61 protein-coding genes and 1 tRNA gene (1 of these 62 running past the window's edge) are annotated in these 57,671 nt (G+C 44.6%); 44 read left to right on the top strand and 18 right to left on the bottom strand.

Annotated features, from left to right (window positions below):
* The 29 genes from V3V99_05675 to V3V99_05535 all read left to right on the top strand — a co-directional run.
* Window positions 1-96: the 3' portion of a flagellar FlbD family protein gene (locus tag V3V99_05675; GenBank protein MEE9442139.1), read on the top strand. 138 nt of this gene lie to the left of the window's left edge; 96 of the gene's 234 nt are visible here — the last part of the coding sequence; the start codon falls outside the window, past its left edge; its stop codon occupies window positions 94-96.
* A complete protein-coding gene (locus V3V99_05670) occupies window positions 86-703 on the top strand; it encodes a flagellar basal body-associated FliL family protein (GenBank protein ID MEE9442138.1) in 618 nt (205 codons plus the stop codon). Before V3V99_05675 ends, V3V99_05670 begins: the two co-directional genes overlap by 11 nt.
* A gap of 15 nt (window positions 704-718) precedes the next feature.
* A complete protein-coding gene (gene fliM, locus V3V99_05665) occupies window positions 719-1,714 on the top strand; it encodes a flagellar motor switch protein FliM (GenBank protein ID MEE9442137.1) in 996 nt (331 codons plus the stop codon).
* Between the two features lie 6 nt (window positions 1,715-1,720).
* A complete protein-coding gene (gene fliN, locus V3V99_05660; GenBank protein ID MEE9442136.1) occupies window positions 1,721-2,449 on the top strand; it encodes a flagellar motor switch protein FliN in 729 nt (242 codons plus the stop codon).
* A 28-nt stretch (window positions 2,450-2,477) separates the two neighbouring features.
* On the top strand, window positions 2,478-3,026 hold the full coding sequence (gene fliO / locus V3V99_05655; protein ID MEE9442135.1) for a flagellar biosynthetic protein FliO: 549 nt from the start codon (window positions 2,478-2,480) through the stop codon (window positions 3,024-3,026).
* Window positions 3,010-3,789 (top strand): flagellar type III secretion system pore protein FliP, encoded by a 780-nt coding sequence (gene fliP, locus V3V99_05650; protein ID MEE9442134.1) that lies wholly within the window; start codon window positions 3,010-3,012, stop codon window positions 3,787-3,789. The genes fliO and fliP overlap by 17 nt, the downstream gene beginning before the upstream one ends.
* Before the next feature lie 7 nt (window positions 3,790-3,796).
* Complete coding sequence (gene fliQ / locus V3V99_05645; GenBank protein MEE9442133.1) at window positions 3,797-4,066, top strand: flagellar biosynthesis protein FliQ; 270 nt, start codon at window positions 3,797-3,799, stop codon at window positions 4,064-4,066.
* Between the two features lie 182 nt (window positions 4,067-4,248).
* The gene (gene fliR, locus V3V99_05640) at window positions 4,249-5,046 is read left to right on the top strand and encodes a flagellar biosynthetic protein FliR (protein ID MEE9442132.1); all 798 of its coding nucleotides are present in this window, start codon (window positions 4,249-4,251) and stop codon (window positions 5,044-5,046) included.
* Window positions 5,047-5,048: 2 nt separating this feature from the next.
* Window positions 5,049-6,128, top strand: a complete 1,080-nt coding sequence (gene flhB / locus V3V99_05635) for a flagellar biosynthesis protein FlhB (protein ID MEE9442131.1) — start codon at window positions 5,049-5,051, stop codon at window positions 6,126-6,128.
* Window positions 6,121-8,196: a flagellar biosynthesis protein FlhA gene (gene flhA / locus V3V99_05630; protein MEE9442130.1), complete on the top strand. Its 2,076-nt coding sequence runs from the start codon at window positions 6,121-6,123 to the stop codon at window positions 8,194-8,196. Before flhB ends, flhA begins: the two co-directional genes overlap by 8 nt.
* Window positions 8,186-9,307, top strand: coding sequence for a hypothetical protein (locus V3V99_05625; protein MEE9442129.1), 1,122 nt, complete (start codon window positions 8,186-8,188; stop codon window positions 9,305-9,307). Before flhA ends, V3V99_05625 begins: the two co-directional genes overlap by 11 nt.
* Before the next feature lies 1 nt (window position 9,308).
* Window positions 9,309-10,157, top strand: coding sequence for an AAA family ATPase (locus V3V99_05620; protein ID MEE9442128.1), 849 nt, complete (start codon window positions 9,309-9,311; stop codon window positions 10,155-10,157).
* Window positions 10,158-10,164: 7 nt separating this feature from the next.
* On the top strand, window positions 10,165-11,037 hold the full coding sequence (locus V3V99_05615; GenBank protein ID MEE9442127.1) for a FliA/WhiG family RNA polymerase sigma factor: 873 nt from the start codon (window positions 10,165-10,167) through the stop codon (window positions 11,035-11,037).
* Window positions 11,038-11,067: 30 nt separating this feature from the next.
* Window positions 11,068-11,361, top strand: coding sequence for a hypothetical protein (locus V3V99_05610; GenBank protein MEE9442126.1), 294 nt, complete (start codon window positions 11,068-11,070; stop codon window positions 11,359-11,361).
* 19 nt (window positions 11,362-11,380) lie between these two features.
* Window positions 11,381-11,821, top strand: a complete 441-nt coding sequence (locus V3V99_05605) for a hypothetical protein (protein MEE9442125.1) — start codon at window positions 11,381-11,383, stop codon at window positions 11,819-11,821.
* Between the two features lie 30 nt (window positions 11,822-11,851).
* Window positions 11,852-13,024 carry a DUF2225 domain-containing protein gene (locus tag V3V99_05600; GenBank protein ID MEE9442124.1) on the top strand — a complete coding sequence of 391 codons (1,173 nt, stop codon included), beginning with the start codon at window positions 11,852-11,854 and terminating at the stop codon, window positions 13,022-13,024.
* A gap of 3 nt (window positions 13,025-13,027) precedes the next feature.
* A complete protein-coding gene (locus V3V99_05595; protein ID MEE9442123.1) occupies window positions 13,028-13,783 on the top strand; it encodes a flagellar brake domain-containing protein in 756 nt (251 codons plus the stop codon).
* A 1-nt stretch (window position 13,784) separates the two neighbouring features.
* The gene (locus V3V99_05590) at window positions 13,785-14,549 is read left to right on the top strand and encodes a PilZ domain-containing protein (protein ID MEE9442122.1); all 765 of its coding nucleotides are present in this window, start codon (window positions 13,785-13,787) and stop codon (window positions 14,547-14,549) included.
* A gap of 1 nt (window position 14,550) precedes the next feature.
* A complete protein-coding gene (locus tag V3V99_05585; GenBank protein MEE9442121.1) occupies window positions 14,551-15,072 on the top strand; it encodes a PilZ domain-containing protein in 522 nt (173 codons plus the stop codon).
* The gene (locus tag V3V99_05580) at window positions 15,053-15,667 is read left to right on the top strand and encodes a hypothetical protein (protein MEE9442120.1); all 615 of its coding nucleotides are present in this window, start codon (window positions 15,053-15,055) and stop codon (window positions 15,665-15,667) included. Before V3V99_05585 ends, V3V99_05580 begins: the two co-directional genes overlap by 20 nt.
* Before the next feature lies 1 nt (window position 15,668).
* The gene (locus tag V3V99_05575) at window positions 15,669-16,535 is read left to right on the top strand and encodes a GAF domain-containing protein (protein MEE9442119.1); all 867 of its coding nucleotides are present in this window, start codon (window positions 15,669-15,671) and stop codon (window positions 16,533-16,535) included.
* Entirely contained in the window at window positions 16,535-18,340 is a 1,806-nt protein-coding gene (locus V3V99_05570) for a histidine kinase dimerization/phospho-acceptor domain-containing protein (protein MEE9442118.1), read from the top strand. Before V3V99_05575 ends, V3V99_05570 begins: the two co-directional genes overlap by 1 nt.
* The gene (locus tag V3V99_05565) at window positions 18,318-18,689 is read left to right on the top strand and encodes a response regulator (protein ID MEE9442117.1); all 372 of its coding nucleotides are present in this window, start codon (window positions 18,318-18,320) and stop codon (window positions 18,687-18,689) included. The genes V3V99_05570 and V3V99_05565 overlap by 23 nt, the downstream gene beginning before the upstream one ends.
* Window positions 18,676-19,068: a hypothetical protein gene (locus V3V99_05560; protein MEE9442116.1), complete on the top strand. Its 393-nt coding sequence runs from the start codon at window positions 18,676-18,678 to the stop codon at window positions 19,066-19,068. The genes V3V99_05565 and V3V99_05560 overlap by 14 nt, the downstream gene beginning before the upstream one ends.
* 1 nt (window position 19,069) lies before the next feature.
* Complete coding sequence (locus V3V99_05555) at window positions 19,070-19,855, top strand: chemotaxis protein CheW (protein MEE9442115.1); 786 nt, start codon at window positions 19,070-19,072, stop codon at window positions 19,853-19,855.
* Between the two features lie 44 nt (window positions 19,856-19,899).
* The gene (locus tag V3V99_05550; protein ID MEE9442114.1) at window positions 19,900-20,313 is read left to right on the top strand and encodes a response regulator; all 414 of its coding nucleotides are present in this window, start codon (window positions 19,900-19,902) and stop codon (window positions 20,311-20,313) included.
* A 91-nt stretch (window positions 20,314-20,404) separates the two neighbouring features.
* Window positions 20,405-20,809: a response regulator gene (locus tag V3V99_05545; protein ID MEE9442113.1), complete on the top strand. Its 405-nt coding sequence runs from the start codon at window positions 20,405-20,407 to the stop codon at window positions 20,807-20,809.
* 15 nt (window positions 20,810-20,824) lie between these two features.
* Window positions 20,825-22,270: a FapA family protein gene (locus tag V3V99_05540; GenBank protein MEE9442112.1), complete on the top strand. Its 1,446-nt coding sequence runs from the start codon at window positions 20,825-20,827 to the stop codon at window positions 22,268-22,270.
* An 81-nt stretch (window positions 22,271-22,351) separates the two neighbouring features.
* Window positions 22,352-22,441 (top strand) — tRNA-Ser (locus tag V3V99_05535).
* A 235-nt stretch (window positions 22,442-22,676) separates the two neighbouring features.
* Here the strand turns inward: V3V99_05535 and V3V99_05530 are convergent.
* Both V3V99_05530 and V3V99_05525 read right to left on the bottom strand, forming a co-directional pair.
* Window positions 22,677-25,298: a S8 family serine peptidase gene (locus V3V99_05530; protein MEE9442111.1), complete on the bottom strand. Its 2,622-nt coding sequence runs from the start codon at window positions 25,296-25,298 to the stop codon at window positions 22,677-22,679.
* Window positions 25,299-25,390: 92 nt separating this feature from the next.
* Window positions 25,391-26,338, bottom strand: coding sequence for a hypothetical protein (locus V3V99_05525; protein ID MEE9442110.1), 948 nt, complete (start codon window positions 26,336-26,338; stop codon window positions 25,391-25,393).
* Between the two features lie 373 nt (window positions 26,339-26,711).
* On the opposite strand from V3V99_05525, the gene V3V99_05520 reads away from it, so the two are divergent.
* A complete protein-coding gene (locus V3V99_05520; GenBank protein ID MEE9442109.1) occupies window positions 26,712-27,047 on the top strand; it encodes a hypothetical protein in 336 nt (111 codons plus the stop codon).
* A 102-nt stretch (window positions 27,048-27,149) separates the two neighbouring features.
* Here the strand turns inward: V3V99_05520 and hslU are convergent, their stop codons facing one another.
* From hslU to argF, 5 genes are all read right to left on the bottom strand, one after another.
* Window positions 27,150-28,529 carry an ATP-dependent protease ATPase subunit HslU gene (hslU, locus tag V3V99_05515; GenBank protein ID MEE9442108.1) on the bottom strand — a complete coding sequence of 460 codons (1,380 nt, stop codon included), beginning with the start codon at window positions 28,527-28,529 and terminating at the stop codon, window positions 27,150-27,152.
* Window positions 28,530-28,531: 2 nt separating this feature from the next.
* Window positions 28,532-29,065, bottom strand: a complete 534-nt coding sequence (gene hslV, locus V3V99_05510) for an ATP-dependent protease subunit HslV (protein MEE9442107.1) — start codon at window positions 29,063-29,065, stop codon at window positions 28,532-28,534.
* Window positions 29,066-29,086: 21 nt separating this feature from the next.
* Window positions 29,087-29,998 carry a tyrosine-type recombinase/integrase gene (locus V3V99_05505; GenBank protein ID MEE9442106.1) on the bottom strand — a complete coding sequence of 304 codons (912 nt, stop codon included), beginning with the start codon at window positions 29,996-29,998 and terminating at the stop codon, window positions 29,087-29,089.
* Between the two features lie 240 nt (window positions 29,999-30,238).
* On the bottom strand, window positions 30,239-31,120 hold the full coding sequence (locus V3V99_05500) for a hypothetical protein (GenBank protein MEE9442105.1): 882 nt from the start codon (window positions 31,118-31,120) through the stop codon (window positions 30,239-30,241).
* A gap of 48 nt (window positions 31,121-31,168) precedes the next feature.
* Window positions 31,169-32,074, bottom strand: a complete 906-nt coding sequence (gene argF, locus V3V99_05495; protein ID MEE9442104.1) for an ornithine carbamoyltransferase — start codon at window positions 32,072-32,074, stop codon at window positions 31,169-31,171.
* 240 nt (window positions 32,075-32,314) lie between these two features.
* On the opposite strand from argF, the gene V3V99_05490 reads away from it, so the two are divergent.
* From V3V99_05490 to liaF, 4 genes are all read left to right on the top strand, one after another.
* Window positions 32,315-33,559, top strand: coding sequence for an alginate export family protein (locus V3V99_05490; protein MEE9442103.1), 1,245 nt, complete (start codon window positions 32,315-32,317; stop codon window positions 33,557-33,559).
* A 35-nt stretch (window positions 33,560-33,594) separates the two neighbouring features.
* Complete coding sequence (locus tag V3V99_05485) at window positions 33,595-34,983, top strand: multiheme c-type cytochrome (protein ID MEE9442102.1); 1,389 nt, start codon at window positions 33,595-33,597, stop codon at window positions 34,981-34,983.
* Window positions 34,984-35,268: 285 nt separating this feature from the next.
* Entirely contained in the window at window positions 35,269-35,400 is a 132-nt protein-coding gene (locus V3V99_05480; protein MEE9442101.1) for a hypothetical protein, read from the top strand.
* A 163-nt stretch (window positions 35,401-35,563) separates the two neighbouring features.
* Window positions 35,564-36,082, top strand: coding sequence for a cell wall-active antibiotics response protein LiaF (liaF, locus tag V3V99_05475; protein MEE9442100.1), 519 nt, complete (start codon window positions 35,564-35,566; stop codon window positions 36,080-36,082).
* Window positions 36,083-37,128: 1,046 nt separating this feature from the next.
* On the opposite strand, the gene V3V99_05470 is transcribed toward liaF, so the two are convergent.
* Window positions 37,129-39,033, bottom strand: coding sequence for an ankyrin repeat domain-containing protein (locus V3V99_05470; GenBank protein MEE9442099.1), 1,905 nt, complete (start codon window positions 39,031-39,033; stop codon window positions 37,129-37,131).
* A gap of 353 nt (window positions 39,034-39,386) precedes the next feature.
* Between V3V99_05470 and V3V99_05465 the strand changes: the two genes are divergently transcribed.
* The 5 genes from V3V99_05465 (at window position 39,387) to V3V99_05445 (ending at window position 42,660) form a co-directional block, all read left to right on the top strand.
* Window positions 39,387-40,052, top strand: coding sequence for a hypothetical protein (locus V3V99_05465; protein ID MEE9442098.1), 666 nt, complete (start codon window positions 39,387-39,389; stop codon window positions 40,050-40,052).
* A gap of 54 nt (window positions 40,053-40,106) precedes the next feature.
* The gene (locus tag V3V99_05460) at window positions 40,107-40,775 is read left to right on the top strand and encodes a hypothetical protein (GenBank protein MEE9442097.1); all 669 of its coding nucleotides are present in this window, start codon (window positions 40,107-40,109) and stop codon (window positions 40,773-40,775) included.
* Window positions 40,776-40,899: 124 nt separating this feature from the next.
* Window positions 40,900-41,481 (top strand): hypothetical protein, encoded by a 582-nt coding sequence (locus tag V3V99_05455; protein ID MEE9442096.1) that lies wholly within the window; start codon window positions 40,900-40,902, stop codon window positions 41,479-41,481.
* 22 nt (window positions 41,482-41,503) lie between these two features.
* Complete coding sequence (locus tag V3V99_05450) at window positions 41,504-41,695, top strand: hypothetical protein (protein ID MEE9442095.1); 192 nt, start codon at window positions 41,504-41,506, stop codon at window positions 41,693-41,695.
* Window positions 41,696-42,240: 545 nt separating this feature from the next.
* Complete coding sequence (locus V3V99_05445; GenBank protein ID MEE9442094.1) at window positions 42,241-42,660, top strand: hypothetical protein; 420 nt, start codon at window positions 42,241-42,243, stop codon at window positions 42,658-42,660.
* A gap of 6 nt (window positions 42,661-42,666) precedes the next feature.
* Here V3V99_05445 and uvrB read toward each other — a convergent pair whose 3' ends face one another.
* Window positions 42,667-44,658 carry an excinuclease ABC subunit UvrB gene (gene uvrB / locus V3V99_05440; GenBank protein ID MEE9442093.1) on the bottom strand — a complete coding sequence of 664 codons (1,992 nt, stop codon included), beginning with the start codon at window positions 44,656-44,658 and terminating at the stop codon, window positions 42,667-42,669.
* Between the two features lie 242 nt (window positions 44,659-44,900).
* On the opposite strand from uvrB, the gene rplU reads away from it, so the two are divergent.
* The 4 genes from rplU to lpxD are packed head-to-tail and all read left to right on the top strand — an operon-like array spanning window position 44,901 to window position 49,171.
* Window positions 44,901-45,218, top strand: a complete 318-nt coding sequence (gene rplU, locus V3V99_05435; GenBank protein ID MEE9442092.1) for a 50S ribosomal protein L21 — start codon at window positions 44,901-44,903, stop codon at window positions 45,216-45,218.
* A 12-nt stretch (window positions 45,219-45,230) separates the two neighbouring features.
* Entirely contained in the window at window positions 45,231-47,597 is a 2,367-nt protein-coding gene (gene bamA, locus V3V99_05430) for an outer membrane protein assembly factor BamA (GenBank protein ID MEE9442091.1), read from the top strand.
* A gap of 42 nt (window positions 47,598-47,639) precedes the next feature.
* Complete coding sequence (locus tag V3V99_05425) at window positions 47,640-48,158, top strand: OmpH family outer membrane protein (protein ID MEE9442090.1); 519 nt, start codon at window positions 47,640-47,642, stop codon at window positions 48,156-48,158.
* 2 nt (window positions 48,159-48,160) lie between these two features.
* Window positions 48,161-49,171, top strand: coding sequence for a UDP-3-O-(3-hydroxymyristoyl)glucosamine N-acyltransferase (gene lpxD / locus V3V99_05420; GenBank protein MEE9442089.1), 1,011 nt, complete (start codon window positions 48,161-48,163; stop codon window positions 49,169-49,171).
* A gap of 56 nt (window positions 49,172-49,227) precedes the next feature.
* Here lpxD and V3V99_05415 read toward each other — a convergent pair whose 3' ends face one another.
* The 3 genes from V3V99_05415 to V3V99_05405 form a co-directional block, all read right to left on the bottom strand.
* Entirely contained in the window at window positions 49,228-49,671 is a 444-nt protein-coding gene (locus V3V99_05415; protein MEE9442088.1) for a TIR domain-containing protein, read from the bottom strand.
* Between the two features lie 13 nt (window positions 49,672-49,684).
* Window positions 49,685-50,092: a hypothetical protein gene (locus V3V99_05410; GenBank protein MEE9442087.1), complete on the bottom strand. Its 408-nt coding sequence runs from the start codon at window positions 50,090-50,092 to the stop codon at window positions 49,685-49,687.
* Window positions 50,093-50,188: 96 nt separating this feature from the next.
* Window positions 50,189-51,202, bottom strand: coding sequence for a toll/interleukin-1 receptor domain-containing protein (locus V3V99_05405; protein ID MEE9442086.1), 1,014 nt, complete (start codon window positions 51,200-51,202; stop codon window positions 50,189-50,191).
* A 512-nt stretch (window positions 51,203-51,714) separates the two neighbouring features.
* Here V3V99_05405 and V3V99_05400 point away from each other — a divergent pair.
* Window positions 51,715-52,083: a cupin domain-containing protein gene (locus V3V99_05400; protein ID MEE9442085.1), complete on the top strand. Its 369-nt coding sequence runs from the start codon at window positions 51,715-51,717 to the stop codon at window positions 52,081-52,083.
* Between the two features lie 31 nt (window positions 52,084-52,114).
* Here V3V99_05400 and V3V99_05395 read toward each other — a convergent pair whose 3' ends face one another.
* The 6 genes from V3V99_05395 to V3V99_05370 all read right to left on the bottom strand — a co-directional run bounded on the left by V3V99_05395 (window position 52,115) and on the right by V3V99_05370 (window position 56,847).
* A complete protein-coding gene (locus V3V99_05395) occupies window positions 52,115-52,405 on the bottom strand; it encodes a hypothetical protein (GenBank protein MEE9442084.1) in 291 nt (96 codons plus the stop codon).
* A 25-nt stretch (window positions 52,406-52,430) separates the two neighbouring features.
* The gene (locus tag V3V99_05390; GenBank protein MEE9442083.1) at window positions 52,431-53,612 is read right to left on the bottom strand and encodes a serine hydrolase; all 1,182 of its coding nucleotides are present in this window, start codon (window positions 53,610-53,612) and stop codon (window positions 52,431-52,433) included.
* Window positions 53,613-53,863: 251 nt separating this feature from the next.
* Complete coding sequence (locus tag V3V99_05385) at window positions 53,864-54,076, bottom strand: ankyrin repeat domain-containing protein (protein ID MEE9442082.1); 213 nt, start codon at window positions 54,074-54,076, stop codon at window positions 53,864-53,866.
* Between the two features lie 3 nt (window positions 54,077-54,079).
* Entirely contained in the window at window positions 54,080-54,526 is a 447-nt protein-coding gene (locus V3V99_05380; protein MEE9442081.1) for an ankyrin repeat domain-containing protein, read from the bottom strand.
* 31 nt (window positions 54,527-54,557) lie between these two features.
* Entirely contained in the window at window positions 54,558-55,439 is an 882-nt protein-coding gene (locus V3V99_05375) for a hypothetical protein (GenBank protein ID MEE9442080.1), read from the bottom strand.
* Window positions 55,440-55,782: 343 nt separating this feature from the next.
* On the bottom strand, window positions 55,783-56,847 hold the full coding sequence (locus tag V3V99_05370; protein MEE9442079.1) for a tetratricopeptide repeat protein: 1,065 nt from the start codon (window positions 56,845-56,847) through the stop codon (window positions 55,783-55,785).
* Window positions 56,848-57,671 lie beyond the last annotated feature (824 nt).

The raw sequence follows: 57,671 nt of genomic DNA, 5'->3' as shown, positions 1-57,671 counted from the left end.
GTAGTTGAAAAAGTAGCTGAATTCAAAAGGCTTTCTTCGGGAATTAATATCTCGGAGAAGGCCCCCAATTTAGAGGGAGTTAATCATGCCGGATGATGATAACACTATGATGGAAGTTGAGGAAACGGAATCGTCCGAAACTTCAAAAGGTTCATCACCGATTGTAAAGTACGGCATTTACGCCGCCATTGTCATAGTGATGGTTATGGCGGCCTGGTTTGTAACCTTGAAGGTTGTCAAGCCAATGTTTGCCGGAGGAGATGAGGCGGCGGAAGTAGCCGAAGATGAATCAAAATCGGGACATGAAGAGCAAGCCGAGGAAAGCGAAGATTCTCATGCCTCAACCGAAAGGGACTCTCACTCGAGCGGTTCTGAAGATGAAGATTATGGAGATGTTCCGGACAGTGATATCTACTTGATAAATGAAATTATCGTCAATCCCGCCGGAACAGGAGGAACCCGATTTTTATCGACATCAATCGGTTTTGAGCTGAAAAGCGCCAAGGCCGGAAAGTTGTTCCGCGAACGGGACGCTGTCGTTCGCGATGCTTTGATTACAATACTTTCTTCGCAGTCGGTTCCTCAGTTGAGCGACTTTAAGCAACGGGAACGCCTCCGCAAATTAATCAAGTTGCGGGTACAAAAATTACTCAAGACAGATGACATCGAAGCGGTGTATTTCACCGAGTTTGCGATGCAATAGTAAAGAGGACGCAAAGTGGCAAAAATTCTTTCACAGGATGAGATTGACGCGCTGCTCTCGACGGTAACTTCGGGAGATGATATTGAAGGCGAAAAGGAAGTCGCCGCCGCCGACCGGCTGCGCTCGGTTGTGGTTTATGATTTTAAGCACCCCAACCGAGTGTCAAAAGATCAGTTGCGTACGATCGAGAACATGCATGATAACTTCGCCGGTCATATTGGTTCGGTACTTTCCAATATTCATCGAGCCATGCTTGATGTCGATTTGGTGTCGGTTGATCAGATAACCTACAGCGAATTTATAATGTCGCTGGTTTCACCGTCATGTACTTTCACATTTACGGCCGAACCTCTGGATGGTGCCTGCATTGTCGATTTTAATCCGACTCTGACTTATGCTTTTGTCGAACGCATGTTCGGTGGGATGGGTAAGGTTCTCGATACGGGCCGTGAGTTGACCGGTATTGAACGCTCACTCATGAATCGTATTGTCCGGGTTATTTTTAAAGAGCTCGAGGATGCCTGGGCACATATTTGTCCCATTCAAATCGAGCAAAAGAGTCTGGAGACCAACCCTCAGTTCGTGCAAATTGTACCGCCTGGCGAGACAGTAATTGTTATCTCGCTTCAGCTCAAACTTTTCCAGTCGACCGGATTGATAACCATATGCTACCCCTATATAGCTCTGGAAAATATCATCGGGAAACTATCAGCTCAAAACTGGATTGACGCGACCAAACGAAAATCAATGGAAATCGATGAAGAAGTCAATCGTGAAAATCTTCTTGGGCTGGCAGTTCCGATGCAGGCAATACTGGCTGGTACGGAAGTACGAATCAGGGAATTCATCAATATGAAAGTTGGGGATATTATTACCACCAACACAAAAATAAATAAAGAAATGGATATTTTTATTAGAAATCGGAAAAAGCTATTGGGTCGGCCCGGATTGATCGGTAATAAAAAGGGCTTTACGATTATCAAGATTTTGGAAGAGATCGGAAAGGAGTAATAACAAATGCCGGATGAAAACAAACCGGATTCCTCATTGGATGAGGAACAGCAGGCGGTCAACAGCGCCACGGAAAACGCTGATGATGCTAACGCTGAAAGCCAGGAAGCATCTGATGCTGCTCAAGCTGAAGCCGCTGATGATTCCGGAAGCTCAGGTTCGGAAGAGATGAGTGGTGGCGCCGAAATCTCAGAATCCGGAGATAGTGAAGAAGCCGAGGCCGAGGATGATTCCGGATTAGGCGCCGAGGGAGAGGGCGCCGCGGAATTTGACAAAATGGTAAACGAAGAGGACGTCTCTGAAGAAAATGCTGAAGCGGCGATGCTGGCCATGATGGAAGAATCGGATAGCGCCGAAGGCGATAGTCTTGATGAATTTCCCGATTTGAGCGGAATCAAAATGGAACAGCCGGAAGCTCATCCCGCTGAATTCCAGCAGTTGAGTCCTACTCCTTCGGAAACTGATTCGCACAGGAATATTGACATTTTGCTGGATGTCAAGATGCCGGTATCGATTGAACTGGGGCGAACCAGTATGGCTATTTCTGATTTATTGACACTCGGTCCCGGATCGGTTGTTGAGCTCAATAAACTGGCCGGTGAGCCGGTAGATTTGTTAGTCAATAATGCCGTGGTTGCCAAGGGTGAAGTTGTGGTTGTAGATGAAAACTTTGGCGTTCGTATCACACTATTAATGTCTCCCGAGGAAAGACTGAAGAGCTTGGCTCAACAATAAATTGATACAGGGAGGAGCATGGGAAGAGATGTATATTAAATGCCTGACATGGCTGGGATTACTGTTAGTATTATTCATAATCCCAATTATGGCCGATAATGAAATGCCGGTCGAAGCGGTTCAAAATCAGCAATCTGCAGTACAAAATCCTGCATCAGATGGGCCGGAAGTACCCTCGATAACGAGCGAAGTCTTACCGTCGCTTTCCCGCATCGGGATCGCCCTGGCGGTTATTGTCGCAATCATATACCTGACCGTTTTTCTTCTGAGAAAATTATCGGGTAATGGTCTGGGGCGAGCCGCGCGGGGAAAAACTGTGCAGGTCGTCGAACATACTTATTTGGCGCCTAAGAAATCAGTCTGCCTCTTGAAAATGGCTGACCGGGCGATATTGGTCGGTATTACCGAAGCAAATATTAACCTTTTGACAGAATGCGAGTGGGACGAACTACCCGAAGAAAATCGCCAAATGATAACCAAATCGTCAAAGGGATTTCAAAACGCTCTAACGGAAGCCGCGGGGAAACTTTTTAAAAACAGAGCAGTCAAAGGAGGCGGAAATGAAACGACAGTGTAATTCCGCCCAACCAAAATGGCTGTTCAGGCTCGTATTGATTGGAGTCTTTCTTATAATCATGTTTGGCGCATCCGCACAGGCGCAAACAGCCTTGCCAAAAATATCTTTAGGGGTTGAGCCATCCGAAAACGCAAGTGATTTATCGGTCGCACTTCAGATAGTATTGATGTTAACCGTTTTGACTCTGGCTCCATCAATTTTGGTGATGATGACATCTTTCATTCGGATAGTCATAGTCCTTTCGTTTCTGCGCCAGGCCATCGGCACCAATCAAATGCCGCCAAATCAGTTGATCATTGCGTTGGCCCTCATCTTAACTTTTTTTGTTATGTCGCCGGTGGCGAATAAAGCCTATGATCAAGGACTTAAGCCTTATCTGGATGGGGAGATTACTCAGGAAGCGGCCTTTGAAAGCGGTATGGAGCCGATTCGCACTTTTATGCTGAAACAGGTTCGTGAAAAAGACCTCGCGTTATTTGTAAAACTCTCTGGGATGGAGCAGCCAAAAAATAGAGATGAAATCCCAACCCGACTGTTAATTCCCGGATTTGTCATCAGTGAACTCAGAACGGCATTTCAAATCGCGTTCGTTATCTTTATTCCGTTTTTGATTATTGATATGGTCGTGGCATCGGTTTTGATGTCGATGGGTATGTTAATGTTACCACCCATAATGGTGGCTCTGCCATTTAAAATACTACTCTTTGTATTGGTGGACGGGTGGTACCTGATTGTAAAAGCTTTAGTTGAATCGTTTAGGTAGGTGAGTTATGACTCCACAATTTGTATTATCACTGGGCCGAGAGGCAATTATGCTGACCCTAATGGTATCGGCGCCGATGTTAGCTTTCGGACTTATTGTAGGTTTAATTATCTCTTTACTGCAGGCCGTAACGCAGGTTCATGAGATGACACTGACCTTTATTCCCAAAATCGTTGCGGTGGCCACCGCCCTGCTGATCTTTTTACCCTGGATGATTAATCTGATCGTAGATTTTACGACGCGATTGTTCGAATCAATACCCAGTTTGGCTGCCTGAAAATTATTCCTATGCCGTTAGGCAATCTCTTCCTGTCCGGCCGCTCATTTATATGAGCGGCCTTTTAAATATCTCCTTAAGTAAATCATAGACAACGACTTAATCTTTGTGGGGTGGCTGTTTCAATCCGGCACACCGGTTGCAATTCGTGAGGGTGATAACCTTTAATGTAGGTGGGAAGAGTGCTGGATTTTGTCAACTTTGGCGCAGAAAAAATTCAATTATTTGTTCTATTGATGATGCGTATAGGGGGGATTATGGTCGCCGCCCCGATATTTTCGCATCGATCAATTCCCAAAAAACTCGCGGTGGGAATGTCTTTAGGGTTCGCTACCGTTCTTCTGCCGATTATGAGCAACGCTCAATTTCCACTGACTGAAAGCCTGATCGATTTACTGATTCTTTGTCTTAAAGAAATACTGGTTGGAGTATTTATCGGATTCATTTTTTCCATACTGTTCATTGGCGTGAGGTTGGCCGGTTCGGTAGTCGGTTATCAAATCGGATTCGCGATGGTCAATGTCGTTGATCCCAACTCACCCAGGCCGGTTTCAATACTTGGCGAGTTGTGGTTTTTGCTGGCGACTCTAATCTTTCTTTTCATCAACGGACACCATGCCATTATCGGCGGTTTGGTTGATTCATTCAAACTGATTCCCCTGGGATTATCAACACCATCGGGGGCGGTCGGCGAATGGATAATAAAATACAGTTCGTTCGCGTTTATTTTGGCCGTCAAATTTGCCGCTCCGGTAATGATGACGGTGTTTCTGGTTGAAGTATCGATGGGCGTTTTGGCCCGCACCATGCCCCAGATGAATATTTTTATTGTGGGCTTTCCTCTGAAAATTTTTACAGGATTGCTTTTGATAGGCCTGTCGCTACCGGCTTTTTCAATGATCCTGCGCAATTTCAACGCCGCCCTCAATAAGGAGATGGCGCATTTGATGAAACTGTTTGAAGTGAGCGGGAATATTTAGACATGGCTGATAAACCATCACAGGAAAAAACAGAGAAGGCAACACCACGGAAGCTAAAGAAAGCCCGTGAAAAAGGACAGGTCGCCCGTTCAATGGAATTGAACTCGGTGATTATCGTCAGTTTTGCCTTTATGACTCTGTTTTTGATGGGTCCCATTATTTTTAACCAGATGGGTGACTTGATTCGCCATACGTTCACCGAGGCGCCCAATATGACTCTTGTTCCCGACAGCTTTCATAAAATATTTTCCAATAAAGTGATGAATTTCGCCGCTATTGTCGGGCCGGTTCTTTTGATTGTAGCAATTATTGCCTTCGGAATTAACGTCGCGCAGGTAGGATTCATGATGTCTTTCAAAACAATTGAGCCCAAATTCGATAAGCTCAATATCATTAAAGGTTTTGGCCGACTACTATCCAAGCGGTCGATGGTTCAGTTAGTTCGAGATGTTGTCAAAACGATTTTAATCGCGATCGTCGCTTATACAACCATCTCGGGATGGATGCCCGATATCCTTGTGGTGGGAACCAAAGCGACGGGTCAACTCGGAATCAATCTGGGTAAACTGGCCCTGGTTCTGGCGCTAAAATTATCCGCGGTACTGTTTATCCTGGCTCTGTTCGATTTTGCGTTCCAGCGTTGGGATTTTGCCAATCAGCAAAAGATGACCAAGCAGGAAGTCCGCGAAGAAATGAAAGATACGGATGGAAATCCGGTTCTCAAAGGCCGCATTAAGCAGGTGCAGAGGGATATGGCGAGGCGCCGAATGATTTCTGAAGTACCCGAAGCTGATGTGGTCGTGACCAACCCGACTCTTATTGCTGTTGCTCTTAAATATGATTCCGATGTAATGGCGGCTCCTATGGTGGTTGCCAAGGGGCAACGACTGATCGCCAGGAAGATTAAACAAATCGCCAAAAAATATGATATCCCGATTGTTGAAAATAAGCCGTTGGCAAGATCATTGTTCAAGATGGTTGATATAGGTTCGTATGTGCCGGCCGAACTCTATCGCGCTATAGCTGAAGTTCTGGCATATATCTATAAACTAAAGGGCAAGGGAGGAGTAGCGCGTGCCTGAGCAAAAAACCTCCCTGTTGGAAACGATCACTAATCATAGTGATATAGCTATGGCCGGATTGGTTGTCGCGGTTATCGCTGTTCTGGTTTTACCAATACCGCCCGGATTGCTCGACTTTGCTCTGGCGTTTAATATCGCCTTCTCAATTGTGATTATAATCGCCACGCTCTATGTCACCAGCCCGCTTGATCTTTCGGTTTTCCCGGGGATGCTTTTAATTGTTACGCTGGTGCGATTGTCTCTCAATGTAGCTTCGACACGATTAATTCTGGGCGAGGGATATGCCGGTGAGGTCATCAATTCATTTGGTAATTTTGTCGTCAAAGGCAATTACGTTGTTGGTTTCATCATCTTTTTCATTCTGGTTATTATCCAGTTTGTCGTCATCACGAAAGGCGCTACCCGAATTTCTGAGGTAGCGGCCCGTTTTACTCTCGATGCCATGCCCGGAAAACAAATGGCCATTGACGCCGATTTGAACGCCGGGTTGATATCCGATGACGACGCTCGAAAGAGACGATTGGAAATCAGCCGGGAAGCGGATTTTTACGGAGCGATGGACGGCGCCTCCAAGTTTGTGCGCGGAGACGCCATTGCCGGTATCCTGATAACCGTGATTAACGTCATTGGCGGTTTCATTGTCGGTATTGTCATGCGCGATCTCAGCGTTTCTCAGGCTCTCAAGACTTATACCCTGTTATCGGTCGGTGATGGACTGGTGACGCAGATACCGGCCTTAATCGTTTCCACGGCGGCTGGTATTATCGTTACCCGCTCCGCGGCTGATAACAATATGGGTAAGGATTTGACCAAACAGCTCGGATTACAGCCGCGAGCGATTATGGTGGCTTCCGGCGTTATCCTGATATTCGGAGTAGTTCCCGGTATGCCCACTCTGCCGTTTGTAATTCTTGGTACGGTTCTGGGGGTTGTCGCCTTCATGATCGAGAAAGGTAACAAAGAACAGGCGAAACAGAAGAAACTGGCTAAAGAACAATCCGAAGAAAAATTGGTCGAAGAAAGAACCGAAGACCTTCTCAAAGTCGATACCCTGGAAGTTGAGATCGGATATGGATTGATACCGATGGTCGATACTAATCAGGGCGGCGACCTTCTCGATAGAATAAGCACCATCCGAAAACAATTGGCGATAGATATGGGGATGATTGTTCCAGCCATTCGGATACGTGATAATGTTCAACTCCAGCCCAGCGAATATGCCTTCAAGATTAAAGGTCTCGTCGTTGCCAAAGCCGAATTGATGCCCGATCACATAATGGCGATTAATCCCGGATATATTGAAGATGAAATTGAGGGGTTTGATGCCGTCGAACCGGCCTTCCAACTCAAAGCGCGGTGGATTGTGCCCAATCTTAAGGAAACGGCCGAGGCTAAGGGATACACCGTCGTTGAACCGTCGGCCGTATTGGCAACCCATCTAACGGAAATTATCAAATGCAATGCCAGCGAGATTATTTCCCGACAGGATATTAAACATCTCCTGGATACTTTGAAAGAAGATCAGCCGACTCTGGTTGAAGGCGTCGTTCCGGAAGTCCTTTCGCTGCCGACGATTCATAAAATTCTGCAAATGCTGCTATCGGAAAGAGTCCCGATTCGAGATCTGGGAACGATCATGGAAACGGTCGGCGATTATGCCTCGATCACCAAAGATGCCGAGGTTCTCTCGGAATATTGCCGCATTTCTCTCAGACGGCGCATATCGGATATGCTCAAAGATGATAAGGGCAAAATACATTGCTTCACATTATCGCCCAGCGTTGAGCAACTCCTGGCCGATTCCATTCAGAACACCAAACAAGGAATAATGATAGTTATGCCGCCGGAGGTTAGCGAGCGGCTGATAAATGAAACGGTCAAACAGGCGGAGCAGCTATCCACGGCCGGACATCATCCGATTTGCCTGACCTCGCCCAATATAAGATTGGCTTTCCGCAGGCTGATGGAAGTATCCCTGCCGCAGTTGACCGTGGTCTCTTACAATGAAATTCACAGGGACATAGAATTAGTCTCATGCGGATTAGTGGAGATGCAAAATGATAGTTAAATCATTTGCCGCCGATACGGTGGCGGGAGCTTTGAAAAAAGTTCGCAGCGAGTTGGGTGGGGAAGCGGTAATTCTCCGAACCCGAAAAATTGAAACCGACCGGCAAAGACAGATGGGCGGTCGAGTTGAAGTAACAGCTTGCGTCGATAAATCGGGCGACCGAGCGACTCTGTCTGAACCTAAGACAATCCAGGTTCAAAGACCGGTTCATGATATTCCCACAAAAGCGATCAAAAACTCGAATGCCTCATTTCCGGCCGAAGCCATTACACATAAGCTCGATTTCCTCATGGATTTATTCCAGATGCCTATAAGACGGCAAACCTATTCCCGGAATTTTTCAAGAATATTCTCGGCAATGATCGATGCCGATATCCCGGAATATTACGCCTGCGAGATAACAGACAAATTGCGGGACAAAATGTCGGAATCAGCCGAATTTGATGATCTCCGTTCGATGGCGATTGATTTAATATGCGAAAATTTGCCTTCTCGAAAATCCGAACAGCGGTTTAAAATCGGTGATAGAATTGTTTTTGTCGGTCCTTCCGGCTCCGGCAAAACATCAACTATGGGCCGTCTGGCCGGTCATCTGATTGCTAATGAAAAATTACCGGTAAACTTGACGTCTCTCGATCAAGTGAAAGTCTCCGCACCGGAGGAGTTTCATATTTACGCTGATATACTCGACGTTGATTACTTCGACATGCCGCGGCATGTCGATAAAGGGCTTCTTGATTCACTGGGCAAAGACAAAATAACAATCATTGATACTCCCGCCCTAAATCGATACGACACTCAATCAATCGCCTTGTATGCCGAAAAACTCGCTCGCATAAGAGCCGATCGGGTGGTTGGAATTTTCCCGGCGTGGTTCCGGGCATCGGATCTTATGGAATGTCTTTTGGCGTATCAACCGCTTGGTTTTACCGAACTGGCCGTGACTATGACCGATCAAACCCATCGCCTGGGAGGAATTTTGACGGCGTCGATACAAACCGGATTACCGATTGCAATGGTCGGCGCGGGTACCAAAGCCGGACAATTTGACGCTTATCCGGAATATCGACCGTTGGTGCAATCACTCTTCGGCAGAGGGGAGGGATTCTAAGATGTCAAATCGTTTGAACCTTAAAAAACCGCCCGAGCCGGGATTTCTCACAGCCGGAATGATATCAGTCGCATCGGGCAAAGGCGGAGTGGGCAAATCAATCATATCATATAATCTTGCCCGGGCGCTGTCTGAAAGTAAAAAAGTGCTATTGGTCGATGGCGATTTTCAAATGGGCAATATCGCTTTGCTATCAAATGTTGCCTCGGATTATGGTTGGGGTGATGCTTGTGGCGGCATTACTGAGATTGAAAATTGCGTAATCAAAGCCAGTGATAGGTTGGATATCCTGCCGTCGGCCGGCGCTAAGACGGAAATCAAATTACCGGAAATTAACGCCCTCGCAAAATCAATGGTTCGCCTCCGGGAGATGCTTGACAATTATGATTTAATAATTATCGATACGGCTTCCGGAATATTGCCTCAAACCTATCTGATACTAAACGCCGTTGACAAAAATATATTAATCACGACTCCCGAATTGACATCTTTGACCGATACCTACGCCCTTTATAAAATCCTGATTACCAATAACTCCAATCTCGAAGTAGCTCTTCTTATCAATCGCGAAGATCGGTTGGAGGATATTAAATATATTTACCGGAAGTTTACGGCGATTACAAATCAATTCCTTAAGATAAATCCATCCTATCTGGGTTGGATTCCAAACGATAATACCCTGGTTGATTCGGTGGCGATGCAAAAAAGCGTTTTCGATTTCGCCCCCGATTGCCGCAGCGCCCGCCAATTTATGGCTCTTACCGGGCTACTGGCGGAATCTGAAATCACTGAAAGTTTTGATAGCAAACCCTTAAGCTTAAGCCCGCAAGGGGCCGATATAAAGGAATAGCAGACAAATGATTAGCACAGTCAAGGATAAAAGACAACGCGGGATTGCCAAGGCCGCAGAAGCTAAGCCGAAGGATGACAAGAAAACCGCCGCCCAGAAGGAAAAGGCAAAGCGCGACGCGGAAGCCAGAAGAGAATGGCTCCGATACCAAAAGTGTCAGGATCCTGAAATCCGCCGCAAGCTCTTGAATCGTTATTTGCCTCTGGTGCGAAATGTCGCCGGACGGATGGCGATAAATTTCCCTCGGTCGGTGGAATTGAGCGATCTGATCAATACCGGAGTTATCGGCCTGACGGAGGCTTTCAAGAAATTTGATCCCGACCGGGGCGTCAAGTTCGAGACTTATGCCGTGCCCCGGATAAGAGGAGCTATTCTTGATGAATTGCGGGCTCTCGACTGGGTGCCAAGATCGACCCGAGCTAAGGCTAGAGAAATTGAGCGGGCGCTATTGGATTTTGAAAATAAAATGGGCCGGGCGCCCAACGATGATGAACTGGCTAAGAGCCTGAAAGTTGATGTACAGGAATTGCATTATGCCCTGGAAGATGTTTCCAAAACGGCTCTTCTATCTCTGGATGAATTGATTTTCAGGGAGGAAGATAATCGCCAGGTTCCGCGCATTGAGACTGTCGAAGATGGAAAAGCCAATACGACGCTCAAAAAGCTTGAGCGGAGCGAGCTCCAGGCGTTTTTAGTGTATGCCATAGAGAAATTGACTGAGCAGGAAAAATTAGTGATCGCTTTGTATTACTACGAGGAATTGACGCTGAAAGAGATAGGCGAAGTAATGAAAATATCGGAGTCCCGGGTTTCTCAGATTCACACCAAGGCGGTTCTTAAGTTGCGAGGAATGGTTCGCGAGAAATTCGGTCTCACCTAAATCCGCCAAAATCCGGCGGGAGGAGGTGTTATGGTACGTCCCATCGATTTGCAGGATAACCTGGCCAAGACCCAGGCTGCCGAAAGGATGAACCAGATCCAGAAATCTCACGGCGAGATGGGGCAGAGGCAGGTTGCCGACGCTCTCAAAGAACAAGCCGCCGCCGAAATGGAACGAACACGTGAGACACAGGAAACGGATATGGTAATTATTAGAGGCGATAAGGAAAAAGAGAAAAAAGAAAAGAAGCGGGATAAAAAGAAAAATGATGAGACCGCCGAAAACGATAAAGAGCAGTCGGGTCACCTTGATTTAACAGGATAGGAAAAAAGGAAGTAACAAAATGGATTTTTCACAGGATGTGTTAATTGAATTCGGCCTGAACCTGGCCGGGTATTTGATGGTGGCCATGCTTGTTTTACTGCTGGTCAATCGTCGCCAGGCTCGCAAAGATGGGAATGCGACAGAAGATAACACCAATCGCGTAAAGACGCGGACACGACAAAAAATTGATGCCTTAACTCAGCCCAATCCGGAATTTATGTCGCTCAAAAAATCCCGCGGTGCGGCCTCTCCCTTAGATGAAATCGTCGAAAAGCAAGCGGGGCATGAAGAAAATATAATTCCTGTATTTACATCTGACGACCGGCAGAAAAACAGGCGAGAAATTTATCGACAGGCGCGCAGATTAATGGCGGAGGGAAAGTCAAATCATGAATTACTGGAGCAGCTCCCGTTGACAGAAGATGAATTGGAATTGATATCAGCCGTTGGAAATGCCTGAATATTTCCGGAGAAAAGAAAGGAATAAAAAATGGGCATGGATTCACCTTTATTTTTAACGAAAATTGAATGCCCAGTATGCGGGACGATTAATGAGTTTGAGACCATTAGAGTCGGCGCATATACCGAGGGGGAACGACAGACGGATTTTTGTCCGACTATCATCAAATGGCGCAATCCGCGTTATCAAAAGTATCATCCCTTACTGTTTTTCACGGTCACTTGTTCCAAGTGCTTCTACACTCGTGAATTTAACAACGCTTACAAGGAATGGAGTAAAGATAATAATTTCAGGATCTACCGCCAGAAAGTTATTAAAGAGCATCATATGGAAGAGCTTTCCTCCGGTGATTCATTTGTTAATGTGATCGGTCAGTCAATCGATCATGAAAAATATCCCGATGAAAGCGCCATTTTGAAGATGTCTTTGGCCGCTTATGATGAATTACTCTATGATCACCCGGCTCATCTTGATCTGGGAAGATTTTATCTGAGAATCGCCTGGATGTTCCGCTTTATGAATGCTGGCAATGCGACCGTGGATAAAGCCCCTCGACCGATGCATATCGATGACATTGAAAGAGCCATTAATGATTTGAATAACTGGATGACGGGACTATCTCGAAACACCGAATACCTGATAAACGCAGTCGATGCTTATTGCGTCCAGGTGGCCGGAAGCAATAGCGAGATTGAATCCGAAAAGGAGAATTATACTCAATTAATCGAAAGCCTGAAAGATCTGGGTTCAAACGGAACGGCTATCTTAAACGATCTCAAGGTGCAATTGAAGGTATCAAAAGCATCCGCGGGTGTAGTGGCAGGTTCAGGTTCCGGTGAAGCATTTTATAACTGCGGGAGTTTTTCCGAATTTTTATCCGGGTTGAGACGTTATTGGGACGGTATCGCCTGTTCCGAAATGGAAGCGATACGAATAGCGGTTAAATACTATATCGCCGCCTTTGAATCCGGTAAACAGATTGCAAAAGGGAATCCGACTCTTCAAGCGGCATATTTGATCGCCGAATTATCCCGTCAGATTGGTGATCATGACACGGCTCGCCAGTATTTCAACAACACTATTAAAACAGGGCAGGAATTTATTAACGAGATTCGCGGCGATAGAATACGTACCGCTCTGGCTCGGAAAATACTTGAAATGGCGATGAAACAAGGAAAGAAAAATCTGGCTGAGGCAAAATAGTCAATGGCATTATCGACGAAAAAAACCACAGCGAATAAGGTCCAGGTGTGGGAACGCCTGCAAATAGCCGTGGGTGAAACCGGTAAAGAGGGTATATATTCGTGCCGTGTTATGGACATAGAAAATAGAAGACTGATTATAAGTCGTCCCGAGTTTATGTACGGCGATAGTCTTCTGGCCAACAACAGGATTGTTTCGGTTCGCTTTACCCGCGCCGATGCCGCCTATTCGTTTAGGGCTCGTCTCAAAGAACTACATCCAAAATCGCCCGAAACAATGCACCTAACGGAACTGGGGCGAGTTCAGAGATTGCAGCGGAGGAGATTTGTACGACTTGATAAAATGATGCCGGTAAAATATTTCGTGCCGAAACGCCCTATTAAAGAAACGCTGGATATCTCTAAAGTCAAATATCTCGACAGCAAAACAATAAATATCTCGGCCGGCGGCTTATTGATGACGACTGAAGAGAAAATCAATCTTAATACGCTAATGGTAATTGACCTGACGCATATCAATATAAAAAATCTGCCATCATATGTAATTGCCGTTTGTCGGCAGGCTCGTCATAGCGACAAGAGGAAATGGATGACGGGCGTGGAATTTATTTTGGCCGAAGACTTGCCGAAGTTTCTCCGCAATCCTGAATTATCCTGTATTCCTGACAATCTCAAAGATTTTTATGATCGCCGACAGAACGAACTTGTATCCGAGTTATTCAATGAGCAACTGGAGATGAGGCAAAAGGGGATAATTTAACATGACGACCGGGAATGGAATAAAGCTTAATCGTCATCTGATTGAAGAGCTGCCGTTGCTGATACAGAAAGATATTACTATTAAGCTCCCCGGTACGAATAATGGAAATACCGTCTATACGGCAAAAATATTATCGGTCGATGATAATCAATTGCAAATAAATCTTCCGAAGAATATTGATGGTAACGGATATTTAAGAACATCGGCGCGAGTATTGGTTAATTTTGTTCTAAATGGTGTTTTGTATGAATCCGGAGCCGATTATATCGCGGATAATAATGCCGCTCGCATTCTTATAATTGATAGTGATATTATCAAGGCGAATCGTCGATTAACCCAGAGATTACCGCTTATTATTGAAACAGTTTATACTCCGATTTCCGATTTGAGTATGTCGTCGGGGCAATTCAGTCATTTGAGATGGAAGAAATGTCAGACGGTTGATTTCTCAAGTGGAGGAATATTGCTATCAACTTCACTGCAAGCGGATGTCGGTTCATATTTCTTATTAAATCTCGAAATCGACATGTTAGCCGGTCCGTTGTTTGTATTCGGACAAGTGCGCTGGTCGGCTAAATTGGGATATGGCAAAAGCGGGTGCAGTTGCGGGATAATGTTCATAACCGCTGACAATTTACATAATCATTTTTCCCGGCAGGCGAGGACGGCATTACCGCCCATAATGCTTGCTTTTACAAACCAAAAGCAACAAGAGCTTGGAAAATATTTAACGAAAATAAGTGAAAAAAAGGATAAAGGAGTTTAGGATGTCAGCAACCAAACACACCGGTAAAGGGTTACCGTCAACGACAACGGTCGATTTTGAGATTCGCGCGCCCTTCAAGATTATGGAGGATAATCGTCGTCGCTTTATTCGCATCGATATTGACGCACCGGTTTCGTATCAATCTATAAAATCGGACGATGGGTTTTGGCCCACGGGCGACGGTCCTTCCGGCGAGGGCGAAATCATCAATATTTCGGCTGGCGGGATACTGATGTTTATCGAACAACCCCTTTTGGAAAATACCATTCTGTCGATGTCCCTGCGCCTCGAAGGATGCGAAACGATTGATAATATCCTGGGTAGAGTCAAGCGGGTTGAGATGGATTCGGGTGGATACCTTGTCGGCGTGGAGTCGATTACCCGCGAAAAACTCAACGACAATATGAGTCAAATCGAATTGGGACAGCTATCCACTGATCTGTCGTCATTCACCGAGCGGCTCAGGAATTTGCTCAATAATTATATTTACTCAAGGAAATTAAATGAAACCGATGACGCCTAAAATATTAACGGCGCTAATAATGGTCGTACTCTGTGTCAATGCGGTGGCAGTGGCACAATCGGACCAGAGAACCATATCGATTGTTATAGAAAAGCAAAAAAGCGATATTTATGACCTGGCATTAATTGACCGGTTGGTCGAAAAGCTGTCGATGCAAATGAATCTCAAAGTGATTGTCTCCGCGGAAGACAGCACTTTGCCGACTCCTCCGAATGAAAGGTTTAATCTCGAACGATTATTGGAATGGGGACACGAATGCGGCTCGAGGTATTTAATATATTTGCGGTTGGATAATAGAGAAATTGTAACTCGCAAGCGCACTTCAATTCCCTACATATTGAATCGTTATATTGTCGAGGGCCAGGTTGACGGCATGTTTAGCTTTATTGATTTAAATCGCGGTAAAATTATCAGCACCTGGAAATTGAAAACGAGAATTTCCGGTCCAAGACAATGGCAGTTGGCTGAAGATTACCCCGATGATCCTGATCTACATATGTCAGCCCCTCAAAAAATAAGATTTTTGCGAAAGTTGGAAGATAAAGCGGCATCCGAAATTGTTACCGAAATTAAGCCACATCTAAGAGGCAGATAGATTGAACACACTTGAGATAAAAGAAGAGGTTTCAAATTTTTGGAGTAAAATCGAGCTGGTAGCCGAGATTTCCAAAATCCTGCGGGATAAACCGACGAGCAGAAAATCTCTATTAAAAATTCTGGATTTAATAGCCCAAATAATTCCGTTCGACTCTGCCACTATGTATCTTTTCAATAAAGTTCAAAACGAACTCAAAGAGGTTGCTACTCGCGGTAAAACGGTTAATGTCCTGGATTTTTTGCAGTTCGGGCAGGGGATGGGATTGGCCGGTTGGGCCGCAAAACAAAAACAGCCTCTGTATATTCCGGGTCGTGAACCGGGAATTGACCATGTACGTAAACACCACGATGGTATTTTAATTTTGCCCCTGTTGATGGATGATGAATTAGTAGGCGTCTTGTGTTTTTCCGACAGTACCTCCAAATCCTTTAATACGAATCGGAGGCGATTTTTAGAAATAGTTACTGACCAGATTGCGGTATCGCTGGAGCGGCTAAATTATTTGAAACAGCTCGAACAAAAAAACCTGTACCTTGAACAAACCCAGACTCGACTAAAAGAAGCCCAGGCCCAACTCATAGCTCAGGAGAAATTAAAGGCAGTCAGTGAATTGGCCATATCAGTCAATCATGAGGTCAACAATCCTTTGTCCACCATTGTAGGTAACGCCCAGATCATAGAATTGGAGTCGGCGGATTTGCCCGAAAAGATAACCAAACGCGTCAATGCCATTGTCGACGGGGCTCGTCAAATATCGTTAATAACGCACAAATTAATGAAAATCGATCGCCTGGTTTCTGAACAATATACGCGTAATAATAAGGAAACCATGCTCAATCTTGATAAAAGCTCGGGAATTGAATAATGCTAACTGAAGCAGAAAATATTCCCATACTTGATAGCTATATGGGTGAGCATCAATGTCTGGAAAACTGCTTTGACGCCAATTGCGTCGGAGTGTTTTTTATAGATACGTCTCGCTGTCTGACCAGGCTTAATCGCCGAGCGATTGAGATCTTTGGCTTTGAATCGGTCGAAGAGGCTCATGGCAAACCGTTGGCGCAACTGGAATTTTTCCTCTCCTCAACTATTATAGAGCGTATTCGAAACCTGTTCAACACCGACGGACATTTCAAGATTGATTGCTTCCCCGGCACAAACCTGACCGGGCATTTTGCTTATTACAGCCTATCATGTAACTGTGCCTGGGATAAAAGCGGAAATATAGCGGGTGTTTTCGGCATTATCGATGATGTAACCGAACAGGAGAAAAAACATCAGCAATTAAACAACCGGATAAATGAGTTATCAATTGTCTCTCAAATTACTCAGGCTGTCGCTTCGGCAAGGGATACCGATGAAATCCTGAATATTATTTTGACCGCGGTGACAGCCCGGCAGGGATTGGGTTTCAACCGAGCCTTTTTATTTATGTTGAATGAAGATGGAAAATTCCTGGAGGGGCATCTGGCGGTCGGTCCGAATGATGCCGAGGAGGCCGGGAAAATTTGGGCGGCGTTGGAGAGCGATGATCGCACCCTGGTCGAGACTTTGTCGATTTATCGTGATAATTTCCAGGACGGCGGTACTCTCAATGATCGCTTTCGGGCCCTGCGAATCAATCTGACGATGGATTCATTGTTTACAAAAGCCATCAAAGAAAAAGAATCAATTGTCATTGATTCTGACGACGAAATTGATGATATAACCCGGCGATATTTAAGCAAAATGGGTGATATCCGAGTAGCGACGACTCCTTTAATCTCACGAGACCGGGCGATTGGACTTTTAGTCGTTGACAACGCTATAACGGGGGATACCATAACCGATGATGATAGGCGCTTTTTGAAATTAATTGCCGATCAAACTGCGGCGGCGGTGGAGCGTTCGTATTTATATAAAGATTTGAAAGATAGAGCTCTGGAATTGGAAGACATGAATAAAAGGTTGGCCGCAACCCAGAACCAAATAATTGAAGCCGAGAAGATGTCGGTTATTGGAGAAATAACGGCGGCTGTTGCACATGAATTGCGCAATCCTCTGACGATAATTGGCGGTTTTGCTAACTTGATGAATAAACACCAACCGGTCGACTCCCCCGATACAGAATATCTAAATATTATTGTCTCGGAAACGCAAAGGGCCGAAGAAGTATTGACCGATGTTCTTGATTTTTCCAAAGCTTCCCGAACCAGGGATGCTTGTCTCGATCTCAATCAACTGATTAAAGAATCAATAAATATGCTTACGGTCAGGCTGGGGCAGGGCAGAAGTCGGGCCAAATTGTCATTGGGTGAATCAAATCTTCCATTCTGGGGAAATTACGATCAAATGCTTTATGCCTTTTACCAGATATTTCAAGTTATAATGAATGATTTTGATGGTTCCTTGATTCCGATAGTAAGCACCTGCGTTTGCGATAACACTCTGCGGATGGAATTGAGTTTTGAAAATTCCAAAAATAATGAAAGTCAGATAAATAAAGAACTCCGATTGTACTTCGGCGCCAGTAACAGCACTAAAAGGTTATCGTTGATCGTCGCTGAGGAAACTCTTAAATACCACGGCGGGATTTTTGGAATTGAATCAGACGCTCATAGCGGTCCGATTCTCTATATCCATCTTCCCCGGCGTGAGGAGGCTGAAAATGCCCAGAATAATGATAGTTGACGACGAAACCTATATTCAGGTTTTATATCGGAAAGAATTCGAATCGGAGGGATATATCGTCAAAGCGGTATCGAACGCTGAAGACGCGTTGTCTTTAACTGAGGAATTCTCTCCCGATATAATTATCCTCGATATCGAACTGGGGGATGTCAACGGTCTCGAATTGTTAAAGCAATTTAGAGAAAAGCAGGCTAATTGTTCGATTATTCTGAACTCCGCTTATTCGACCTATAAGTCTGATTTTCAATCATGGCTGGCCGACGCTTATTTGATGAAATCATCAGACCTGGCCCCGTTGAAAGATAAGGTAAAAGAATTACTGGCCGAGGATGCTTGTGGAACTAAATAGCGACAAATCATCGAAAGATGTTTTGATACAATTAGCCGAGCAGGTTGAATCATTGGCTGACGATGTTAAACTGCAGGCGCTAAATTTGGCGATTACCGTGGCCCGTATTCAAAATAAGGAGGCTACTCTTAAGGAAATGCAAAGCCAGTTTACTGAATTAATCTCTCAATCAAATCAATCCTCAGCGCGGGTAAAGGAAGTTTTGGAATCGTTTCGAAATGAACGGGCAATGCTCTTTAGTCTTCCGTCATCATCTGAAGTGATTGAGAAAAGAGGAGCCTATGACAAAATCGAGGCCTCCTTAATACATGTCTATAATTTAAGCCAGGAAATAATGGAAACGTTAACCAAATTAAAAAATCAGAAGCAGGTCAATTAAAATGTCACGCAAAGCCAAACCAATATCCATTCCATCGAAAACCGGGAAAAAATCAACAGGAAAAAAGTCCTCAACGGCTAAGGAGCGAAAGAAAGAGACGAAAACCATTGCAAAGAGGAAAAAGGTAACCGCTCCAAAAGCGGGAAAAACCAAAAAGAAGATTGAATCGATACCGATTGAATCAGGAGTTTTTGAGTCCGAACAAGATATAATTCACGCTGAGTTCGATCAAAATATCACCGACAAGGCCAGCGTTGAAGAGCGAGAAGAAATGGTCAGGGAAGAAATTGTCCCCGCGCCCGTCGATAATATAAGTGCGGACGATCAGGGTATTAATGAACCGGAAATCACGCAAGATGAGAATCTGAGCGATGAGGAAATTCAACTGGTGTGTTTTAATCTCAATTATGAAGAGTTTGGGATTGATATAAATAATATCAAAGAAATCAACCGTTCCGCGGAAGTGACAAAGATTGTAGATGCCCCGGTCTATGTCAAAGGCGTCATCGATTTGAGGGGAAGCATCATTCCGGTGATTGATTTACGCACTCGAATGGGGTATCCGGAGCAAGACGATGATAAAAACACGAGGATTATTGTTCTGGATTACAATAATAATTTGGCAGGTATCAAGGTCGATGCCGTAACGGAGGTCGTTAGGCTTAAGAGTTCTCAGGTTGAAAATGCGCCTGAAAAGGCAAAAACTCAGGCATCGCGATTTCTAAAGGGTATTTTCAAGAAAGAAGATAATTTGATTTTAATCATAGATGGTCAAAAGCTGACATAGTGAATTTGATAGCAATTTAATGATTAATACAAAGCGGGTATACCATGAATGAAATGATTCAAAAGCTAATCGATAAGCGGGCAGGGGAACCGATTAATATACTTATAGTTGATGATGAAGAAAGCGTCCGGAACGTTTTTGTCGATTTTTGCAAAACCTCACCACTTTTTAATGTCGATGCGGCTTCAGGCGGTATGGAAGCCATCGAAAAGGTCAAGAATACCAATTATGACATAGTTACTCTTGACCTGGTTATGCCCGAGATATCAGGATTGGACGCGATCGAAAACATTAAAAAATCGCGGCCCCATCTTCCCATTGTGATTGTTACCGGTAATGCCACCGAAGAATTGATTCGGCAGGCGGGAACGATGGGTGGGTGTCGAGTACTGCGAAAACCGGTAAATTTAGACGATTTTATTGCCGAATTGGCCGATTTGGCGATAGAAAAATGTTAACTCTTATAAGCTCAACTTTTTAACAATTTTCCCGATTTAATATAATTAGGGTGTCTCTTTTAATGCGTTATAGACTATAGGTCAGGAAAATATGAATGCTGAATGCAAAATTTTGGTGGTTGATGATGAGGAAATGCTTCGTAACCTGCTTGTGAAAATTCTTGTTCAGGAAGGGTATGGTGTAGATACTGCCGAAAACGGCGAGGAAGCGTTAGATAAACTCTCTCAGGGAACATACGATCTCCTTATTTCCGATATTAAAATGCCCAAAATGAATGGGTTTGAGTTGTTAAAAAATGTCCGCAGCAAATATCCATCGATCGGAGTGATTATTATGACCGCCTATGGGGATTCATATAGCGTCAAGGACGCGTTGCTGCTTGGAGCTGATGAATATATTACTAAACCGTTCAAGAGTTTTGAGATAAATCTTATAGTTGAACGTGCCTACTGGAGATTGATGTCCGGTCGAGGGAATATATCAAGAGAAGGCTAAACCGAGGATCATATATTGAATCAAGCCACTGACCAGAAGAAAAATGGGGCTGATTCCGCTCTTTCGGAATCGAATATAAGAGTAACAATTGTACCCGATAAAATGACCGCAACCATAAGAATTCCCTGGCCGTCGGAAGATAATCCGCCTCCAACCCCGGATGAAATCAAGCAGGCTCTTAATACCCATAAAATCTCTTTTGGGATTGATGAAGAACTCATTGAGAAAATAGTAACTGATTCACTATATGATCAGGATATAACTATAGCGACTGGAAAACAGCCTGTAAAGGGATTAGATGCTCAATTAGAATATAAGTTTGAAGAGATCCAAAAATTACAGCCCAAGGAAGACGACGAAGGCAGGATCGACTACAAAGATATTAGTTTTGTTCGATGCACGGAAAAAGATCAATTACTTGTCGTAAAATCACCAGCCAACGAAGGGATTCCCGGGACAAACGTTCTCGGTGAAAAAGTCTCAGCCAAAACGGGCAAAGATATCAAATTACCAGCCGGGCAAAATACTCGCATCTCTGACAACGGATTGGAATTGTACGCCGATTGCAATGGTTCTCTGGTGACAAGCGGAAGACGGATCAACGTTAATGAAATACACATAATTGGCGGCGGGGTTAATACCAAAACCGGTAATATTAAGCATAATGGCTCGCTTATAATTAAAGGAAGTGTGGAAGCTAATTATGAAGTAATCGCCAAAGGCGATATTGAAATATACAAAAATGTTGAGGATGCCAAAATCATCAGTGGGGGCAGCATAATGGTAAAAGGCGGTTTTTGGGGAAGTCGCAACGGCCTTCTCAAAGCAGCCACTGATGTTCATTGCAAATATGTCGATGATCAGATAATTGGGGCCGGGCACGCGATTTATGTTGGAGGCGAAGTATTTAATAGCCTCTTAACTGCCCATGAACGAGTTATCGTAAAGGGATCCAAGGGTCGAATCGTCGGCGGTAAAATAATGGCCGGAGATGAGATTAAAGCTACAATTTTGGGCTCGGAAGCCGGCACGAGAACCAAACTTCAGGTTGCCTATAACGCTGAATTGATGAAAAAATACCGGACCGTGATAAATGAAATTAAGCAGTTAAATGAAAACGAAGAAAGAGTCAATGAGGGACTTTACGCTTTTTATAGGCTGCAAATGGATGGTAAATTGGCGCCGAATAAGGAAGCGGCCCTAAAGAAACTGGAAGCATTTAAGAAAAATTTACCAGCACAAAAAGAAAAATTTGCCAAACAAAAAGAAGCATTAGAAACGAAAATCCAGCAAAATCAAAATGCCAAAATCATTGCGATTAAGAAAGTCTATCCTGGAGTGGTGCTGCATTTTGGTATCATTTATAAAGAAATCACCGATGAAATGGGTCCTTCGTTATTCCAGTTAAGTGGAGGAACTATCACTCATGGGGAATTTAAGCCCGGTAAAGGTGATTTCTGATTTCATTGGAATTTTCGAACAACTCATCCCAAGAAAAAAGTTGAAAATTCAGAAAATGTCGTTATATTGACGATTCGCGACGGAGAGGTGGCCGAGCGGCTGAAGGCAGCTGCCTGCTAAGCAGTTAACGGGGCAACTCGTTCCTGGGTTCGAATCCCAGCCTCTCCGCCATTGATTTTCCAATATGATAATCCTCTGTGCGGTAAACACTTATGAGGGTATGCCTCTTCATTTTAACACTAGAAACAACTCTACTTGATTGTTGTTCATTTTGCTTCCATTATCCCGGATGAAGGCATTAGTGCTGACTTGATAAATAAAAACCCGGTGGGATACACACCGCTGTATCCCACCAAGCTTGCTTTGGTCGGTCAATATCACCCAATCAATCGGTTCCCCCTCCAGGCTATTTCAGTAACATCATCCTTTTCGTCTTGACAAACTCACCTGCGGTTAGGCGGTAGAGATAGATTCCGCTGGCGACAGTTTGGCCGCTTTCGTCCTTGCCATTCCAATCAACCTTGTAGTTACCAGCCATTTGGTATTCGCTAACAAGAGTCGCGATACGCTGTCCGATGACGTTGTACACTACCAATTCCACATTTACGGCAACCTGTAGGTCATAGCTGATGATGGTTATCGGGTTGAACGGGTTGGGGGAGCAGTCATGGAGTGCAAAAGACGTGGGCAACTTCGCCTCCTTCTCTGCAGCTTGGACCCTTATGCCTACTTCAACCCCTTCCTGATTCACACCAATCGCCTCTGTAGTCTGAGCCTTTCCGGTTACTTCAATAACCGAATTGAGTCCGGCTGCCATGTGCCCTTTGCTTTTCGTGTCGAGCAGGCCGACTCGGTACCAGCCATCTGCTTCAGAGGCAAAGAGCTGGAGATTCGGTGTCAGGTTGGTGATTGTAGCTCCTTCTTCACAATCGATTCGAAGCTCCAGACCCTGCAGGTCGACCTCAGAATTGAGCACAATAGTGGTGTTGTAGCCATCATACAACTCTGTGATACAAGCCTCTGTGGTTGTCGGATTAACCTTCAAGACAGTTGGCATCGGCTTATACAAACCACTCTCGGGGCAGCAATCTTGAGGTTCTGGCCCTTCCTTATATATAAATGCAATGATATAATTAATATCCAAAATATTCACCAGATTATCACAATTCACATCACCTGCTATGGCATAGGGTTCTGGTTCCGGCCCTTCCTTGTACACGTAATTTATTAGATATACGACATCAAGTATATTGACGTTCCCATCCATATTGACATCACCCAATATGTGAGGGATATAACACGAGCCACACTGATGCGGATGGCCGGGACAACTATCGCAAACATCGCCGATGCCGTCCCCATCTATATCTTCCTGATTGGGATTATAATCGTCAACACAATTATCATCACAATTGGCGATTTCTCCTCCTGTACAAGGATTGTCGTTCGGATCACCGCTAAAGTCGCCATCATCAAGTATGCCGTCTTCGTCGGTATCAAGAGCCAATTCAATTACTACTGAGTTAAAAGCATTAACCATTCCATAGCCAGTATAAATATCATACCCTACCGTTGCATGACCAGTTGTTACATCATTTGCTCCATCAATTATTAATTGCTTTACTTGAGCAGGAGTTAGCGATGGGTCAATAGATAACAATAGGCCGGCAATTCCTGCCGCAAACGGGCAAGAACATGATGTCCCGTTAAACCACATAGTATAATAGTATTCAGGACCGGATGGAATGGTGCGTTCCAGAGTTTCTGATCTGGCAGTGGTTGGTAATATAGTAGGAGCGATAATGTCTAAACCGCTTCCATAAGAACTTCCCCACCAATGTTCTCTATCGCATGAAGTACTGAGATTATCAGCGCAAACATTCCAATTTAGGCAGGTACTAATACTACTGGATCTTTTTCTCTCACCACAAGGACTGGCTGCGCCAACCGCAATAACATTGGTGCATCCGGCGGGGTATGATAGTCCATTGCAATTAGTATTTCCCGCAGAGGCAAACAAAGTTACGCCTGAATTATACGCATAATTTGAAGCGAAGTCATATTCTGAACTGCTAGGTCCACCAATACTTATAGAAATAACATGAGCGCCATTATTTGCAGCATAAATCATGCCATCAGCGACATATGAAGCATATATCCACCCAGATTGATTCATAACACGAACAGGCATTACCGAACAACCGCCCGCAACTCCTGCAACACCCTTGTTATTATCTGCGATGGCGGCGGCAATCCCGGCCGTGGCAGTGCCATGGCCTTGAATATCAGAAGTATTGGAATTATTGTCGGCCACATTCCACCCGGGAACCAATCTGAGATCCGGATGTGGATCGGTACCAGTATCAAGAATAGCGATAATAATATTTTCATCTCCAAACGACCCCATTGCACTCCATGCCATATCAACATCGGCATCAAAATCAATTGAACCTACCGGGCTACCATCTTCATGATCACAACAACCCCCATTCACTGCGCCGGTGCAACTGCATCCACAATCCTGCATTTGTCCTTGATTGTCGTGCCCCCATTGCAGTGAATATAAAGTGTCGTTTGGGACAGTCATTAAATCTACCCGCCAATTTGGAGAAGCTGATTCAACATCTGCCAATAAAACTAAATCTGAAGCCAGCGATTCAATATCGGTAGATGTACTTACTTTACACCTAATTCTCCTATCCAATCCCATTTGAGCAGCCAATTCGATATTAGCTGGCTGAACTAATGGAAGGCTAACCTCAGTTAAACCTTGAGCCTGTAATAATACATCAACATCTGCCAATCCTGTTTGTGAGGCAGATTGAGAACCAGAGCGTAAAGTATATCCAGTTGAATTAGTTGCAGATGATGATAATTGAATTAATACCACGCCTGGTTGGTATAATTCTTCCTGGACGACAGGGTTCTCGGGTGCATTTGCAATCGCAATAGTCGGTATAATTAAAAACATTACGAGCAACATCCATTGGACAATTCCCAAACAAGATTTGTCTATTATCTTTGACATATTACCTCCCGTACGTTGAATTTTGATAATTACTTTCCAATTATTTTCTCAAAAACCCCCTTTTGAGAATTATTCCATAGAATTTCCTCCATTTAAAAAATTAAAAATATTCCCCATGCGAAGGGCGGAATTTGATTATGAGCTTTGTCCAATGAATTGGATTCCAGAAGGTCTCTATCTTCGCAAAAAGCGACAACAATAATTCTATCGAGTAATTTTTGAGTTATACGAATAGCTTGATCGAGATTTTTTGAGTGTGGAGATTTCATCAAATGCAAAATCATTTTCGCGCGGTTTTCATCATAGCTCTTATATAAATCGTCTCCAACCTTTTCCTTTTGCTGGGTCGATAATTTTAATAATTTTTCCGCTCTTGGAGGTTGCCCTATGGCTAACTCCAGCAGGCCATCTCTTTGGAATAAATAATAAAATTGTCTGAAATTATCTTCGTTTTGTAAATCATCCAGCACAAATAACTGATATGACCGGGATGTTTGATTGCGATGATACAGCCGGAAACTTACATAATTGCAGACAATTCCCCATTGGCATTCGGGGAGGTCATTTAAATAATCCCAGCACTGTTGAACGGCAGTTCTTCCCTGTGAGCGATCACGATCAACATTAGTAGACGGCCTCTTCAATTCTATAACAGCAACAGGATTTTTAATCCCGGAAGAAGAAAAGTGTCCTATGGCGCCGTCGGCAGTACCCCCATTAATGCTATATTGCGGTTCCAGTTCCCAGGTATCCAAATTATCTGAAAAGAGAGTATACCCCGGTCCTTTTCCGAAAACTTCCGCGAGAAATTCACCCTGTAAAGAAATTTCGTTTCTGGATTTTAGTTTTCCGCTTTCGCTTAATTTTGCCCATTTTTGAAAAATCTCGAACGATTCTTTAAAAGCATCATCGTCAACAGATAATTTTGTTATAGCCTCTTTGTTTAATATTCGGGGTAAAAACAGAGGGCGAAGCTGTCTATTCTCACCATACTTTGATTTATCTATTTCTTTAAAGAAACCTTCTTGATTTGCGGTCATTTATTCCTCAATTACGCGGTACCTGGAAATAAACCAAATTAATTTACGTATCACGGTTTTAGACTAATTGCCAAAGTAATACCATATATTGAAAATTGCAATGAATTAATACTACCATGACAACAGACCGGTGGCCCATTGTCCCCGTGAAATGGGCACGGGGGGGGGCCTGCATAGAGCATTTACAATTAACCAACCAATCTGATGTATTTTCAGAATTCATCCACATATGTAAGATGGTTTATAATGCAAATAAAATAAACACACCCCGCCCCGCTTCGCGGGATACCCCTCTCAAGACAGGCCGGGGGCTGGCAGGGGGAAAACCCATTAAGGACAGGCATGTGCATATCGTATTTACCATCGAGTTGATATGACCCAAAACGTTAATCTGAGGAAACAAACCCATTTTTCCAGCAAATGTGGACACATGCCGGTCATCAAATCTTTGGCCAAAAATCCGAGTCATCTACGCGACAGCCAAAAACAGGCCTTTGCCTGTCGTAATCACCACCGAGTTGATATGATCCAAAACGTTATTCTGAGGAAACAAACCCATTTTTCCAGCAAATGTGGACACATGCCGGTCATCAAAACTTTGGCCAAAAATCCGGGTCATCTACGCGACAGCCAAAAAGGGATGACATCCCCGACAGATGAAAACAGGCCTTCGCCTGAAAAAGGACAAAACGAACCCAATTCGCTGTAAGCATCAGACACATATTCCATTACAAGAGAATTTAGAAAAAATTAATGTGGATAACTCTTGTAATTTGGCGGGATCGCGGGGATCCCGCCCTGTGGGATGTGCCTACAATATATATCTACTCAAATCCTTGTCCTGTACAATCGATGAGAGTATTTCGGTGACGACCTCTTCGGTGATTCTGATTTTTTTATCGCAATCGGGAGCGTCGAACATAATCTCATCCAGCAAGGCCGTCATGACCGTATGCAGTCTCCGGGCGCCGATATTTTCCGCCTTCTCATTCACATCGGCGGCAATGGCCGCGATTTTATTGATGGCATCATCATCAAATTCAATGTGAACGCCTTCGGTGGCCATCATCTCTTTATACTGTTTGGTTAGAGCCGCTTTCGGTTCGGTCAGGATGCGGACGAATTCATCGGCTCCGAGGGACGTGAGTTCGACTCGAATCGGGAGTCGGCCTTGAAGTTCAGGGACCAAATCGGAAGGCGATTTGCCGTGAAAGGCTCCGGCGGCGATGAATAAAATATGGTCGGTGCGGATCATGCCGTATTTGGTCGTTACGTTGCATCCTTCGACAACAGGAAGGATATCACGCTGAACACCTTCGCGAGAAACATCGGGCCCGTGTTTGGAATCTTTGCCGACGATTTTGTCGATTTCATCGATGAAGACCATTCCCGATTCCTCGGCTCGTTCCAGCGCGACGGAAATCACTTCATCCATGTTGACCAGTTTGCCGGTCTCTTCGGCTTCGAGGATTTTACGCGCTTCGGATATAGCCAATTTTTGCCGTTTGCGTTTTTGGGGTGGCATGAGATTGCCGAACATTTCCCGGAAGTTGACGCCCATTTCTTCCAATCCCTGCGGTGTGAAGACTTCAATAACGGGCGAACCGGAATTAGATACTTCGACTTCGACCATGCGCTCTTCGAGCATCCCGTTTTCGAGCATGCCTTTCAACCGCTCCCGGGTACTGCGCAAACGGCTGCGTTCATCATCGGTCATTTCCGGTTTTTTGCCCGAAGTCGGCAAAAGCAAATCGAGAAGCCGCCCAGTCGTGCGGCGTTTGGCTTCTTCGGCAACCTGTTCGGCTTTTTCTTCTTTGATCATGTTGACCGAAAGGTCAACCAAATCACGAATCATCGATTCGACATCGCGGCCGACATAACCGACTTCAGTGAATTTTGAAGCTTCGACTTTCACGAACGGGGCTTTGGTCAGATTGGCTAACCGCCGGGATATTTCGGTTTTGCCGACTCCGGTCGGGCCAATCATCAAAATATTGGCCGGCATGATTTCTTTGGCGATTTCCGAATCAATGCTCTGCCGCCGCCAGCGGTTGCGCAAAGCGATAGCCACGGCTCGTTTGGCTTTGTCCTGCCCGACGATATATTTATCAAGCTCTTCAACAATTTCCCGGGGGGTCAGATTTTCTATTGCGAAACCGTTATTTTTTTTATCTGATGTTTCTATTTCCATGATTACTCCAAAGTCTCGACAGTGATATTAGAATTCGTATAAACACAAATATGCGACGCGATCTCAAGCGCTTTGCGGGCGATTTCGGGAGCCTCCAAATCGGTTTCGGATACCAACGCCCGGGCGGCGGCGAGAGCGTAATTGCCGCCCGATCCGATAGCGATAATGCCGTCATCCGGTTCGACGACGTCGCCCTTACCGGTAAGAATTAATAAATGATCGTTATCGGCGACGGCCAAAAGCGCCTCAAGATGCCGCAGGAATTTATCGCGGCGCCATTCTTTGGCAAGTTCCACCGCGGCGCGCATCAATTGCCCGGAAAATTCCTCGATCTTCTTTTCAAATAATTCAAAAAGCGTAAAAGCGTCGGCCGCCGATCCGGCGAATCCGGCCAGAATTTTATCGTTGTACATCCGGCGCAGTTTGACCGCCGATGTTTTCATGATCGTCTGTCCAAAAGTCACCTGCCCGTCTCCGGCGAGAGCGACTTTGTTTCCTCTTTTTATGCCGATAATTGTCGTGGCATGTAATTCCATATTCATCGTATACCTCTAATTTCAGGCTCGCGGATGAGCCTTTTTGTATGCTTTTTTCAATCGCCCGATCGTTACATGAGTGTATTGCTGCGTCGTTGTCAATGATTCATGGCCGAGCATCTCCTGAATAGCGCGAATATCGGCGCCGTTGTCGAGAAGATGCGTGGCGAAACTATGCCGGAGCATATGCGGCGTCACTTCCATACCCGATTTCAATCCGTATTCTCGCACAATCCGGTTTACGCTTCGCACTGACAAAGGTTCCCCGAAGCGGTTAATAAAAAGATAATCGCTTTGCTTGCTGAGAGATTCCAGCTTTTTCTCTCGCAGACGTTTGTACTTTGTGCAACTATTTAGCGCTGGCTGTCCCAGAGGGACGTTTCGCTCTTTACTGCCTTTGCCCAGGACCGAAACTAGGGACCGGTCAAAATCAATGGCATCAAGCTTGATTCCGGCCAGTTCGGCCCGTCGGATCCCAGCCGAATATAGAAATTCGAGCATGGTCAAATCACGAAACAGCTTGAACCATTTATTGAGCATTTCTTTATCGGTGCGCGGCTGTTTTGAATTTTTATTCGGCTCAAGAACATTATCGATTTGCTCAGGGGATAAAAACTGGGCCAGCTTGCGCGAATATTTTATTTTGGGGATTTCAAACAGATATGAAGCCGGGGCTTTTTTCTGTAACAGGTATTTTTGAAATGTCGCCAGAGCCGAGAGAAATCTTGAGATGGAGCGATTGCTGATTTTTTTTTCATTTAGCCGGGCCAGGCAGGAACGTAGTAAGACTTTGTTAAGTTCCGGTGATGATTTATCGGTGAATTTCTGTTCGATTAGATATTCGGAAAATCGAGTCAGGTCGCGGCGGTAGGAATCAATCGTATGCGGGCTGTACCTGCCCGATTTTTGCATCAGAGCGAAGAAATCAGCCAAATATTCACCGTAGTTTTTCATGGTGGCAAAGTAGATAATTGGGACGCTTTAATCAATGGGAAAATTGGGATAATACTCAAGCTTGCTCAATGCTCGCTATGTTCTACCTGCGAAATAGGTCTGATGGCAGTACTAAAACAGGGGGCGTCATCATTTCAAATAATATTTGCATAACTACAGCCCACAAAAAAAACCCCGGTCGAAAGCAACCGGGGCTATGGAAATTCGATGGAGTATATCTTATTGACCGGAAGGAATTGTACAAACTTCGCAGGTGTACCGCCAGGTTTCCGTTCCGTTATCGGCGGTGACGGTAGCCGTACCATCGTCGAAGGTCGCTTCAATCGTCCAACTGGAACTGCCGTTACCGATTGTCAGGCCGTTATCCCAGGTGTACACATGGGATAAAGTCATTGAAACGGTACCGGAAGAAGGACATCCGGATTTCCAGCCCTCATTGGTTTTCGCTACAACCAGATTGTCGGTATTGATGCTGAAACTGAAAGTATTGGTCATGCTCGAGTCACCCTGAACAAAATGAACGGAAATATTATTGTTAGTCGAGCTGGTAATCGTGCATTCGTTCAAATCCAGGCCGGAAATTTCGAACTCATTATGGCCGGCGTAGTCGGTATGAGTGACGTTTTGATTAACGGCGGTAAAGGTCCAGTTATCTATGACGTGAATATAATCGACATCGTAAGTAGCGGTTTCGACCGCAACATTATCGATTTCATAACGAACCGAATCGCGCAGACGAGATTCGTAGGTATTTCCGGTATTCTTGGCATAGACATAATGCCATCCGTTTTGGTATACGTGAAAGAGAGTGTCGGGATCCGTCTCGAGTGGAATTTCACCGGCCGGTACCAGATCGGCGCGGGTTTCAGTCGGGTCTCCCGGGGGAATCTGCAGATTCTCAAGGCCGTCTAAAATATCAGCGGCAAAATTATAGAGAACACTATCGATTTGAACCTGCATGGGAACAAATTCCGGATCATCATTATCCCCATAAGTAATTGTCGGGGTTGTAACGTTGTTATCATTTGAGGAACAACTGATCATGAAAGCTGTCGCGATGATTAGCATCCCTGCCAAAGCGGTAAATTTGCTGAGCCGCATATTAAACAACTCCTTTCCTTCGGTCAATTACCGCCCCAGATGCCGGAATCAGTGCGTCATGCAGAACAGCATGATAGCCTTTTGGATATGCAGCCTGTTTTCCGCTTCGTCGAACACAACGGAGTGAGGTCCGTCCATAACCTCGTCGGTTATTTCCTTTCCTCTCTCGGCCGGAAGACAATGCATTACCAGACAATCCGGTGAGGCCAGCTTCACGAGCGCATTATTGACCTGATATTGTTTTAATAATCTTGCCTTTTCTTCAGCCTTATCTTTCTGGCCCATTGAGGCCCAAATGTCTGTATAAATTACATCGGCGTCCCGGGCGGCTTCTTTAGGGTCTTCGGTCAGCATAATTTCTGAAATGCCAGCATTTTGCGCATTTTTTAATATGGTTTGATCAGGATGAGTGTCAGCGGCGGTTCCGATATGAAACTTCATTGGAATGCGTGTGGCAAGGTTTAGAAAAGAGTTAGTGATGTTATTGCCGTCACCCAGATAGGCTATCTTGAAATCATCCCGTTTGCCGCGATGTTCAAGCAGAGTAAAATAATCACCCATAATCTGGCAGGGATGAGTTAGGTCGGTAAGCCCATTAACGACAGGAACATCGGCGTGCTCGGCGAGTTGCTCGACGTCATTATGATCAAAAGTGCGAATCATTATTGTGGCTAAATAGCGAGATAGCACTTTGGCGGCATCGTATATTGACTCGCGTACCCCCAGTTGAATTTCCTTATCGGTGATATACAGGGATTGCCCGCCCAATTGCGCGATCCCGGTTTCGAAAGATATCCGGGTCCGCAGGGAAGCCTTGTGAAAGATACATCCGACCGATTTTCCCTCAAAAGGCTTGGGAGCGATTTCGCCTTTTTTCATTTTTTCGCAAAGGTCAAAAACTTCCCAAATTTCATCGGCAGTTAAATCCGTTATTTGGACGAAAGAACGACTCATAATTCACCTCAAATAAAATAGTTTACAAAATTGCCTTCAAATAACAGTTGGCTTGATTAAAGTCAAGGAAAAGTTATTCCAAAGACTCGATCCTACTAAAGGTTGCTATGAAATGCAGAGGATACATAAAGAAAATGGATATACTATCCCCAAGTTTTTGTTGACTTTGTTTGTCCTATTATTGAGTTTTGCGGCAGAGGCTGCAAGGATAACTCAAAAAACATAGAAAGGGGTTATGGGATGTTAAGAACATCACGGATTTTTATCGCAATCGTAATTTGCTTTTGTCTAATCGGGGCAGTTTTAGCTGAAACAAAATTTAGCTATGACGGCCAGATACGTTTGCGGGAAGAACTTGATTTCAAATCGTTCGCCGCTGAGCGTCACGGAAAAACATTCGCGGATTTACGGACCCGGGTAGGTTTGAAATTCGAGCCAACCGACAAAGCTCTTGCCTATATCCAATTTCAGGATTCGCGCCGACTGGGCGACCCGAGTTCGGGAGATTTATCGGCGACTGATAACGTCGATTTGCACCAGGCGTATTTTGAGCTCCATCAGGTCATCTGGGAATGGCTGTATCTAAAGGCCGGACGCTTTGAAGTGAATTACGGTAATCAGCGTGTCTTTGGCGCCGTGGGATGGCATAATGTCGGTCGCAGTTGGGAAGGCGGCATTACCTCGATTCGACCCGAAAACGCCCAAATTGATTTATTCTGGCTAAAAAAGATGGAGATGAATTCTGAAAATTATAATCGCGATTTTGATATCGTAGGCATCTACGGGATGTTCAAAAAGTACAATCTCGACCTGTTCGGATTTTATGAACTGGATGCCGACAGTAACAACTACTATCAGCAAAAATTAAAACGATTCAATGTCGGTGGATACTATCACCGCTCAATGGAGAACATATATTTTACGCTTCAAGGCAATTTTCAATTTGGCGAAATGCCCCAAGGCACATTGCCAGATACTACTTTGGTTCAGGATATATCCGCGTTTATGCTCAACGGCGAGCTGGGTTATAATTTTGAAGGCAAGGGTAAAGTTTATGCCGGTGTTGGTATCGATTATACGTCAGGCGATGACGGTGCGGATTCAACAAAATTCAAAGCATATGCCAATGATTATTATACCGGGCATAAATTCCGTGGATACATGGACTATTTTGTTCCATCCCCGGAGCATGGCTTAATCGACGCTATGTTCCGCGTTAAGGGCAGTCCGGCGCCGGATTGGTGGCTTGGATGTGATTTTCATTATTTCAAAGCGGCCCAGAATTACTTAAGTAAATCAGCCAGTCCTACCTTGACATCTAATATCGGTTTTGAAGTGGATTTGACGGTTAAAACTAAGGTCATAAGTGGCGCCACATTATCGGGTGGAATGTCGCTTTTTATAGCTGATGAGTATTATACTTTTGCCGGCCCAGACCGCAATACCGGAATGTGGTTGTACACAATGACGACTATAGATTTTTGAAATTAAAGAATGAAAAATAATATGGGAGGAGTAGAATGAGAAAGGCAATGGCAATTTATTTAGCCATTTTCGCGCTGTGTTTTTTGGCGACAGGTGTTTCCGCGGGAATAAGTGAAGAATCAGCCGCCTGCCTTGAATGCCATCAGGATCAGATGCCGGGCTTGGTTGCCGAATGGGGGGCCTCGCGGCATTTTGCCGGTGGTGTCGGATGTTATGAATGTCACCGAGCCGAAACCGGGGATCCGGACGCTATAGAGCACAATGATTATCTAATCTCAATAATTGTCTCCCCCAAAGACTGTTCGCGATGCCATGAAAGAGAATTTACCGAATTCGACCGCTCGCATCACGCCAACGCCGGGAAAATTCTCGGCTCACTCGATAATTTCCTGGGTGAGATAGTTGAAGGACCGGCCGCGGCTGTGAGCGGCTGTAACCAATGTCATGGTTCTATCATTAAAGTGAATGACGATGGTACTCTTGACGCCGCAACATGGCCCAATACCGGAATCGGACGACTTAATCCGGACGGTTCAAAGGGTTCCTGCACGGCCTGTCACAGTCGGCATTCGTTTTCAGCAAAGCTGGCGCGTCAGCCGGAGAACTGCGGCAAATGCCATTTGGGCCCCGATCATCCTCAGAAGGAGATCTACGAGGAATCCAAGCATGGTATCGCCTTTTATTCTCATATTGATCGCATGAATCTCGATAATCCTTCGTGGGTCGTCGGGCAGAATTATTCGGCGGCTCCGACCTGCGCCACGTGCCATATGTCGGCAACCAGGGATTTACCGATTACTCATGATATCGGCGACAGGATAAGCTGGACTTTGCGCCCGCCGATTTCACAATATGTTGATGCCAAAGCCAAAGCGGCCGGCAAAGAGGTTAAATCATGGCAGGATCGGCGCAATGATATGAAGAATGTCTGCGGCAATTGCCATACCTCGTCGTGGGTCGATAATTTCTATACTCAGTATGATAACGTTGTCAAGCTTTACAATAATAAATTCGCGATACCGGCGACTGATATTTACAATAAAATTCGCGGCGGCGGGCTTATTACCAATGACACCAATTTTGACGACGAATTGGAATGGATTTATTTCTATCTCTGGCATCATGAGGGCCGCCGGGCAAGAATGGGCGCCGCCATGTTCGCTCCCGACTATACCCAATGGCACGGTTTTTATGAAATCGCCGAGAGATTTTATATGGAGTTTATCCCCGAAGCTGAGGAAATTATTGAGCATGCTCTAAAAGAAGGCGGGGAAGAGGCTAAGATCGCTGAAGAGGCCAAAAAGATGATAGAGGATGTACTATCCTCTGATGACCATAAATGGTTTATCGGTCAGATGGATCCGGCGGAAAAGGCCCGGCGTAAGGCCGATTCGGAAGAATTTAAAAAGCGTTACGACCATTGATATCACTCCAATGGTGGACAGAGGAGGGCTCCCCCTACAAGCCCTCCTTTTTTTGTAGTCTGTGCAAAATTAGCACAACCTTCTACAAGTTGATATGGAAACAGATACGGTGGCAAACAGGAAAGAATTAAGTTGACTTTTTTGAATTACGACTTATAATGTCTTTATAGTCCTCATTGGTCTATAGAACAGTTAATAAATTGAGTTACATAAATCGGGGCTACTCCATTGGAACTGCATTTAAAGCATGCCGAAATTAGCTCTATAAATTGAGGTAACCGTGACATGTATAGTTCCGGTTATGCTGCGCTGTTTTACGGCGATGCCAATTGCAACGGCGGTGTTAAAGTGGCCGCCGCGGTCTGGCTGATTAATACAGTTTTCAAAGGCGGCCCGGGATCGTGCGAATGCAAATAAAATGAAAATATAAGAAAAAAATATCAAAATTTCTACCACCCTGGTAGGTGCGCTCAATTTATAATTATGGGAAAAAAGGTCGGTTATTTGAAACCGGCCTTTTCTATTGCTCGTAACAAAAGAAGAAATTATATTCACCAATATCTTTTGATTGGGGGAGTTTATGAATCGAATTTTCGGAGTCATTCTCGTCGTTCTGGGGACGCTATTTTTACTCGGCAAATTTCATATTGACCTCTTTGAGATGTTCTGGCCCAGCCTGCTCATTGCCGCCGGTGTTTATTTGATATATAAATCGACGCGCCGAAGCTCATCCGGCCATGTCCACGTCGAGGCATTTGGGGGATCCAAACGAGCCTGCCTTACGGGAAATATCCGCGGAAGCAATTACAGCTATTTTATAAACGATACCGATCTTGACCTGACCGGCGTCGAGCTTCAACCGGGCGATAATCATATGAGAGTCTCGACTTTTATCGGCGATATACGCCTGACTATTCCCAAAGACGCCGCGGTTCGGGCTCATGCCAGCAATTTCATCGGTGACGTTTTTCTTTTTGATAAAAGCTTTGGCGGGTTTATCACGTCGTGCGAGGACAAAACCCCCAATTTTGATTCCGCCGAGAAGAGATTGATCATAAATTGCAGCTCCTTCATCGGCGATATTAAAGTCTATCAATAAACAGCCGGGCTTTTTCATAATTCTCAATCCGGGCCCGGAAACCCGGCTCTTACACAATTCATGCGGGAAAGAAACCCAAAAGGCTTCTGCCAATTCCACCCCGTCATTGCGAATCCCCGTGGAACAGGGATGTGGCAATATTTTCTTTGTAGCGACAACTCTTGAGTTGTCGACTTGTCTGGTTCTTTTTCTCACCACCTCGAATGAGTAATCTTTGCCATTATTAATACAGATCGCCACGTCGGCCTTCGGCTTCCTCGCGATGACAGGTATTGGAAAAATCTTTGAGTTATCCACATTTTATTTTCCAAAATTCCTTGTAATATGTAACAGTTCTGTCGGTTAAGTCAAATTGACGTTGCTTTGATGTATCCAATTATCACTATTTTGGCAAATTTTTTTTCAAAAACGGCAAAATATTTTAATTTAAACTGACACTATATGTCACCCTGCTATACTATATTTTGCGTGCTCCTCGATAAGAAGAGCATCAGACATTCTTTAATGACGGGAAAAGATAAACAGTCCGTCTGAGGGGATTTGGGGTTTTTTTTTCTAATCATTAATGACTGGTGTACGTTCCCGTGCACCAGTCATTTATTTTCCGGGCAGTCGGGTAGGTCAAAATCCCTGCCGAAGGTCCTGAGACGAAGCCCTTTTAGGAGCGAAGTGACTGAGGTTTCGACATTGAAACAACTCGAGAGTTGTTCATACATTCTGTTTTTTTCTCCAGACAGGCGGATTTTTTATAAATTCATAGTGACACTATTTGTCACCCTACGGTACGATAATAGGAATATCTGTACGCTTTTTTAATCTGATGGACATCAGATTATCTCCGCGATGCCAAATCCGGGAGCCCACCTGAGGGGAGCGGGCTTCTGGATAATTTTATGAGTTTGCCTAACATTACGAAATCCATTATAATTCAGGCCGATAAACCAAAAGACTTTTGGAGGGATTGTGGATATAATAAGAAAATTGCAGGATATCAGGGATCCTGCCCTACCGGCTGAGAAGAGAGAAGGCTGCGCTTGGTATGCCATTCACTTGTCCAATAGATGCTCTGCTCTTAATCGCTCAATAAAGCTGGTGGAGACCCAGTAGATTCCCCAGGATCTCCCCTGTCCAGCGCTTACAAAGAACATGTATTTTCCATCGTGAGTAATCTGCGGGCTTACGTTAACGTGTGAACCGTTGATCTCGTTGCCGAGATTGATTCCGTCGGTCCAGGTCCCGTCGTTTTTCCTGAAACTGATACAAAGTCCGTTGTCGGTCGAAAACAGGAGATAGTCCATATCGGGCGATATAAAGGGACTATGCCCGACCAGTGTGGCATTTCCGAAGTGTTCCGTAATACGAACCGGTTCTTGATACCTGCCGTCGACGTACTCAGAGAAATACATGTTATCTTTAAACTCAGAAAAATACAGGTTACCATCCTTGTCTATCGAACACGGCCAATGAACACCAATCGCATTCACCTCATCCCCGACCGAGATAGGCGCAGACCAGCCCGAATCAACTCTCTCCAGGAACCAGTACTCCTCCTTAACATCCGGATCGCCGCCCGGCTCTTCGCCTGGTCTGAACGGCCTTGTCTTAATGAAAAAGAGGCGACTTCCGTCTGGTGAAATGGAGGGATCACGATCTAATTCAGCCACCACCGGATACGACCACCGGTTACTCACCATATGAGAAACCTTTACTGATCCCTCGGCATAATCCATCTCTGTCCAATAGGCCTCCTTTCCGTCCGGGGAGAATACTATGGATGAGTGGGCCCGGCTATAACCCGATACTATCCCCGGCATGAACAATTCAGGGATATCCCCCGGGGGTTGTTGCCCCATATACGGTCCCTCGATAACCGGAAACTGTGGCTCACCAGTATCGCAACCTTTCATTTTTAAGTAATCAGCGGCCTTTTTATCTTCCGACTTTGTCGCCAGGTTGTAAGCGGTCTCTCCCTTCAGGTTGCGAGCATCTATGGCAACATTCTCCGTGAGCATATACTCGATTACATCAACATGTCCCTCTGATGCCGCGTAATGGAGAGGCGTCCAGCCGTCTTTGTCTGCCTGCTCGAGTACGAAACCGTATCCGACCAGCAACTCGACAACCCTGGCAGAACCTCCGGCAGCAGCAGGACAGATAAAGTCTGGATCGCGTTGAGCTATTTCCTCGATATTGAATCCCTGTTCTAACACCAACTCAAGTAACCGGTCCATACCATTTAAAACTGCCATCTGAAACGCCAATTGGAGCACATCAGGTTCAATAGCTGCCCCTCGATCTACGAGGTAATTTACCATTTCCTCAAAACCGTTTCGGGCGGCCCAGAGTAACGCGGTATAGCTACGTATTGCCTGGGCGTTGATGTCCGCACCATTCTCAACCAATATCCGCACCACCTGCATATCACCGCCTTCAACCGACAGGATGAGCGGCGTTCTTTTTACTCCGTCGGTAGCTTCAATATCAGCGCCATATTCAAGAAGAAGTTGCACCATATCTGGATGACTGTTCAGGCAGGCAAGATGAAGAGGTGTCCAATTACCCACAGACCCGCCACGTTTGACTGCACTTGTATCATTCAGTGAAACACTTTCTCCATCGAGCAACAGTCTTGCTATTTCCAGATTTCCCGCAGATGCCGAGTAGTGTAAGGGTGATTCGTTATCGTTGTCTGTCAGGTTTGTATTTGCCCCCTGTGCTATCAGATACCGGGCGATATCTGTATAGTTCATTTCAATGGCATGATGCAAAGGCGACTTTCCACTTTCATCCTGCTTATTCAGCGCCTCACGATCTCTTTCAGCAAGGACCTTTATACCAGCCATATCTCCGTTCTTGACAGCGTTGTGAATAGTATCAGCTCCCGTATCGGAGCAGAAAAGGAGCAAACAAACAAGTGCAGTGGCCAACCGTGATTTATTGTATGTATGCATGATCATCGCCTTTCGTTCTCTTAGTGCTGCCTTACTCGCTGACTTCTTGGCGAATCAGGTCTGCAACCGGATGTTGGATTGTGGTCCTGAATGGACTCATACATGGGTAACACTTTTTTAAGTATTAGTCAACGTCGTTTTCTCCTGATTACCGGCGATTTGATGAGTTTTTTCTTCTCATCATCATAAACCGCTATTTTAATCGGCCCATAATAGAGTTGATAATAACGATCATCAATCAGCTCAAACGCCAGAGCACCCCACCGTCCGGCACAAATAAGATATACTCGTTGCGAAACATTACGAAATCAATTATAATAAAGACCAATCAATCAAAAACTCTTGGGGGAGTTATGCGAAATTTTAGACGGATACGACGGACGACGCATTCTACAGTGGAAATTACAAAGCTGCCGAAAGAGAAATTCTGGACTACTCGTAATGTGGTTTCAATTGCCGTTCCATTGATAATGGTCGCAGCTGTTTATTATCAAATAGAGGGAATTCAGGATCAAAACGAAGCCATTATGTATTCAAATCGCCCAATTGTCACCATAAAAAGCTTAGAGCGAAAAGATATTATAAGTACTCCGGGTGATCAACGGGAAAATTACGAAGGGAAAAAACTAAATTTCTCAATTAGGAATGAAGGTAATTCACCGGCATATCTGGACTTAACTTCTTTCATGATTGTTACCGGCAACATAGGCGAACGGAGGATAGTTGATGCATCAAATATTTTATCTTCGGGAGCTATGATTACTAATCCTTATCAGACATATTTACTCAAGGGACAAGATTGTTATATTAAATATACTGTGAAATACGAATGGAGACGCCCAAACTATGATAATATCATCGATTCAGCGGTTAAATGTTACCAAATTGTAAAAGTTGACAATCAACTAATCCCCAGACTTATTACTTTTAAACAATTCAATGAAAAGTGGAATATGCCAGATTTAATAATTGTTGATTCATCTATGGTCGACATAGATTCAACTGCTCCAGCCGATTGATAGTTATAAACTTTCGACCCATATTATAGTTCGCGAAGGACAAGGAGATTTGCTGTGGGACTATTTGACAGAAAACCTAAACTCGATACGCAGGATTTTTGTGATGATTTTTATGATAACTATGTTTTCGCTCCGGATATAAGTGGTGTGAATCCATGGCACACATTTTGTGATATTTTTCAACAACAACTACTTAAGCTAGATCCAAATTTCGCCGTTGCGGATGTGTCTCGTTTTCCCGACCAATTACTAGCGTTGCGTTTGGAGGTTATCGGCATTGTCTGGATGCTTCACGTTAAGCAAAATTTATCGCCAATTCAGAGTCAATGTACTAGGACTTATCTTACATATATAGGGCGTTCTGACCTTTGGGATATGATGAAACCTTACAATAAAGCAACTGCGGATTCCACGTTTCTAGGTAGCGACGGCAACACTCCCACAGGTAGGGCACACATCACGTTCATAAATTCGATGCGCGCCCAGGTATTTGATAAATGGGCAATCATTTCAAACGCGAAGGATGCAGGACGTGCTGCTAATCGTATCGGATGCAAAGTTCCTTGGAAATCAAGATTGACACACACTTGTTTATCTTTTGTACTGACTGAACAGCTACAATGCGAAATAAATGAGGAGGCAAGATTGGCAATTATTGCAACAATCCAAGGATTCTATGAAGGTACCTATGAAAAATTGTCAGAAGTGAAAATTGTGTCTTGATTTCCTGGGAGCCTGGGTGTCCCACAGCTTACTGCGGAAAAAGTCCTACCCGCATTTTCCCCACCAACCTACCCATAATTAAGAAGTATCCTCTTTCTATGGAGTTATCCTTAAAGGAGGAAATATGCCCACAAGCAAAAAACAAATCGAAGCCAATCAAAAAAACGCCCAAAAATCAACCGGGCCCAAGTCAAATAAAGGCAAGGAGATAGTCTCCAATAACGTCACCCGGCACGGCCTATACGCCAAAGATTTGGTAATCAACTCGCCTCATCTCAAGGAAAACGAAGAAGATTACGAGCTTCTATTATCAGCCCTAATTGAGGAACTCAAACCGACAACCGAATTCCAAAATTGTCTCGTCCAAAAAATCGCCAACTGCCTCTGGCGTTCACAACGCGCTATCCGCGCCGAAACCGCCGAAATCAATGCTCAATTGCGTAATGTTGACCGGGAAATACAACGCATGAAAACCTTTGGCAAAATCAGAGGATTTCCAATGAAAGAGAAAGATGATGACACCGTCCGCGCCAATCTGATAAATAAATTGTCACTCCCCAAAACCTCAACTTCCTTTAATATCCTGCGATATGAAATGCGCCTCGACCGCCAGATATCCCGCGCCTATCAACTCCTGATTCATCTCCAATCCATGCGGCAACTCGAAAATGTTCGAAATAAACGTGAAATTGAAGACAATTCATAAATATCCTAATGGGAATTTATATATGACCGGAAAAACTACATTTTCACAATGGTATGCCTTGCCGCGCGACAGCCGAAAAGGGATGACATCCCCGACAGCCAAAAAACAGGCCTTTGCCTGTCGTAATCACCACCGAGTTGATATGACCAAAAACGTTAATCTGAGGAAACAAACCCATTTTTGGAAGTTGCTCTCTGTGCCGTCGGTTCCTTAGCGAAGCGGTGAACCGACGGTAGGTCATTTACGCGACAGCTGAAAACAGGCCTTCGCCTGTTGATATGACCCAAAACGTAATCTGAGGAAACAAACCCATTTTTGGAAGTTGCTCTCTGTGCCGTCGGTTCCTTAGCGAAGCGGTGAACCGACGGTAGGTCATCTACGCGACAGCTGAAAACAGGCTTTCGCCTGTTGATATGACCCAAAACGTTATTCTGAGGAAACAAACCCATTTTAAAGACCTAAATTCCTCCAAAATTGGTTTTTCCTCTCTTGAGAGGGGTGGACGGCGTTGGCCGGACAGGTAAAATCCTGTTTTAATGCGGCGCATCCGGCTTTCGCCGAACTTGGCCGCAGGCAGCAAAAAAAAGTAGGACGGTCATTGCGATCCCGCCGAAATTATTTGTTCGGCATATTAAATCCCTGCTCAGGCGGAACCGCCAAAGGTTCTTTCGAGGGTGTTTTTCTCAATTCCCGATAGGCCTTACGTGCCGAGAAGAACAGACCTGCCATCTCCGGCGTCTGGCGGAAGAAAACCAGGCGGTGAAACGGAGAGACAACTGGTTTGATTCGCAGAGCTCTCAACGGCGAGGCTGCTCGCCGATGCAGACGCCTGAATTCGCGGTAGAATCGATCAACCGGCAGTTGCGTTGGAAACAGACTGTGCGCCAGGTCGAACAACCGCCTGTCGTGCGAAATGATGTCATGTCTTACATCATATCGTGGGTGTTGTCGATAATTGCAGTAGTTTTATCAATTCTTAACATCATACGATTCTTCTATATAATATATGATCCCGGAATATTATCAGGATGGCAAAGTCTGGATTTTCAATTATTGTATACCACCGCAATCATATTCATAATATGGATTTTGTATACGGAAATTGATGCGCGGTATGTGTTATCAGAAGCTAAGAAAAGTTGGGCAAGTTCCCGAAAATGGATCGACAAAGAATCCTAATTGGAGCTACTTCGCCTTTTTCAACTTTTCTTTGAGGCTGATTATCTCATCGCGGAGGCGGGCGGCGGATTCGAATTCGAGGTTTTCGGCCGCTTTGCGCATCGCTTTGGACAGGAACGTAACCTGATCTTCATATCCCATTGAGGCGAAGAAATCCGGTTTTTCGATATCTTCATCAATGGCCGTCTTGGAATCGGCAAACGATGTCGCCTGCAAAATTTCTTCTTTGGTTTTGCGAATCGACTCAGGTGTGATGCCATGCTCTTCGTTATACTCAAGTTGTTTTTGACGCCGCCGTTCGGTTTCGGCCATGGCTCGTTTGATCGAATTTGTAATCACGTCGGCATAATAGATAACTTTCCCTGCGGCGTTGCGAGCCGCTCGTCCGGAAGTCTGAATCAGTGCCTGGGCCGAACGAAGAAATCCTTCCTTGTCGGCGTCGAGAATGGCCACGAGCGATACTTCGGGCAGGTCAAGCCCTTCGCGCAGGAGATTGATACCCACCAGGACATCGAATTTAGCCAGGCGCAGATTGCGAATAAGTTCGGTTCGGTCAATCGTGTCGATTTCGCTATGGAGGTAATGGGCTCTGACATTGAGTTTGACCAGGTAATCGGTTAGGTCTTCAGACATCCGTTTAGTTAGAGTCGTCACCAGCACCCGTTCTTTGGCGGCAACGCGCCGGCGAATTTCATCGAGGAGATCATCGACTTGATTTGTGACCGGCCGAATTTCAATTTCGGGATCAATCAGTCCGGTCGGACGAATCACTTGTTCCACGACGACACCGTCCGATTTTTCGATCTCGTAATCGGCGGGAGTGGCTGAAACATAAATGATGTGTTTTTGAAGAGAGTCGAATTCCTCAAAGAACAGCGGCCGATTATCCAAAGCCGAAGGAAGACGGAAACCGTGCCCGACCAATGTTTCTTTGCGCGAGCGGTCGCCGGCAAACATCCCCCGCACCTGTGGCAGCGATTGATGCGATTCGTCAATGATAGTTAGAAAATCATCGGGGAAAAAATCAATCAGGGTATAAGGCCGTTCCCCCGGCTGACGGCCGGTCAGGTGCCGGCTGTAATTTTCGATACCGGAACAATATCCGATCTCGCGCATCATCTCGATATCATAGCTGGTTCGCGAATCGATTCGCTGGGCTTCGAGGAGTTTATCAGCCGCCTGGAATTGTTCGAGTCGCTGTTTCAATTCGTCTTTGATCGAGACAATCGCTTTTTCGAGTTGAGGCTGAGTCGTCACAAAATGTTTGGCCGGATAAATCGCGACGCGGGGACGATTATCGTAAATTTCGCCGGTAACGGGATTGAACGTCGTCAGCCGTTCGACTTCATCGCCATAAAATTCTATCCTGAGGGCATATTCCTGATAGGCCGGTATCAACTCAATAGTATCACCCCGGACCCGGAAATTTCCGCGCGAAAAATCAATATCATTGCGATTATAATGAATATTGATAAGCTGCCGAATCATCTCATCGCGATCGACTTCCTGACCGATTTCAAGAAAAAGGAGAAGTTCTTTATAATCTTTGGGTGAGCCCAAACCATAGATACAGGATACTGAGGAGACGATAACGACATCTTTTCGTTCCAGAAGCGACGCCGTCGCCCGCAGACGAAGACGGTCGATATCGTCGTTCATGGAAGTATCTTTTTCAATATAAGTATCTGTTGTCGGGATGTACGCTTCGGGCTGATAGTAATCATAGTAGCTGATAAAAAATTCGACGGCGTTATTCGGAAAAAAAGCTTTCATTTCTCCGTAAAGCTGCGCCGCTAAAGTTTTGTTATGAGATAAAATCAAGGTTGGGCGATTGTAACGGGAGATGACGTTGGCCATCGTAAAAGTTTTACCCGAACCGGTGACACCGAGAAGAGTTTGATGCTTTTGTCCCTGCCGGAGGCCCTGAACAAGTCGGTCAATGGCCTCCGGCTGATCGCCTTTGGGTTCGAAATTCGATACCAGTTGAAATTCGCTCATAACTTGATAATATACGCAAAAAGCATCGTAAGACAATCACAAGTTGATAATTGAAAAGAAGAAATACCTGGAGGATATCCTTTTTTTGAACAGTAAGTATATTGGAGAGTATAAGTTGTGAATGGAGAAACAAAAACCTGTTGGCAGGAAAGGATGCCGGTGAAATTTTGCTTGACTTGCGCCGTCTGGATATTACCTTCTAAGATTAACTATTTTAAGAAATCTTTGGAGGAATTGGATTTATGTACGCTGTAATCGAAACGGGCGGCACCCAATTTACCGTTGAGGAAGGGGCTCTTGTTAAAGTCCCTCGATTAGACGGTGCGGTCGGAGAAAAGGTGACGATTGATAAGGTTCTTCTGATTTCCGGAAATAAAGAGCCGGTGGTTGGCAATCCGTACGTTGAAAACGCGACGGTTGAGGCGGAGCTATTGACCCAGGATAAGGACGACAAGGTCACCGTTTATAAGTTTAAGAGACGGACCAAATATCGCCGCACCAAAGGTCACAGGCAATCATATACGGAATTAAAAATCACCAAAATCAATACACCGGCGTAATAAAAAATATTGATGGACTTATTGAAGATCAGGGACGGGATAAGAGGAATTATATTTTCCGGCGCGATTGCTCTGGCGTCGGTAATTATTATTAATGCTTCGGCCGCCGCTCAGCAGTATCAGCAATACAAAATTGTTGATATTCAGGTGACCGGCAATGTCAATTCTTCTGAAACCATGATAAAAAATATCGCGGCGTTTGCGCTGGGCGGGACTCTGAAAGGAACCGAGGTTCAGGGAGCGGTAAAGAGCCTCTATGCTCAGGGGATATTCCGTGATATTACCGTGGAAATCGAACCGGTTACCGCCGGAATCATTATCATTATCAGGGTTAGCGAATATCCTCAACTCACCAGCATTAATTATGACGGCAACGATAAGATAAAAGACAAGGATCTGGAAGAGCTGTTGCGATTGGCTCCGGGCGGATTCATATCGGATCATCTGGCAATGCAGGCCAAGGCCAAAATCGAAGCGGAATATATGTCCAAGGGATATTTTATGGCCATAGCCAATCCGGAATTGAAATATTCGGAAGATTCGACTCAGGCTGATTTGACTTTTAAGATAAAAGAATACAGTAAAATAAAAGTCGAAAAGGTTTATCTGACCGGCACGGAGCGGTTAAAGGCTGAGGATGTCGTTAAGCAGATGTCGAACCGCAAGCACGGTTTTTTGCGATCGTCTGATTTCAAGAAAGAAAAATACCCGGAAGATTTAGACAAGATTATCGAATACTGCAATAAAAAAGGATTTGTTGACGCATATATAAAATCGGATTCATTCGTTATCGATACGGCTCGCAACCGAATGAGCGTATACATCGATATGTATGAGGGGCCTCGATATTATTTTGGCAAAGCCGAATTTTCGGGCAATGAAATCTATAGCTCCGAGCGGCTGTCAAAAGTCCTCAAGCATGATGAAGGCAAAATTTTTAACCAGGAAAAATATGATGAATCGCTCGGGGAATTATATGGGGCGTACCAGGAAGAAGGTTATTTGCATGTTCGGATTCTCGATGAGCGCAAAACCCGTGATTCAACGATTGATATTTCTTACCGGATAATTGAGGGATTGCCTTCGGAAGTTCGCATGATTAAAATCGCCGGCAACACCAAGACAAAAGAAAAAGTAATTCGCCGGGAAATGTTCATTCGCCCGGGGGATACATTTCGCCGGTCGCTCCTTATGCGCTCTCTTCGCGAAGTGATGCAGTTGAATTATTTCGCTGACGTCGTGCCTGATATTAGAAATTTGCCGTCCGGCGATGTTGATTTGATATTGAAAGTTGAAGAAAAGCCGACCGGTCAGGTTTCGGCCGGGGCCGGTTATTCAGGGCAGGATAAGTTGGTCGGGACTTTTGGCTTGGGTATCCCGAACTTCAGGGGCAACGGTCAAAATGTGAGCATGAATATCGATTTCGGTTCTCGGCGGAATTCGATATCGCTTGGCTTTACCGAACCCTGGTTTTTCGGCACGCCGACATCAGTCGGTGGCGATATATATAATTTAAACCGCCGGTGGTATGAAGATTTTACCGAAGGACGGCGCGGTGGAGCAGTCCGATTGGGACGGCGTCTGAGGTGGCCGGATAACTATTTCAAAGTTTTCTGGAGATATCGCGTCGAAGATGTGCGCTATTTTGATTTTTCAGATAGCTTCCGGGGCCGCAGCGGAGATATTGTATTTGATTCCGATGGTAATCAAACATACATACCCAATAGCGGCTCGCTTATCAATTTTAATGAGGAATGGCTGAGAACTTCAGCGACTTCGCTTACCATCGAACGCGATAGCCGTGATTTGCCGATATTTTCCACGGATGGTTCACGCGTATCATACACGGGCGAATACGCCGGAGGAATTTTGGGCGGTCAATGGGAATATTATAAACACCTGTTTATTGCCCAAAGATTTATTCCACTGGGATGGAATTTCGCTTTTGTCAGTAAATTCAGATTCGGTTATATCAGCGCTGATAATAATGACAAAATACCCTATTCCGAGCGTTTTTCGCCGGGCGGGGTCGATCCCGACGGCATGGTGCGCGGATACCCCGACGCTTCGCTTTCTCCCCGGGGACCGGGCGGAAGTTTTGATCGAGGAATAGCGGAGGTAATTTATAATTTTGAACTTCAGTTCCCTCTCGTGGAACAGCAAATATATGTCCTGGGTTTTGCCGATGCCGGAGCGGCCTGGGAAAGTAAAAGAGATATTAAGCTGTTTTCCGGCCTGGCCCGAGGAGCCGGAATCGGATTTCGATTGGTAGTCCCGGGAGTCGGTGTTATAGGATTTGACTTCGGTTACGCCTTCGACGAGGTTTACGGCGAATCTGGAGGTTGGAAACCTCATTTCCAGATCGGGCAGGGATTTTAAGGTTATTGAGGAATATTTTATTCTTATAAAAGGAGAGTGCTCATGCGGAAACTGGTTAGATTGAGTATTGTGTGTTTCATCTTCGCGTTGATGTTTGGAGGAAATGCGATAGCACAAAAATTGGCGTTTGTCGATTCCGAAAGAATTTTCATGAGTTATACCGAATGGGTTAGAGCCCAGGAGCAATTCGCGGCCGACATGAAGGAATGGGACGATGAAGCGGCCCAAATGCAAACAGAATTACAGGATATGTACACCGAGTATGAAAAACAAAAGCTAATCCTGTCCGCCGACAAGAAAGCCGAAAGAGAGGCCGCAATTGTTGCCAAGGAACAACTATTGCAGGCCTTTACGCGAGATGTTTCGGCGCCGGGCGGGCGGGCTGAAAGAAGACAGAATGAATTGGCTCAACCGCTTCTGGAAAAAATAACGGCATCGATAGAAAAAGTCGCGATTGAAGAAAATATCGATTTCGTTTTTAATTCCGGCGGTTTATCATACGGGAAAAAGGAACTGGATATAACCGATAAGGTTCTTGAGATACTTGAAGAAGGCGAATAGTCTTGCCGTTTACGGTTAAAGAATTGGCAGAAAAAATCGGGGCGGAATTCAAAGGAGATGGAGCGACGATAATTGAGTCCGCGGCGCCGATTGAAACCGCAGGTTCGGGACAAATCACGTTCTTATCAAATCCCGCTTACAAGAAATTTATGGCCGACTCAAATGCGTCGGCCTTTGTTTTATCTCCCGATCATGCGATTGAAGGTAAAAATACGATTGTCAGCGATAATCCCTATTTGGCATTCTCTAAAATCATTAATATTTTATATCCTCTTCCCTACGAAGAAAACTGGACAATTCATCCCACGGCCGCGATTTCCGAAAAAGCCTTACTATCTGACCGGGTTGAAATCGGGCCTCATGCTGTCATAGAAGAAGGTGTGAAGATTGGTAATGAATGCGTTATCAAGGCCGGCACATTTATAGGCAAAAACTCAATAATAGGCGATAATTGCCGGATTGCTCCCAATGTTTCGATAATGCACGAAACCAAAATCGGGAATAACGTTATAATTCACGCCGGTACCGTAATCGGTTCCGACGGATTTGGATTCGCTCCGACCGAACCGGGTCAGGAATATTCAAAAATCCGCCAAGTGGGATGGGTTGAAATCGGCGATAATGTTGAAATCGGAGCGAGCGTCACGATTGACAGGGGAGCCGTCGGGCCGACAGTGATTGAACGAGGCGTCAAAATTGATAATCTGGTACAAATCGCGCATAATGTGAAGATTGGCGAGAACTCGATTATTGTCGCGCAAGTAGGCATATCAGGCTCGACTAAATTGGGCAAGGCCGTAATCCTGGCCGGGCAGGTTGGTGTCGTGGGACATATTGAAATCGGTGATGGGGCAATTGTCGGAGCGCAATCGGGAGTTTCCAAATCACTCGAAGGCGGTAAAATGTATTTCGGGTATCCGGCCAAACCGATAATGGAAACCAAACGAATCGAAGCCTCCCTCCGCAAACTCCCGGACCTCATCCGCCGCGTCAGGAAACTGGAAGAGGAATAACTTCAATATCCATAGCAGAGCTGTGAGTCACCATTGGCGTAATCTATCGTTAAGGATCACCTGCCTGCTATCTTAGCTGCTTCATTAATCCAGCGAGCTAACGCTTCTTTATTAGTATATTTATACGCCTTGAATCCGTTAGCCTTTATCTGGTAAGGTATGGCACCAGGCGAGCTAGTTTGCTTGTTTTCGTCTTTAAGGTGATGGATCTGAACTGCTACTAGACCATTGCCACGGGCGAGTGACTGATTGATTTCGTAGTTTATGTATTTTCTATCCACCGTACCATGAGTTACGAACACTACCGTGACCGAGGTATTCTCCAAACCTTTGTCGATCATACGCTTTATTTCTTTGACACCTTTCTTTTTTGCACCCTCCCAAAGAGATGCATCCTGAAACCCTGCTGAGGCAGTACCCGTTATGTTTGGCATACTCCTTATTTGATTAACTCTCCATACATGCCTGTAGTGGAAACTAAAGAATACACGTCTTGCCATATCACACTCCTCCTTACTTTATATAAATACTAATTCCCATAACCAGAATAATGGATATCAGAATTACGCCATGAAATACAATTAGGGTTTTAGATAAAGTTACTCCCGCGCATGATGCAACTTGATCTTGCACGATTTGTGTATTCATAGAAAAATCAATATTTTCTTCAGATAATTTACGAACATGATCATATAATTTGCGAAACAGCCTCTCTTGATGGAGAAAATATCCATCAAGACACCAAAAAGCGATTGTAGGAAAATAGGCTAAATAAACAAACAGCAATCGACTATCTTTGGCCGCTAAAGCAAACATGGCAGATACTAAGACTACACTCCACCCCTTTAAAAGAAATGAGTTTTGAGAAAGCCGGTTAACGACTCCTTGAATTATCTCTAAATGCGCATGTTTATTCGACATAATTCTCCTTTTTTACTGCCAATTGTGCGATCTCGACTGATGGTATGGGATTTAACAAAACACCGATCATGCAAATTATAAATTTGGCCAATAGCATTACATCTTTTTCCCTTTGATTCCCCATAGTAATTGACTAAATGGTTCTGGTTCTTTTTTCCTAAAATCAACCCAAACCAGTTGGTTTAAAAATAGAGGTAGCTTCGGGACGTCGACACAATCTTGGAGAATAACGGGAATAACAGGACAACGCCGTCTTATAAATTCCTGCAAAAATATCCTTATCTCCATATGTTGCCAAGGCCCAACACCACTCTGACCAACAATAACAGCAGCCGTTTTAATTTGAGGAATTTGTTCCTCCAAGACATCCTGCCAAAGACACCCAGGCGGCAACTGTTCCTCATCTAACCATGTTCTGATACCTTTTTCTTTTAGTCTTGTATTCATTTCTCGAATTTCGGTTTTATCTTCACTATTATGGCAAAGGAATACATCATAATTATCTTGAGTAGATCTTAATTGCCAATATTTACAAATATCCATATTATCTTGTGATGCTATACTAAGCTCATGCAAAATGGCTGTTATTTGAGGAAGGAGTTTATCCCCAATACTTGTAGTATTATTTTTGTAATGATCCATGCATTTTGGGCAAATTATACCTGCCTTCATCCCAATATCGATGCCAGTCTTATCCATCCAATAATCATTTATACAGCCAGTGTTTTCATCATGTCTAATTCCAACATTAAGAACGCGAATAAGAATGGCGCATATAAAATAAACTGCTCCATTGTTTATTGGCACATCTGTTAGATGCTCCCAACCAGAAAATGAAACGATTGATTTTTTATAAAAGTTATCGCAAAAATAATTATTATCGTACATCTTTGACGTGGAAAGAAATATCAGATCAGAATCATTACATTCAGTATCTATTTCCGGAGACAGGTCATTGTAACTTTTTGGTGACGAAACAATTGAACCTTCAATAGAGAATTGTGCCTTACCTTTTATTAATTTTAATTCCGGCGCCAACTTTCTGAAGTTCGTGATTATGCAATTAAAGTTCACATTTATCGTGTTATCCTGATATAGAATAATATTCATTTATACCTTCTCTCATTAACTAATATAATACTATGTAGCGCCCTTCCACAACAATTTATCCTACCAAAGAGGCAATGTCAATAAGAATTTATAGTAAAGTTAGAATATTAACCGAGTGGTGTCCCGCATGTGACCATCCACAATTACCCATCAAATCCACCACTGTTTCCGAAATCATCCGCATTTTATAGTATGAATTATATTTTCAGACAAAAATTACCCGTGCCAGGAATACCGCGCGACAGCCAAAAAGGGATAACATCCCCGACAGCCAAAAAACAGGCCCCCGCCTGTTCCCCTCTTGAGAGGGGTGGCCCCCGTGAAACGGGGGACGGGGTGTGTTATGAATCACCACCGGTTTGATATGACCAAAAACGTTAATCTGAGGAAACAAACCCATTTTGGAATAAGATCCTTCGCCCGATGAGATCGGTTTACAAACGAAGTATGTTTGTTTATATTTCCATAGCAAAACTGCAGGCAACTCGTGAGAAAAAGAAAGACAAATAACTATGGCAAATAAAGTTAACATCGCCGAGAAATTGGCATCTTTCAATGAACATTGGTCACCGAAAATTGTAGGTGAACTCAATGGTCAGTATGTTAAAGTCGTTAAGTTCAAGGGCGAATACGTTTGGCATCATCATGACAATGAGGATGAGCTTTTTCTGGTTATAAGGGGCGGTATGGAAATTCATCTTTCGGATTCGGTAATTAATCTTTCTGAGGGTGAATTTTACATTGTGCCGCGCGGGGTGGAACATAAGCCCGTCGCCGCCGAGGAATGCCATGCTTTGCTTTTTGAACCGGCAACAACCCGCAATACCGGTAATGTAGATCATAAATATACTATCGAGCCTGACGATCTTGAGAAACTATAATTGACACAAAAACGCCAGTTGTCAATCAATATCATACTCGTATGAAAATGGACCGAAACCGGTTTGCCAATAAAAACGGAATTTCATTAATTATTCTCAATAGCCATTGCCCCACAGTCAGATCACCAATGGTACCGTTGCCATCATAGTGAAAGACTTCACCCGATTCAGATGGAATACTTCCAGCCTCGTGGCCGAATTCTGCGGCCCCGAACTGGATAGTGGCGAACCATTGACCATTCCATTTGTCCGCTGCGCAGTCGGACACCATTACGAAAGTAAGGCACATAACAGCGCCAGGCAATCCAATTGTTCTCGACATAAAAGAACCTCCAAACCGGTAACGATCATGGGGTGAATGCCTGATCTATACGGTCAATGATCTCAAGTATGTAGTTACTGCTGACATTTTGATCATCATCCGCGGTAACGACGATAACCATGTCATAGACTGGTGGGACGAAGATATGCTGACCGCCATAGCCGAGAGCATATGGCATGTAAAACGGATTGCCCTGGTCATCTGTAAACTGTACCAGCCACCACTGATATCCATATTCCCGTCCGTTCGGCGACGTGCTATGTATCTGATGGGATGCCTGTACCCACCAACTTGGCACGATAGTGTCACCATCCCACACGCCATTCTGAGAATACAGCCAGCCGAATTTCGCCATGTCACGAGGTCTGAGTTTTAGTCCACTCCCGGTCATAGGAATTCCTCTCGGACTCATTCGCCAGACACACGTATCGATACCTATGTGCCGGAAGATCTTTTCCCGCGCGTAATCATCAACTTGCTGGCCGGTGCTGTTCTCCAAGATGACCGCCATCAATCCTGACAGCCCCGTACTATACTCAAAAGTGGTGCCTGGTTCGGATACGATGGGCTGATTTAAGACAAACTGTATCCAGTTATCACTGTTTACCATCTTATTGTAACTGTTTCCCGTATCACCGTATGGCACCTCCAACTCCTTCCAGGAAAACCCGGCCGTCATGGTCAGCAGGTGTTCCAGGGTAATGCCTTCTCTATTCAAGCTATCGATCATGTCAGGCGGAAAAAGAGTATATCCATCAAGGTAATCAAAGAGCCTGTCGTCGACACCGCCAATACTCTCTTCGCCGATTGCGATGCCCATCAAGGCCGATGTCACACTTTTGGTGCAGGAATATATACTTACCAGATTGTTAAGCTCATATCCTCGGAAGTATTGCTCATACACCAGATTGCCGCTCCGGGCTATCAGCAGACTGGTGATACGGCCGAGATTCCCGGAATTTATCCTGTCGGTCAAAGTATCCAGCAGGGCAGGATCAAAGCCATGCTCTTCGGGTGGAGCAATCGTCCATTCAAAGCCGGTATCCGGCGGATTAACGGGACCAACAGGGTCCTTCGAATCGCTCCCACAGGAAACAAAAAGGTAAGAAATCAGAGATAGAAGAATGAGCATCAGAGCTACTTCCCGAATTCTCCTGGTATTCATCGTCCTGATTCTCGGTTGCTTGAACTTATCTTTGACAGCCATATAACATCTCCAGGTTACTAATATGTATTATTATCTTGATACGTAGAGTAGATATTGATGGATTCTGTATCGAACAGTTCTTCTCCTGCTCTCCGTGAAATCTCCTGAAACAAGCGAGTCGATCCACAATCTGCCGCGAAACGAAGATTTTGTAGAGCAGCTCTACCGACAGTGCTAAAATCAGCTTCCTTATCTAAAAACAAATCAATTATTCCGGTAAATCCTCTCCAGATTGCCAAATCTAAGGGCGTTTAGTCATCACGATCTTTTGCGTTAATATCAGCTCTGTTTTGGATAAATAATTTTGCAATCTCTACATTACCTGTCTGATGCGCCACAAGCGAAAATGGTGTACGTTGATAATTATCCCGGATTTCAACATCGGCACCTTTCGCAATCAACAGCTCAGCAATGGCTTTACGGTTCTTTCGCACCGCCAAATGTAGTGAGGTCCACCAATGAATATTCTACCTTTCTATATCCACACCTTTTTCAATACATAGTCGGGATAAATCATCCTGACCATTGAAAACTGCCGAGTGAAGAGGTGTGTACAACTGAACATTGACGGCATTAAGATCCGCTTTATTCTGAATAAAAAGCTCTGATACGCCGACATGGCCGAATAACGCGGCCAGATGCAGAGGAGTATTTCCCTCTGCGTTTTTGGTACTTATATCAGCACCTTCACCAAGAAGATATTCCGCAATTTTAACATAACCACTATCTGCGGCGATATGAAGGAGTGTGTTATCGTAGTTGTCTTTTTGGTTAACAAGCGATAAATCTTTTGTGATTAAACGCTTTACAGTTGAAAGATCGTTGGCTTTGACCGCATCGAAAATTTCCTGCGCATGTAATGTTGAAGCTGCTGCAAACAGAAGTAGAGCTATTAATAAAGTTGATTTACGCATTGTTATTTTTTTCTCCTTAAATGATATTTAATTATTCCGCTTCCTCCGGTCTTAACTCTTCAATGATTTTGGCATCAACCCAGTGAATATCACCATTCGATTCAAAGAATATGTATTTCCCGTCAGGCGAAACAGAGGGTATGTGGAATTTCGCACCGAGGTCGTATCCCCGGCTCCACGTACCATCGTCTTTCCGAAAACTGACAAACGTGCTTTCGATTCGATCAAAAAGCATGAAACTGCCGTCATGGGAAATGCTTCCATGAGCCTCCCATTCCTCCGAATTCAATTCGCCCTCCAGTTTCATTGGCTCAGAGAATACGCCTTTATCGAGGATCATCTGGCCAAGGTCTTTGCTGGTTTCCTCACTCCGTTCTGTCGTGAAATAGAATGTTCGGAAGTCTTTAGTAGTGAGGCAATAGGCGTCGACGAAGAATCGCGGTTCGCCCCATGCGTCCCCTGTTCTTTCCACAATCCATGAGCTCCGACGTATCTCGTTCTTTTGAGAATTCTCACGGTAAAAGATCATGTATTTCCCGTCCGGTGTGATAAATGGAGCAATATCCCGGTACACTCCTGAAAAGGCAACTATCTGTGGCTCGCTCCATACACCATCCGTTTCTCGCATACCCCAAATTGCCCAGTTCGAACTAATCTCCGATGTCTCGGATCGGCCAAAGTAGAATTCTCTACCATCAGGTGTCCAGGTACATCCCATCTCTATAAAGTCTTTCGTGGACAGCGCATCTGGTGCAAAAACCTCCGGCGTCATTCCCGGTGGTTTTTGACCGAAATATGGACCGGTAAGAACGGGGAAATTTCCTCCCCCACCAGGGGAATCATTCTGTGCAATGCAGATACCGGATAATGATACTACCAGACAAAGACCTATGCTTACTATATTTGGTTTCATAATATTCTCCAAAATCTACATTTCACCAAAAAATACACTCAACTCATGGTATACACTAATCCGCAATTAACAATTATGACGAAACAATAACAAACTTGTTTAATTCTCTGCCTCTTTACAATATTTTTCTAACAGAATTAGCCAATAATAAAGGGAAATAAATCGAATCGGATGATCTTGAGAAATTATAATTGATACAATAACGCCGTCATAGACGCCATGACACGATATCTGAGAGGCATCCGGCACTGTGATATCATGCCTTGCCTCTGTATGGCTGACATATAGTCTCTAATGAAATACTCCGGTTTTTCAACACACTCCAAAGCTTTGGAGCACCGGGCTATAATTCAATGAATAGCGAATCATCCAGAGTTTCATTGATCTTGATTTCTTTAATAATAGCCCCGTGCGAATTCCCGAGGCCAACCTTACTTGTAACTACAAACATGTGGGGGAAGAGGATACCCTCAACCTCCCGCCAATCATAATGTCGTTTAATATCTTTGCCGATCCCGAAATCACGGCGTTCCATAACAAACAGGCCGGATTCCGCAGAAAAATAATATTCTCTTGTGTGTCCGTCTTTGTGAGTTTTCAATAAGCGATACATCACCCTCGAATCGATAGCTTCTATACCAAGCAACTTGTAGGAAATGCCTCTCTCCTTGTAATCAATAAAATCACCATAAATATCAGGAAAATATTTGAAATTGCTTTGTGGGTTCTCCTTCCATCCTTCGGAAGTTACTCTCCAGACTTTCTTGCCATCCGTTACATTTGAATTACCACTCCTGACCACGGTCTGACGACAAAAATGTGGATATTTGTAATAACGAAAGAAAGCCGCTTCCTGATTGACTGCATTGAGGCCGGTCAGGGTTAGCTTAATAGTTTTTATTTTGACCAGGTTTTCTTTGCCACCAATAGCCTGGAGATACCTGTCAATAACTTGTTCAGCATTTTTAGCTATAGAGATTTTATTTTTTAAAATGAAATCGGCGAGCCTTCCGGCATTCCTGATGTCATAAGCACGGTTAGTACTCTCCAAATCCTTATCGTTCAGCCCTAATGAGCGATAGGCTCGACCTAATCCGAAATAAGCCTGATCGGAATTCGGAAAAGCTTCTATGGTCATGTTAAATACGGCAATAGCTTCCTGAATTTTGCCCTCTCTCCGAAGATTACCTCCAAGCCTTAATAATTCAGCTTGTAGTACGGAATAGCTTTCCTCTTGTGCACGTATTTCCCTGAATTTTACAATAGCCGCGTCAATGCCAAAATCCTTTAGAGTTTCCTCTATTATTGGTGCCGCCGAGATTTTATCTGCCTCCTGTGCGCATATCACCGTTGGCAGGAATAGCGCGAATACCATGAGTATTATTATTATTTCTTTGCAATTCTTCATAAGATATCCTCACTTGAAAAAAAGCGCTCAGATAGAAAGGATAGCACATGACACAATACTTTCCAACACATTTTCATGGCAGTTTGTTTTACCAGAGAGTCTATATCAATAATGATAAAGGCAAAATACAAAATTGACTGTGTGTCTGCCGGGTGCCCCAAGTTTTCAGGGTTTGCTGAAAAAGTATTGAAATGGTCTTCAGCCTAAGGAATGGGAAAACATTACGAATCGTAAGTTCTTAATACACAGCAGGTAACGATTTTGTTTTTACGAAATATAGACCTGCCAAAACTCTCGGCGGTGGTTTTTCAACAGGCCCTTCAGACTTGGGGAAGGATAACTGGCACAAATCATCCATCAGTTGCTTATATCGTTTTTTTCAGCAAGACAGTTTCAGAACCTGATTTGCATAATCAAAGCTCTGTTGTGATTCGGACCGGCCAGCCTATCCGAAAAATAAGCGAAGCGCTTTTTTTCGGGTAGGGTCTCACAAAGAGCATTTACAATTATTCAACCAATCTGACGTGTTTTCGGAATTCATCCTCATATGTAAGATGAAACATATTGCAAATACACAATCATCAGTAAGGGCTCGTCGCGACAAGCCCGCCATATATGTCGCAACGAATCTTCGGGTCGCTCGCGAGCGAATCCTACGGGAAAAAAACAGGCCCTCGCCTGTCGGAATCACCATCGATTTGATATGACCCAAAACGTTAATCTGAGGAAACAAACCCATTTTTACCGCGCAGGTGTGGACACCTGCACGGCACCAAATACTATTAACATGAAGTGGATACACCGCGCGACAGCTGAAAACAGGC

It is taken from the genome of Candidatus Zixiibacteriota bacterium (assembly GCA_036480375.1).
In the GTDB taxonomy this organism is placed as follows: domain Bacteria; phylum Zixibacteria; class MSB-5A5; order GN15; family JAAZOE01; genus JAZGGI01.
Note: the sequence above shows the minus strand (reverse complement) of the source record. Positions and strands in the feature narration are given on the sequence as shown.

Coding starts and splice junctions, on each gene's coding strand:
- hslU (MEE9442108.1), bottom strand. CDS start 28,529: ATGGAAATAGAAACATCAGATAAAAAAAATAACGGTTTCGCAATAGAA.
- V3V99_05555 (MEE9442115.1), top strand. CDS start 19,070: ATGTCACGCAAAGCCAAACCAATATCCATTCCATCGAAAACCGGGAAA.
- V3V99_05590 (MEE9442122.1), top strand. CDS start 13,785: ATGACGACCGGGAATGGAATAAAGCTTAATCGTCATCTGATTGAAGAG.
- hslV (MEE9442107.1), bottom strand. CDS start 29,065: ATGGAATTACATGCCACGACAATTATCGGCATAAAAAGAGGAAACAAA.
- V3V99_05480 (MEE9442101.1), top strand. CDS start 35,269: ATGTATAGTTCCGGTTATGCTGCGCTGTTTTACGGCGATGCCAATTGC.
- V3V99_05485 (MEE9442102.1), top strand. CDS start 33,595: ATGAGAAAGGCAATGGCAATTTATTTAGCCATTTTCGCGCTGTGTTTT.
- liaF (MEE9442100.1), top strand. CDS start 35,564: ATGAATCGAATTTTCGGAGTCATTCTCGTCGTTCTGGGGACGCTATTT.
- V3V99_05550 (MEE9442114.1), top strand. CDS start 19,900: ATGAATGAAATGATTCAAAAGCTAATCGATAAGCGGGCAGGGGAACCG.
- V3V99_05605 (MEE9442125.1), top strand. CDS start 11,381: ATGGATTTTTCACAGGATGTGTTAATTGAATTCGGCCTGAACCTGGCC.
- flhB (MEE9442131.1), top strand. CDS start 5,049: ATGGCTGATAAACCATCACAGGAAAAAACAGAGAAGGCAACACCACGG.
- argF (MEE9442104.1), bottom strand. CDS start 32,074: ATGAGTCGTTCTTTCGTCCAAATAACGGATTTAACTGCCGATGAAATT.
- fliO (MEE9442135.1), top strand. CDS start 2,478: ATGTATATTAAATGCCTGACATGGCTGGGATTACTGTTAGTATTATTC.
- V3V99_05370 (MEE9442079.1), bottom strand. CDS start 56,847: ATGAAGAATTGCAAAGAAATAATAATAATACTCATGGTATTCGCGCTA.
- V3V99_05625 (MEE9442129.1), top strand. CDS start 8,186: ATGATAGTTAAATCATTTGCCGCCGATACGGTGGCGGGAGCTTTGAAA.
- V3V99_05400 (MEE9442085.1), top strand. CDS start 51,715: ATGGCAAATAAAGTTAACATCGCCGAGAAATTGGCATCTTTCAATGAA.
- V3V99_05565 (MEE9442117.1), top strand. CDS start 18,318: ATGCCCAGAATAATGATAGTTGACGACGAAACCTATATTCAGGTTTTA.
- V3V99_05520 (MEE9442109.1), top strand. CDS start 26,712: ATGACCCAAAACGTTAATCTGAGGAAACAAACCCATTTTTCCAGCAAA.
- V3V99_05615 (MEE9442127.1), top strand. CDS start 10,165: ATGATTAGCACAGTCAAGGATAAAAGACAACGCGGGATTGCCAAGGCC.
- V3V99_05610 (MEE9442126.1), top strand. CDS start 11,068: ATGGTACGTCCCATCGATTTGCAGGATAACCTGGCCAAGACCCAGGCT.
- V3V99_05490 (MEE9442103.1), top strand. CDS start 32,315: ATGTTAAGAACATCACGGATTTTTATCGCAATCGTAATTTGCTTTTGT.
- V3V99_05620 (MEE9442128.1), top strand. CDS start 9,309: ATGTCAAATCGTTTGAACCTTAAAAAACCGCCCGAGCCGGGATTTCTC.
- V3V99_05465 (MEE9442098.1), top strand. CDS start 39,387: ATGCGAAATTTTAGACGGATACGACGGACGACGCATTCTACAGTGGAA.
- V3V99_05600 (MEE9442124.1), top strand. CDS start 11,852: ATGGGCATGGATTCACCTTTATTTTTAACGAAAATTGAATGCCCAGTA.
- V3V99_05500 (MEE9442105.1), bottom strand. CDS start 31,120: ATGCGGCTCAGCAAATTTACCGCTTTGGCAGGGATGCTAATCATCGCG.
- V3V99_05580 (MEE9442120.1), top strand. CDS start 15,053: ATGAAACCGATGACGCCTAAAATATTAACGGCGCTAATAATGGTCGTA.
- V3V99_05415 (MEE9442088.1), bottom strand. CDS start 49,671: ATGGCAAGACGTGTATTCTTTAGTTTCCACTACAGGCATGTATGGAGA.
- V3V99_05405 (MEE9442086.1), bottom strand. CDS start 51,202: ATGAATATTATTCTATATCAGGATAACACGATAAATGTGAACTTTAAT.
- V3V99_05470 (MEE9442099.1), bottom strand. CDS start 39,033: ATGCATACATACAATAAATCACGGTTGGCCACTGCACTTGTTTGTTTG.
- V3V99_05545 (MEE9442113.1), top strand. CDS start 20,405: ATGAATGCTGAATGCAAAATTTTGGTGGTTGATGATGAGGAAATGCTT.
- fliQ (MEE9442133.1), top strand. CDS start 3,797: ATGACTCCACAATTTGTATTATCACTGGGCCGAGAGGCAATTATGCTG.
- fliP (MEE9442134.1), top strand. CDS start 3,010: ATGAAACGACAGTGTAATTCCGCCCAACCAAAATGGCTGTTCAGGCTC.
- uvrB (MEE9442093.1), bottom strand. CDS start 44,658: ATGAGCGAATTTCAACTGGTATCGAATTTCGAACCCAAAGGCGATCAG.
- V3V99_05375 (MEE9442080.1), bottom strand. CDS start 55,439: ATGAAACCAAATATAGTAAGCATAGGTCTTTGTCTGGTAGTATCATTA.
- V3V99_05455 (MEE9442096.1), top strand. CDS start 40,900: ATGCCCACAAGCAAAAAACAAATCGAAGCCAATCAAAAAAACGCCCAA.
- V3V99_05450 (MEE9442095.1), top strand. CDS start 41,504: ATGACCGGAAAAACTACATTTTCACAATGGTATGCCTTGCCGCGCGAC.
- V3V99_05595 (MEE9442123.1), top strand. CDS start 13,028: ATGGCATTATCGACGAAAAAAACCACAGCGAATAAGGTCCAGGTGTGG.
- V3V99_05525 (MEE9442110.1), bottom strand. CDS start 26,338: ATGACCGCAAATCAAGAAGGTTTCTTTAAAGAAATAGATAAATCAAAG.
- V3V99_05425 (MEE9442090.1), top strand. CDS start 47,640: ATGCGGAAACTGGTTAGATTGAGTATTGTGTGTTTCATCTTCGCGTTG.
- fliN (MEE9442136.1), top strand. CDS start 1,721: ATGCCGGATGAAAACAAACCGGATTCCTCATTGGATGAGGAACAGCAG.
- bamA (MEE9442091.1), top strand. CDS start 45,231: ATGGACTTATTGAAGATCAGGGACGGGATAAGAGGAATTATATTTTCC.
- rplU (MEE9442092.1), top strand. CDS start 44,901: ATGTACGCTGTAATCGAAACGGGCGGCACCCAATTTACCGTTGAGGAA.
- V3V99_05570 (MEE9442118.1), top strand. CDS start 16,535: ATGCTAACTGAAGCAGAAAATATTCCCATACTTGATAGCTATATGGGT.
- V3V99_05670 (MEE9442138.1), top strand. CDS start 86: ATGCCGGATGATGATAACACTATGATGGAAGTTGAGGAAACGGAATCG.
- V3V99_05410 (MEE9442087.1), bottom strand. CDS start 50,092: ATGTCGAATAAACATGCGCATTTAGAGATAATTCAAGGAGTCGTTAAC.
- V3V99_05380 (MEE9442081.1), bottom strand. CDS start 54,526: ATGCGTAAATCAACTTTATTAATAGCTCTACTTCTGTTTGCAGCAGCT.
- V3V99_05390 (MEE9442083.1), bottom strand. CDS start 53,612: ATGGCTGTCAAAGATAAGTTCAAGCAACCGAGAATCAGGACGATGAAT.
- V3V99_05395 (MEE9442084.1), bottom strand. CDS start 52,405: ATGTCGAGAACAATTGGATTGCCTGGCGCTGTTATGTGCCTTACTTTC.
- V3V99_05585 (MEE9442121.1), top strand. CDS start 14,551: ATGTCAGCAACCAAACACACCGGTAAAGGGTTACCGTCAACGACAACG.
- V3V99_05530 (MEE9442111.1), bottom strand. CDS start 25,298: ATGTCAAAGATAATAGACAAATCTTGTTTGGGAATTGTCCAATGGATG.